This is a genomic window from Neotamlana laminarinivorans (assembly GCF_020523925.1).
Classification (GTDB): domain Bacteria; phylum Bacteroidota; class Bacteroidia; order Flavobacteriales; family Flavobacteriaceae; genus Neotamlana; species Neotamlana laminarinivorans.
The window spans coordinates 57,672-115,342 of sequence record NZ_JAJAPW010000003.1 but is presented as its reverse complement, the minus strand read 5'-3'; the positions used below and the strand labels follow the sequence as shown (position 1 = coordinate 115,342).

Below are 57,671 nucleotides of genomic sequence, written 5' to 3'. Positions count from 1 at the left end.
AGTGAGACTCTGGGTAGGTTTCTAAAATTTGCAAAGCCTCATTTTGGAAAGCTTTCATTTTACTTATAGCATAATCTAAACCTCCATTATTTTTAACGTATGCTATAACTTCTTTTACGCGCTTAGTGTCTTTATTATAATTCTTCACCGAATTAATTAACCAATTTTTCTCTTTTTTTGGCGCTAGGTTTAAGGCGTAAATTAATGGCAAAGTCATTTTCTGTTCTTTAATATCTATACCTGTTGGTTTACCAATTTGTGTATCGCCATAATCAAACAAATCATCTTTAATTTGAAATGCCATACCTATAAGTTCTCCAAATTTACGCATACTTTCTATGTGATGAGAATTAGGCTTAACAGAAGCCGCCCCTAAGCTACAGCATGCAGCTATTAAAGTCGCCGTTTTTTGTCTTATAATCTCGTAGTAAACATCTTCTGTAATATCGAGTTTTCTGGCTTTTTCTATTTGAAGCAATTCACCTTCGCTCATTTCTCGAACGGCTACCGAAATTATTTTAAGCAAATCAAAATCATTATTATCTATAGAAAGTAACAAACCCTTAGACAATAAAAAATCACCAATTAAAACTGCTATTTTGTTTTTCCAGAGTGCATTAACAGAAAAAAAACCGCGCCTGCGGTTACTGTCATCAACAACATCGTCATGTACTAAAGTTGCTGTATGTATAAGTTCTATAACTGAAGCTCCACGGTATGTACGCTCACTAATTTCTCCGTTAGACACCATTTTAGCAACCAAAAACACAAACATAGGTCGCATTTGCTTGCCTTTTCTGTTTACAATATAATGCGTAATTCGGTTTAACAAAGCCACTTTACTCGACATGGATAGTTTAAACTTTTTCTCGAAAAGTTCCATTTCAAAAGCAATGGGCTGTTTTATTTGTTCTACTATTTTCAAACTATATGTTTAGTGATTTCAAATATAATTTAATAATTCAACTATAAAAATATTCCCGTTAATACGGGAATTACAAATTTTATAAATTGTTACAACGACACAAAACTTTTAACTTTTATTTGCCAATTGCCCACAAGCAGCATCAATGTCTTTACCTCGGCTACGTCTTACTGTAACGGTAATATGATTTTTTTCAAGTACATTTACATACATATCTATAGCAGAGGATTGTGCTTGTTGGAATTCGCCATCGTCAATTGGGTTATACTCAATGATATTTACCTTGCTTGGTGCAAACTTGCAAAATTCTACAAGCGCATCGGCATCTTTTCTTTTATCGTTTATGCCTTTCCAAACAACGTATTCATAGGTAATTCTGTTTTTTGTTTTTGCATACCAATATTGCAATGCCTCTCTTAAACTTGCTAATGGAAACGTAGCATTAAATGGCATTATGGATGTTCTCACCTCATCGATAGCTGAATGTAAGGAAACGGCAAGCTTAAATTTAACTTCGTCGTCGGCCATTTTTTTTATCATTTTAGGCACACCAGAGGTTGAAACTACTATTCGTTTGGGTGACATACCTAAACCTTCAGGTGATGTAATTTTATCGATGGCTTTAATTACATTATTGTAGTTCATGAGAGGTTCTCCCATTCCCATAAATACAATATTACTTAATGGCCTGTTATGATATAATCTACTTTCGTTATCTATGGCTACAACTTGATCGTAAATTTCGTCTGGATTTAAATTACGCATTCGTTTTAAGCGTGCGGTTGCACAAAACTTACAGTCTAAACTACAACCTACTTGACTTGATACACATGCGGTAGTTCTTGTTGGTGTGGGTATTAAAACCGATTCTACAATTAAATCGTCGTGCAAGCGTACAGCATTTTTAATGGTTCCATCGCTGCTGCGCTGCATTTGATCTACTTGAATATGATTGATTACAAAATTGTTTTCTAACATTTCGCGTGTTTCTTTAGATATGTTTGTCATATCCTCGAAACTGTGCGCAGATTTTTGCCAAAGCCATTCGTAAACTTGATTTCCACGAAAAGCTTTATCTCCTTGTTCTACAAAAAAATTACGCAGTTGCTCTTTTGTTAATGCGCGAATGTCTTTTTTACTTGTTGCCATACTGGATGCAAAAATACGGAATAGTACACGAAATGTGTTTCTTGAATTACAATTTATAAATTGAAGTTAGCCTTTGCATTAGGGATTGAGGTATTGTTGGAGCTCTTCCAATTTATAAAATTGGGAAGCGACTACTGAAAGCCCGACCGCGCCAAAAGCGTGGTAATGCTATAAGCTTAAAAAATAAAAAGCCTTGAATTAACCAAGGCTTTTTATTGAGTTATATGATTAACATGGCATCGCCGTAGCTATAAAACTTGTATTTTTCTTTTACAGCTTCTTCATAAGCACGTTTTACAAAATCATGTCCTGCAAATGCAGAAACCATCATTAACAACGTTGATTTTGGCGTATGAAAGTTTGTTACCATGCAGTTTGCTATACTAAAATCGTATGGTGGGAAAATGAATTTGTTTGTCCAACCTTCCATTTCGTTTAACATACCGCTTGACGATACAGAGCTTTCTACAGCTCTCATTACTGTTGTTCCTACGGCACAAACACGACGTTTTTCGTTTATACCACGGTTTACAATATCTACAGCTTTGCTGTCTATTGTAATTTCTTCACTATCCATTTTGTGCTTAGATAAATCTTCAACCTCAACTGGGTTAAAAGTACCTAAACCTACGTGTAATGTTACCTCTGCAAAATTTATTCCTTTAATTTCTAAACGCTTTAATAAATGTTTAGAGAAGTGTAAACCTGCTGTTGGTGCTGCTACAGCTCCTTCTTTTTTCGCGTAAATGGTTTGGTAACGATCTTCATCGTCTGGCTCTACATCTCTTTTTATGTATTTTGGTAATGGTGTTTCGCCTAATTCGTTAAGTTTTAAACGGAATTCCCTGTAAGACCCATCATATAAGAAACGTAATGTACGCCCACGAGAGGTTGTGTTATCTATAACTTCGGCTACTAATGTGTCGTCATCTCCAAAATATAGTTTATTACCTATGCGTATTTTACGTGCAGGATCTACTAAAACATCCCAAAGGCGTTGTTCTTCGTTTAATTCGCGAAGTAAAAACACTTCAATTCTTGCTCCTGTTTTTTCTTTATTTCCGTATAATCTTGCTGGAAATACTTTGGTGTTGTTAAGGATTAATACATCATCTTCATTAAAATAATCTATTAAATCTTTAAACATTTTATGCTCGATAGTTTGTTCTTTTCTGTTTAAAACCATTAAGCGTGATTCGTCTCTATTTTCTGCTGGATACTCAGCTAATAATTCGTTAGGTAAATCGAAACCAAAGTTTGATAATTTCATACGTGATATTTTATTTTATAACAAGGATTGCAAATATACAATCTGGAACAAGGGGTTGTCAAGTAATTAAGTAATTATTATTCAGATATTTTAAAACCAAGGGTTTTTAAATCGTCCCAGAATGTTGGATATGACTTTGATACAACCATGGCATCTTCAATCTCTACAGGCGATTTTAAAGCTATTGGCGCAAATGCCATAGCCATTCTATGATCGTTATATGTTGCTATTGAAACATGTTCTTTTATTTGCTTTGAAGCCTGTAAATGCAGAGATTTATCTGTTATTTCAACCTCGCCACCTAATTTTTCTATTTCGGTTTTAAGAGCTACTAACCTATCGGTTTCTTTTATTTTTAGGGTATGAAGCCCTGTTAAATTACAAGCTATACCTAAAGCGAAACAAGTTACCGCAATGGTTTGCGCAATATCTGGTGCATTTTTTAGGTCTAACTCTAAGGTTTCTAAAGTTTTTTCTTCTTTAGATAAGGTTAAACTGTTACCATTAAATACAGATTTAACACCAAAATGCTTATAAATATTGATTAAAGCAGAATCGCCTTGAAGCGAATTTTCTTTGTAAGATGAAATAGTAACTTGAGTTCCTACCTCGCTTAAAGCCACAATACTGAAGTAATAAGATGCTGATGACCAGTCTGACTCTACAACTAAATTAGTTTTTGTTGGTTTTTCTTTATTTGGTTTTACTGTAATAACATTACCAGTAAATGCTGTTTCAACGCCAATTTCCTCAAGTAAACTAAGCGTCATTTTTATATATGGAATTGATGTTATTTCGCCATCTAACGTTAGCTCTAAACCATTTTCTAGTTTTGAAGCGATTAACAATAATGCGGAAATGTACTGGCTACTTACGTTTGCCTTTAACGTTACTTTACTTTGCGTTAGTTTTTTTCCTTTTATTTTTATTGGCGGAAAACCTTCGTTTTCGACATAACTTATTTCTGCACCTAAATCTTGTAAAGCTTCAACCAAAATTTTAATAGGCCGCTCTTTCATCCGTTTTGATCCTGTTAAAACTGTTTCTCTACCTTCTTGTACAGAAAAATATGCTGTTAAAAAACGCATTGCAGTTCCAGCATGATGAATATCAACTACTTGTGATTCTGTGCTTAACGCATTCGTCATTAAGTTGCTATCATCTGAATTTGAAATATTATCTAGTTTTAAACTTGGATAAAGCGCCTGTAAAAGCAATAATCTGTTTGATTCACTTTTAGAACCTGTAATTTGTATTGAAGATTGTTTGGCTATTTGAGATTTATGAAGCTTTAGTTGCATTTTTCTTTTGTATTGTAATATTGAAAACGGCAAATTTACTCGATAATACAGAGGAATGCTAAGTAATTTTCTTTTTTTTAAATACTTAACAGATTTTTTACAAATGTTATAAAATATGGCAGCATTTTTTATTTGTTAGCCAATTTAGTCTCTAATATGCTTCGACTGCACTCAGCATAACATTGAATACATTTAATGTGTGTTTTAGGAATATTTGAAGATGAGATGCTGAAACGAGTTCAGCATGACACCTTCAAATATTTATTCTATTAAATTCGTAGTCTATACTATTTAAGCTTTTCGTTATTGTGATGACGATCGTGGTCACGTTTTCCTTTTTTATACATGCGCTTATCGAAAGCGGCTTGTAAATCTACACCTGTTTGATTCGCTAAACATAAGGTTACAAAAAGTACATCGGCAAGCTCTTCGCCTAAGTCTTTATTTTTATCGCTTTCTTTTTCGCTTTGTTCGCCGTAACGTCGCGCTATAATTCTTGCTACTTCACCTACTTCTTCGGTAAGTTGCGCCATATTTGTAAGTTCGTTAAAATAGCGAACACCGTGTTCTTTTATCCAGTTATCTACTTCTAATTGTGCGTTTTTGATATCCATTTAAGCTTTCTTTAAAACAATTTGTTCTGCTTCTTTTTTAATCATTTCATTAAAAAATTGCTTCAAAAATAAATATTTATCTGCACCTACAACAGCATTATTAATTTCAAAATCTACTAAAAGCTGTATTGCACTTGCTCCTATTTTTACATTATACTTAAAATGCCCTAAGTTATCTGGAATTTTAACATAAATAGGTGCAGGTGTAGTTTCTGCAACATAACCTTCTGGCAATTTAATACTAACATTGTATTTTTCTTGAAACGGAAAACCAAAATCTATAGGAAATTTGCGTTCGTCTAATTTAAATGGGTTTTCTTCTAAGCCTAAAAACATTAAAGGGCTTAAATACAATTTATCTCCAACACTACTTGCGGCTTCTTCAAACAACACATTGTATGCCTCTGCAACATAGCCCTCACTAACATCTGCATTTTTAGCTTCATAATTAGATATTTCGATGTTTTTTAAAGCTTTTTCTTTATTTGCAACATACACATCTATATCTTTATTTTTAAAGGACTCTCTAAATTGAAATGCTTTATGCTTAGTATATCTTGCACGAACTCCTCCGGTAAAAACTCCATCTTCAGACAGTTCTCCATTTAACATACATTGTTCGATTGCCAGTTCTGGCTGATTAATATTAATACTATTCCAAACCATGTTGTTGTTATCAATTAATATACCTTTCCAGTTATAATCTTTAATAGGCATAACATTAATATCGCTAAACTCGTTGGTGGCATCTAAAAAATATGTTTTTTCACCGTGTTTTACATGAGCTACAACATAATTTAAACGATCTACAGTTGGAAAAATTGGCAGTATATTTTCCTTAGTACTTATTACCAACGGATTTGCATTTAAACCAGCATAACGTAACATAGCTACTAAAGTTAAGTTTATATCGGCAGCATTACCTTTTTTTTCTTTTAAAGCTTTTCTAATACCATAGTAAAAATATTTACCATCCATATCGTTCCAGGTTAAATTATCTTTTACATACTGAAACACTGTTTTCATTTTATCTAACGGTTCTGTTTTGCCTGCTAACAAGCCATCTAATTCATCATTAAAAGATCCGCTTTTATCAAGTTTATTTTCATAATCATCTTCATTTCCAATAGTTTTGGCTACATCGCTCCATGTACTAGCATAGTGTCTATTAATAACACCAGGAATTTGAATAGAACGCAACTCGAACATAACACCCGCACGATAGTTTTCAATATTATCTACATAGCGTTCTTCTTTTAACGCAGGAACGTTATCTAACTTATAAACAATAGCATTAGTTTCGTTGTATGACTTTCCTGTTTTACCCCAAAAAGAGACAAAACCTTTTTTTGTTTCTTTAAAATTAAGACCCTCAGGTGTTCTAATTTCGGCTTCTAGTTTCTTTATTGGTATATCATACTGAAAAACAAATTCATCTATATTCCATATGAAAGGTGAGGTAATTTTATATTTATATTCTATAACACTACCCTCTTTTACATTAGGCATGGTAAATTTTACTTGATCGTAATTATAATTTATTTCTGTTTTAAAAATTTGATCTTTACTTAAACTCGTTTTCTCTACTTTACCATCTACCAAATTGAAGGTATAAGCTTTTAAACCAGAAACCACATCTTTTGTAGATCTGTTTTTAAATAAATCTATTTGATCGGTTGCTTTATCAAAACCTTCTTTATTATAAATTTTTACGCGCATTTGAATTTCTGTAACTAACTCAGAACTCGCTGTATTAAATGAAAAGTAGGTAATCTGATTTTTGTACAACACTACTGCATTTGCTGAAGGGTCTAGAGCATACGATGTTTCTTGTAACTCTTCTTTAGAAACTTTACCAAATTTAAAATCTTGAGCAAAGGTGGTTTGAGCTATAAAAATAGCTAAGAGGAAAATTTTTCTCATAATTTTTGGAATGATTATATTGGTTGTTTAAATGGCTTTTTTGAGAACAATTTTAGCATTATCATTTTTTGCTACTTGCTTTCTAAAATCGCGATAGGCTGTATATTCCTGCTTATTATAACGCCCACTTTTAATTAAAAGCTTACGTTTGTAAACTATATTATCGCCTTCTTTTTTTGCTGAAATATTGTAAACACCGTATTTGTTTGTTATTTCAACAGCTTCGGGAATCGCTTCAATTTCATAACCTTTTGGAATTTCGTAAACAAACTCATCTTCATCTAAATATCCACGTTGAATATCTACTGGCAACTTACGACTTGCATATCGTTTAGGTACAAACGTATTTTTGTTAAATGCATTTAAAGGAAAAAATACCCTATTACCATTTAACGATGCATAATCTCTTGCTGTTAAGTTTAATGTTTCGGTAAACTCAACATCATTTTTATTATTGGTAAAATTGTAAGTATCAACCTCTAGATTATTTACATAATCCCAGGTTTCTTTGTAATATTCAATAATATCTTTGCTTGCTTGACGCTCAATATAAAATCTGTTATCGTACTGTGTCCCTTTTGTTTTTATATTTAAATTAGCAGAAATACTTCCGTTTGCATTTAATTTAATTGTAGCATTTGTTTTTTGAAGATTTAAGGTATCGCTATAAACCGTTGTTCTAACAATTTCGCTTCCGTTGGGTTTCACCATCAATACGTTACGATTATCTGTAAAATCGCCAATAAAATTAAACGGATGGATTTGACTCGTACAGTCTACCCAAATTAAATCATTATTTTCTTTTGGAATTGCCAATATAATATGATTACCTTGAGCTAAAGATGCAAAGTCTGGCTCGAAACCAATAATATCTTTACCCGCTTCAACCACACTGTAATAAGACGTTACACCTACAACATTTAATAATGCCTTTGTGTAATTTGTTAACCCCTTACAATCGCCATATTTTAATTGATCTACTTCTAGCGCAGGAATGGGTTGAACACCTCCAATACCTACTTGCACACTAATATATCTAGTATTATTTTGAACAAAATCAAACACTATTTTGGCTTTCTCTATAGGATCTGAAACACCATTAGTAAGCTCTAAAATTTTTTGTTTTGTTTCGTCTGACACAACATCTCTACCCTGTAATAAAGCTGTATTTACCCAATCGCCAAATTCTAGCCAATTTTTCGCTTTTCCTTTATAGCCATAAAACTGAAATTGGTCTACTGCAACCATAACTTTAGGAGTAAACTCTGAAAAAGTTGGACTTAAATCTTCTGGTTTTAATGCCTTTACATTTTCTAAGGAGTAATTTAATGCGTTAGTTGATGTGTTTGAATTAATGTTGTATCCTTCAAAAAACTTTTCTTTAAAACGTAATCCTAAATTGGCATTATCTATTAAATTGTATTTACTATTTTCTACAGATAGATAATAAGATTCCATTGGCATCCAAGATGGAATACCTGCTGAATTCGATGTTTCAATTTCACAAGTAAACTCAACAGTATACGGATAATTAACAGGCGTATAACCCATATACAAAACACGTGAATCTGAATAAAGTGTACCTCCATCTACAGCGCTATGGTCTATAAAATCCTTTTTTTTATAATGTTCTACTTCTTTCCCTGACGCATCGTAAATAAAGGCTTCAATTTTTTTAATTTTATAATACTTATCGTAACCGGAATAAGCGTTAACCGAAGAATTTCCATTTTCGTTTAAAACCGTAACAATTCGCTTTTCGGTAATGGTAACAGCATCAACGGCATTGATAGAAATATTAATATCGTTTAAGCGTATAACAGCGTTAGCACTTGTTGTTAGGTGGTTTGGAATGTTGTAGCTAGATTGAAGATTTTCTTGTGAAAAAGATAATGAAGCAACCAAAAATAAAAGGCAGCTAAATGTTTTTAATTTAACCATATAAATAGTTAGTACTCGTTTTAATTATTACTTAATTTCTTAAGAATTTATAATTGAGAGAAAACCTTTAGCTATTATCAGGTTAATTAAAATTCCTTCATCAAATATAAAAAAACAGAAAAACTAGCACAGTAATTTTAAGAAAATTCGATAAAAGGTAAACTATTCTCTGTTTTTAGAATCTATAATAATAGTAACAGGACCATCGTTAAGAAGCTCTACTTTCATGTCGGCACCAAATTCTCCGGTTTGTATTCTTTTTCCTAAATCGACCTCAAGTTGCTTAACAAAACTTTCATATAACGGAATGGCAATATCTGGTTTTGCTGCTTTTATATAACTGGGACGATTGCCCTTTTTTGTAGAAGCATGTAAGGTAAATTGGCTAACAATAATAATATCGCCTTCAACATCTTTTACAGACTTATTCATAACTCCGTTTTCGTCGCCAAATATGCGAAGATTAACTACTTTATTGGTAAGCCATTTTATATCGTCTTGAGAATCTTCGTTTACAATGCCGAGTAAAATTAAAAGCCCAGTTTTAATATTGGCTACTTTTTCGCCTTCAATAGTAACGCTTGCTTTGGTTACACGTTGTATTACAATTTTCATGTTTTAATCGTTATCCCAATTATCTGTTCGGTAATGCTCTTCGTCTCCTTCAATAATTTGCAAATAGCTTCGGTAACGCGAAAAGGCAATCTCATCGTTATCTAAAGCGGCTTTTACAGCACATTTTGGTTCTTTTACGTGTAAACAGTTATTAAACTTACAATCTTGTTTTAATTTAAATATTTCAGGAAAATAGTCGCCCACTTCCTCTTTATCCATATCTACAACTCCGAAACCTTTTATACCAGGCGTATCAACAATACTAGCATTAAAGCTTAAGTCGTACATTTCGGCAAATGTTGTTGTATGTTGCCCTTGCATATGTTGGCTCGATATTTCTTTTGTTTTTAAATTTAAGGATGGCTCTATAGCATTTACCAAAGTAGATTTACCAACACCAGAATGACCAGAAAACATACTCACTTTCCCTTCCATTAAGGCTTTAACTTTGTCTACATTTTTTCCTGTTTTTGCAGAAACACCAATACACTCGTAACCAATTTCACGATAAATATGCGCTAAATAACGTACCTCATCGAGGGTTTCTTTATCGTAAGCATCAATTTTATTAAAAAGAAGAATGGTTTTAATAGAATAAGCTTCGGCTGTAACCAAAAACCTGTCGATAAAACTGGTTAATGTTGGCGGATTGTTTATGGTTATCATTAAAAAAACCATATCTAAATTTGATGCAATAACATGTGTTTGTTTAGATAGGTTTACCGATTTACGCACAATAACATTTTTACGATCGTGTATTTTATGTATAACGCCGGTTTCTTCCTTATTATTAGTTTCTAAATCAAAATCTACAATATCGCCAACAGCAATGGGGTTTGTACTTTTTATACCTTTAATACGAAATTTGCCTTTTATTCGGCATTCGTAAGCTTTACCGAGCTCTGTTTTAACGGTATACCAACTTCCTGTAGATTTATAAACTTTACCTGTCATTCACTAATTTTATAATGCAAATTAACAACTTTTAATGCATAAAAAAAGCCTCGCAATGCGAGGCTTTTTATTTTATCCGTTAATTACCTTTTCTTGGTGATTAATTGATTCTTGGTGAATAGCTTTAAACATTTTTAAAATAAACTCTTCACTTAAACCGTGTTGCTCACCTTCAAGCACCATTTTACCTAAAATTTCGTTCCAACGTTTAGATTGTAAAACAGCTACGTTTTTCTTTTTCTTTAAAGCACCAATAGAATCGGCAGCAACCATACGCTTACCAATTTGCTCGATAATTTGGTTATCAATTACATCTATTTGAGCTCTTAAGTTATTTAAAGCATTGTTATACTCTGCTTCCTGATCACTTTCTTTACGAATTTTTAAATCTTTCATGATTTGCACTAAAGTTTCTGGTGTTACTTGTTGTGCTGCATCACTCCATGCATTTTCTGGATCGTAATGCGTTTCAATCATTAATCCATCAAAATTTAAATCTAAAGCAGTTTGCGATACATCAAAAATCATATCACGCTTACCTGTAATATGCGACGGATCGTTAATTAATGGAATATCTGGGAATTTATTTTGAAATTCGATTGCTAACTGCCATTCTGGAATGTTACGATATTTTGTTTTTTGGTATGTAGAGAATCCTCTGTGGATAGCTCCAATATTTTTTACACCAGATTTGTAAATACGCTCGATACCACCTAACCATAATGATAAATCTGGGTTAACTGGGTTTTTAATTAAAACTGGCTTATCTGTACCGTTTAAAGCATCTGCAATTTCTTGCATAATAAATGGAGATACTGTTGAACGCGCACCAATCCATAATAAATCGATATCATGCTCTAAAGCTAATTTTACGTGAGCTGCGTTGGCAACCTCTGTACAAACTTTCATTCCGGTTTCTGCTTTTACTTTTTGTAACCATTTTAAACCTAATGCGCCAACACCTTCAAAGTTTCCTGGACGCGTTCTTGGTTTCCAAATACCTGCTCTAAAATAGCTTACATCTGTATTTTTTAGCTCGTGAGCAATTTTTAGTACTTGTTCTTCGGTTTCTGCACTACATGGTCCTGCTATTACTAATGGATGATCTAGTTTTAAATCATCTAACCATGTTCTCATTTCTTTTGTGTTTTCCATAGTGTTTAAAATTTCAAAAAATAAAATTCCAAAGGGGGTTATTTTATATTAATCTTGGTATTTAATTTTTTTAGTTTCTGTGTTATTTAATTTATTCCTTTTAAAATATCTTTTATATAATTTGTATTCTCCATTTCATTGTAAATGGCCTCGAAATTATCTTGCTTCATTAACTCTTTAAACTGTGTTAAATTGGCAATATATTCTTCTAATGTTTCAATTACATTAGCTTTATTTTGCTTAAAAATTGGCGTCCACATGGCGGGCGAACTTTTTGCCAAACGAACCGTTGAAGCAAAACCACTACCAGCCATATCGAAAATATCGCGTTCGTTTTTTTCTTTTTCAATTACTGTTTTACCCAACATAAACGAACTTATGTGCGATAAATGTGAGACGTAAGCAATGTGTTTGTCGTGTGCTTCTGGATTCATATAACACATGCGCATGCCTATATTTCTAAACATCTCTAAAGCCTTTTCTTGAAGCTTAAATGCTGTTTTTTCTACTTCGCAAATAATATTTGTTTTACCTACAAATAAATTATTTATTGCGGCACTCGGTCCAGAAAATTCGGTTCCGGCAATAGGGTGCATTGCTAAATAATTACGACGTTTTTCATGATTTTCAACCGCTTTACAAATATCTAGTTTTGTTGAACCAACATCTACAACCAAAGTGTCGTCATTTACTTTATTTAAAATAACTGGTAATAGTTTTTCGGTAGCATCAACAGGAATTGAAACAATTACCAAATCGGCTTTATCAAGATCATCAAAACTTGATTTTTCATCAATTAAATTAAGAGATAATGCTTCATCTAGTACTTCTTCCTTTTTATCTATACCAAATACTGTAACGCTAGAATCTAGTGTTTTTATATCCTTTACAAGGCTTCCGCCTATTAAACCAATACCTATTACAAATATATTTTTCATTTAGCTAACTCTTGTTATGGCTTCTTGTAAATCTTCGGTTGTGGCACAAAGTGAAAAACGAATATACCCCTCGCCTTGACTACCAAAAATAGTACCTGGTGTTATAAAAATATTATGTTCTTTTAAAATGGTGTCAATATATTCTTCAGACTTCACAAATTCTGGCAATTTTGCCCATACAAATAAACCTGAAGCTTCTTTGCTGTATGTACAGTTTAAAGATTCGGCAAGTTTCCAAACTAATTCTCTACGCTTTTGGTATACACTGTTTAATGTTGCAAACCACATTTTAGAACATTTTAAAGCTTCTATAGCACCTTGTTGCAATCCGTAAAACATGCCAGAATCCATATTACTTTTTACTTTTAAAATGCTACTTATGTAATTACTATTTCCTGTAACCATACCTACTCGCCATCCTGCCATATTAAAGGTTTTACTTAAGGAGTTTAGCTCTAAACAAACTTCTTTAGCTCCTTCTGTGCTTAGAATACTGGTTGGTTTTTGGTTTAATATAAAACTATAAGGATTATCATTTACAATTAAAATATTGTGTTTTTTACCAAAAGCAACCAATTCTTCGAATACATATTTTGTAGGTTTTGCTCCTGTTGGCATATGCGGATAATTTACCCACATTAACTTTACGTTACTTAAATCGTTTTGCTCTATTGCTTTAAAATCTGGCATCCAATTATTAGCCGCATCTAACTCATAATACACAGGATTTGCTTGAACCAATTTTGTTACCGATTGGTATGTAGGATATCCTGGGTTTGGAATTAAAACACCATCACCTTCATTTAAAAAAGCCATAGAAATATGCATAATACCTTCTTTACTTCCCATTAAAGGCAAAACTTCTGTATTAGCACTAAGGCTTACATTAAAGTTGTTTTTATAAAATTTAACCATAGCCTGTCGTAACTCTGGCAAGCCCTGATAACTTTGGTATTTATGAGCAGCAGGATTTTTTAAACTATTTACCATAGCATCAACCACTTTGGATGGTGGTTGTAAATCTGGACTACCAATACCTAGATTTATAACGGGTTTCCCGTTAGCAATCATTAAATTTACTTCTCGTAATTTTTTTGAAAAGTAGTATTCTTCAACGGTTTGTAAACGATTTGCTACATTTATCATAGCTTTGCATTTTTATATTCACCTAAAACCTTAAAGTCTTCGGCCATTATGTTTATAATAGATTTTGCTTTATCGAAATCGGCATAACTCTCAAAAGTTACATCAACGAAAAAAGCATATTTCCAGGGTGTTTCTGCTATTGGTAACGACTGTATTTTAGTTAAATTTAATTTACAATCGCTCATTACATTTAAAATTGTAGCTAAACTGCCTCGCTTATGATTGGCTGTAAACTTTAAAGAAGCTTTATTTATATCGGCTTTAGCTACCTCAGAATTTGTACGTTTTACAATTGCAAAACGGGTTTCGTTATTTTTTATGGTTTGTATGCTTTTTGCCAATATATCAAGCTCAAAAATTTCGGCAGCTAGCACACTTGCAATGGCTCCAATTCCTTCTAGTTGTTTTTCCTGTATGCGTTGTGCTACCTCTGCTGTATCTTTATCTTCAACTAATTTAATATGCGGGTGCTGTTTAAAAAACGCTTTACACTGTAATAATGCCATAGGGTGCGAATACACTTCTTTAATATCCCCTATTTTTTGTCCTTTAAGCGCCATAAGGTTGTGCTGAATATCAAGATAATGCTCACCAACTACATGTAAACCATAATCGTCTATTAAAGCATAATTGGGTATAATTGAGCCAGCAATAGAGTTTTCTAGAGCCATAATTGCAGCATCACATTCTTTGGTTATTAATGCATCTACCACCCTATCGAATGTTAAACATTCAATAATAGCCACCGGATTTTCAAAAAATTGTTCTGAAACAATATGATGAAACGATCCTTTTACACCTTGTATTGCTACCGTATTAATCAACCTCTAAATTTTTAACTTATTAATAAAAAAAAGTCCCGATTTTCATCGAGACTTATATTCTAATTTATTATTTTAAATTATACATACAACGCCTCGTTTCTTTTGCTGAAAAAGAAATAAAAGAAGTTAAAATATGTATAATATCCTGTCATCGTCATAATTATGCCGCTAAAGTAATTATTTATTTAAAAAAACAAAGCAGATAAAATAGTTTTTTATGGTTTTACTAAAATTTTTTAAGATTTTACAGTAAAACTCAAATTACGTTGTATAATCGTTTATTTTTGAATAAATTTTTTTGAATATGTCTATTGAAGTAAAAGAGGTAACAAAACTATACGGAACCCAAAAAGCTTTAAATAAAGTATCTTTTAAAGTTAGTAAACCCGAAATAGTAGGTTTTTTAGGGCCAAATGGCGCTGGAAAATCTACAATGATGAAAATTTTAACCACTTATATTTCTGCTAACCAAGGAGAAGCCATTGTAAACAACCATAATGTAGCTTTAAATAAACAACAAGTACAACAAAGCGTGGGGTATCTTCCGGAGCACAACCCGCTGTACTTAGATATGTTTATAAAAGAGTATTTAAACTTTAACGCCAACATTTATAAGGTTAATAAAAAGCGTATAGCAGAAGTTATTGAGCTTACATGTTTAACACCCGAAGCTCATAAAAAAATTGGTCAGCTATCAAAAGGTTATCGCCAACGTGTTGGGTTAGCAAATGCTTTACTACACGACCCAGAGGTTTTAATTTTAGATGAACCCACAACAGGTTTAGACCCCAACCAGCTTGTTGAAATTCGAAACCTTATAAAAACTATAGGAAAAACTAAAACCGTATTTTTATCTACTCACATCATGCAAGAGGTTGAAGCTATGTGCGAGCGTGTGATAATAATTAATAAAGGAGAAATTGTTGCCGACAAAAAACTTAAAGATTTACGCAACGAGCAAGAACAAGTTGTTATTGTAGAGTTTGATTACCGTGTAGAAGATGCCTTTTTAAAACGATTGCCAAAAGTTAGTCATGTTGTGAACACTCATGATTTTGTTTACGAAATTACTTTTAAAACGACAGAAGACATGAGATCGCATGTATTTGATTTTGCTCATGATAATGAACTCAAAATTCTTCAATTGAATCAGAAAAACGCAAATTTAGAGTCTTTATTTAGAGATTTAACAGCATAACCGCAAAAATTATTTAGAATGATAAAAATCATCTTTCAATAATTAAAACAATCCTAATTTTGTATTATTATTAACTGAAAAATGAAGGATATTTATTTAAAACAATTCTAAATAACTATCTTTGTGACACAAAAAAATTATCATGAGTAAAGGTATTTATGTAGCAACCATGGAACCCAACAGCGGAAAATCTGTTGTTGTACTTGGGTTAATGCGAATGCTACTAGGAAAAACAGCTAAGGTAGGTTATTTTAGACCAATTATTGAAGATGTTGAAGAAGGTGAAATGGACAATCATATTAAAACGGTTGTTTCACATTTCGAAATTGATTTAAACTACAAAAAAACCTTCGCTTTTAAACGCAGTGAAGTTCTAGATTTATATAACCAAGGAAAATCTGGCTATGTAATTGACGAAATCATAAAAAAATACAAACGCCTTGAGGATAATTTCGATTTAGTTTTAGTTGAAGGTACCGATTTCTCTCATGAAAACTCAAGCTTAGAGCTTGATATTAACATGTTAATCTCCAAAAACCTAGGATTGCCTGTAATTATTGTAATTAACGGAGATCGTAAAAACGAAAAAGACCTTTTAGATAATGTACAGTTAGCCTATGACACCTTTAAAGCTGAAGTAGATGTGTTATCTATAATGGCAAACAAAGTTACTGTCGAAGACACAAATACACTAAAAAACAAATTAAAAGACCGCATACATGCTAAAACAAGTATATCGGTTATTCCAAAAATACACAGCCTAGAAAACCCTACAATAAAGGAAATAGCAAAAGCCCTTGATGCCAAAGTATTATTTGGTAAAGATATGCTTAATAACCAAGTGCAAAACTCTGGGGTTGGTGCAATGCAACTACGTAACTATATCACAAAATTAAAAGAAGGCTCTTTAGTAATTACATCTGGAGATCGTGCTGATATTATTTTAGGATCTCTACAAGCACATATATCAAAAAATTATCCAACAATTTCTGGAATTGTTTTAACTGGTGGTTTAATTCCTGAAGAATCCATTTTAAAACTTATTGAAGGACTTTCTAGTGTTGTACCTATTTTAAGTGTAAACAAAGGCACTTTTAATGCTACTAATGCCATAGGAAAAGTAAAATCTAGAATTTATGCTGAAAACACAGACAAAATTAACATCGCCATTGCATCTTTTGAGAAACATGTTAACACTAAAAAATTAGCAGATAGTTTAGTTACATTTAATTCTGAAATATTTACACCAAGAATGTTTCAATATAACCTGTTACAATCGGCTCTTAAAAACAAAAAACATATTGTTTTACCAGAAGGGTATGATGAGCGTGTGTTACGAGCAACAGCAAAATTAGTTGGCGCCCAAGTAGTAGATATAACCTTAATTGGAGAAATAGATAAAATACAAGAACGTTTAATACGCTACGACATACCTCTAGATTTAAGTAAAGTTAATGTTGTTTTCCCAACAGAGTCACCAAATTTTGATGATTACGTAAACACCTTTTACGAATTAAGAAAACACAAAGGTGTTAATATTGATATGGCTAAAGATGCCATGTCTGATGTATCCTACTATGGCACAATGATGATTCATAAAGGTCATGCAGATGGTATGGTTTCTGGAGCTGTACATACTACACAACATACATTAAGGCCTGCTTTACAATTTATAAAAACAAAACCTGGTGCTAACATTGTATCTTCTATATTTTTTATGTGTCTTGAAGATCGTGTATCTATATTTGGAGATTGTGCCATAAACCCAAATCCTAATGCCGAACAGCTTGCTGAAATCGCAATTGCTTCTGCCGAAACCGCAAAGAATTTTGGTGTAGAGCCTAAAGTAGCAATGCTTTCATATTCTTCAGGTTCGTCTGGCAAAGGTGAAGAAGTAGATAAAGTAAGAAAAGCAACTGAAATTGCTAAAGGCTTAGCTCCTGATTTAAAAATTGAAGGCCCAATACAATATGATGCCGCTGTAGATATGCGTATTGGAAAAAGCAAACTACCAGACTCTGAAGTTGCAGGACAAGCTAGCGTTTTAATTTTTCCAGACCTAAATACAGGAAACAATACCTATAAAGCCGTGCAAAGAGAAACTGGCGCTCTAGCCATTGGACCTATGCTACAAGGCCTTAACAAACCCGTAAACGATTTAAGCCGTGGCTGTACCGTAGATGATATTTACAGCACCGTAATAATAACTGCTATTCAAGCCCAAGACCAATAAAACCATATGCAAGTACTTGTACTAAACTCCGGAAGCTCATCTTTAAAATTTCAACTTTTTGCCATGCCAGAAGAAACTATTATTTGTGCTGGTGTTGTTGAACGTATTGGCTTTACAGATGCTAAGTTTAAATTTAAATCTGAACATAAAAACGTTGAAACCGAAACAAAAATATTAACACACAAAGCCGCTTTAAAACTAGTTGCTAAACATTTATTAGATAAAAAAGAAGGTGTTTTAAAAACCGCAGAAGACATTAAAATTGTTGGCCATAGAGTTGTTCATGGCGGTATGCACTTTAACGATACTGTTGAAATTGACCAAGATGTAAAGGAAAAAATAAAATCGCTTTCATCTTTAGCTCCTTTGCACAACCCTGCTAATTTAGAAGGTATTATGGTTGCTGAAACTATTTTTCCTACAGCAAAACAAGTTGCTGTTTTTGATACTGCATTTTTACAATCTGTGCCTGAAAAAGCTTACAAGTATGCCATTCCAAACAAACTTTTAACTAAGCATCACATTCGTATGTATGGGTTTCATGGCACAAGTCATAAGTATGTTTCAGAGCAAGCCAATAAATTTCTTAACAAATCAGAATCTAAAATTATAACTATTCACTTAGGAAATGGTTGTAGTATGACAGCTGTAAAAGATGGCAAAAGCATTGATCATTCTATGGGCTTTTCTCCTTTAGATGGTTTAATTATGGGAACGCGATCTGGATCTATAGACCCTTCAGTAATTTTTCATTTAAAAGATAATTTAGGCTATTCTGTAAAAGACATTAATAAGCTTTTAAATAAAGAAAGCGGCATGTTAGGTTTAACTGGCTACAGCGATTTAAGAGATATTGAACTGAAAGCTTCGGAAGGCAATAAAGACTGCCAATTAGCTTTACAAATGAACACCTATCGTATAAAAAAATACATTGGTAGTTATGCTGCGATTTTAAATGGCTTAGATGCTATTGTGTTTACCGCTGGAATTGGTGAAAACTCTAAAGCTATAAGAAAAATGGTTTGTGAAGATTTAGACTTTTTAGGCATTAAGTTAGATGTTGCTAAAAATGATTTAAGGTCTGATACTACAAGAGCTATAAATACAGACGATTCCAAGGTTCAAGTTTTAGTTGTACCTACTAATGAAGAATTAGAAATAGCTAAACAATCTGTTAGCCTATTCGTAAATTAATCGCCCTGTATATTGTTGTTCAACATCAACAACATTAGGTGTATTTACTGTTATTACATTTCCTGTACCCGATATTTTTCCTGTTAGGGATTGTATCGGGTTTACAATCATATCGTTTGAGCTTCTATTCCAAATATTTATATTTTGAGCTTCAAAATACCGGCCTTCAAATCGTGAAGTTCCTGAAGCAAAAGTAACACTCATAGTATTGGTTTGACCAGAAATATAGCAATTAGAAATACCGTTAAAAACCAGACTAAAGCTATTGTTATTAATTTCTAAATTAAAATCACCACTTAAAAACGTATCGGGTTCGCTATAATCTTCAGAATAAATAGATAAACTTGGGTATGTTAATACGCCATTGGAACTTATTGGGTATTGGGTAGAACTTCTAATTTGAGTAATATTGGGAGCTGTAATATAAAATTTAGTTACACCATAATCTCGCACATAATTGCAGGTATTGTTATCGGTTAAAACTAATTCTCCCTCCGTAACAACTGCAGTAACATCATTTAATAAATTTTTTCCAGTTTCAACTTGTACGCTTTGCGTTTCTCCTTCCGTTAGAACTAATTCAATATCTCGATTTACCCAAATTTTCGTAAACTCATCTACAAAAAATTCATGTTGAATAATATCTCCAGACTTCTGAAAACAATCGTTAGCATTTTCGCTATTACAAGCAACAAAGAACAACACATAAATTATGTAGCTTAATTTTTTCATTAGTTATTTCTATATATTACAGAAGACCTTAATTTGTATTTTTATGGATTAGTAGACCATAACGAAGCACTTTTTAACATAGCACGCTTAGGTAATTTTAAACCAGCTACAATCAATTCTGCAAAATCATCTGGTTGCAAAACGCTATCTTCAGAATCCTTTGTTGCAATTCCTAAATCTATAGACATATCTGAAGCAATAGTACTTGGTGTTAAAGTACAAACACGTATATTATTTTTTCTTACCTCTTTCATTAAAGATTCCGAGAAACCTATAACGGCAAACTTTGATGCCGAATATGCCGATGTTGTAGCATTACCATTTAAACCAGCTGTAGACGATACATTTATAATTTCACCATCATTTTTATTTACTAAATGCGGCAATACTTCTTTAGTTACATAATACATGCCCAAAAGATTGGTTTGTATAATGTTAGTCCAATCTGCAACTTCCATATCTAGAACCGATCCAAATGCAGCAATTCCTGCATTATTAACTAAAATATCTACAGAACCTAAATCACTAACAATACTTTCAATACTTTGTTTTACTTCGTCGTAGTTTCCAACATCAAAAACTGAATATATTGCCTTCACGCCTAAGTTTTCTATTTCTGTTACTGTTTCTTTTAAAACAGTTTCATTTCTTCCGGTAATAGCAACATCAATACCTTCTTTAGCAAAAGCAATAGCCGTCGCTTTCCCTAAACCTCTTCCGCCGCCTGTTATAATGGCCTTTTTTCCTTTTAAATGTGACATGATTTATATGTTTTTAATTGATTGTTACAACCTAATTCCTACACCAAACTCCACCGCTTCAGCTTTAGCGCCGTGCGATTTTAACGTTACAGCTCCAAAAACTTTATTACCAAAATATCGTTTTAAACCTATTCGCATGTACATGCGCCCTTCAAAATCGTATGGATAATACACATAGTACCCCAATTGGGTTAATAACGACATTTTATTTATAAACAACTCATGACCTGCAAAAACACCCACACGTTTATAATCTTCATCTCCGGACACATTTGCCTCTGGAAAAGACACACTTTGGTAGTAAATTAATTCTTCTAGAAACTTCGAAAAAAACACATCGGTTCCTAATTGAATGGCACTTTTTCTATTAATTCGTTTATCTGCATAACCAGAAAATATATAAAACGGAAATTGCCCCATGCCAACCACGTCGCTTTCATTTATACCAAACCTAAATGCAATGTTATATTTTATGGGTTCAGTATATTTTTTATCGGTTTCTTCTAATGTATATTGATATTCTGGCTCAACATTATCTAAATTATAAGTGACACCTAAATTTAAAGCTATAGTATTTGTACTTGCATTTGGTGCCTTTACATTGGCGTTAGAATAATGAAGTAATGTTAAACCCGCCTGTATACCAAACCTATTAAAAATACGTTCTTTTTTATAATTTAGCATAGCAAATGTACTGCTTAATATATGACTGCCATAAGCTGTATTTTTATAATTAGTTCCCTTATCGTAAGCCTTATCGGCGTAAGCCAAACCTTGACCTACTCTAAACATCAAATGCCTATTAAAAAAATAAAAATTGTAATGCGCATACAACGAAGCTAACGTACCTAAAACATCAGGGTTTTTCATGCTTTGATAAGAATAAGTAACCCCATAATCTGGATAATTATAGCGTTGTTCCCATGCTTCAAAACCATAGGTTTTTTTATTCCAGCTAATTAAATAACCTTCTGGATGTCCTTGAATTAAATGCAAAATATCATTATTATGCAAGGCTATATTTCCTTTAAAATAATTAACATCAACATAAGACGAATGTGTTTTATTCTGTGCTAAAACAGAAATAAAACAAAAACACAACAGGGCAGATAATAAAAACTTCATTAATAGGTTTTGTACCGTAAAAGTAATTATTTAAAATAAAGCTTCGGCAATAGCTTGCACATTATCGCTTTTTCCCATAGAATAATAGTGTAAAACAGGTACTCCAGCAGCTTTTAACTCTTTCGATTGTTTAATTGCCCACTCAATACCAACTTGTCTAACCGCTTTATTATCCTTACAAGCATCAACAGCATTAATTAATTCTTCTGGTAAATCTATACTAAACACATGAGGCAATAATTGTAAATGCCTATTAACAGCAAGCGGTTTTATACCCGGAATTATAGGAATATTAATACCTGCCGATTTAGCCATTTCAACAAAATCGAAATACTTTTGGTTATCAAAAAACATTTGAGTTACCACATAATCTGCTCCAGCATCAACCTTAGCTTTTAAACGCTTTAAATCGGTTTGCAACGATGGTGCTTCCATGTGTTTTTCTGGGTAACCGGCAACCCCAATACAAAAATCGGTTTTAAACTGGGTTAAATTTTCTTCATGCAAAAACTTACCATTATTAAGGTCCGTAATTTGTTGCACCAATTCGCAAGCATAGGTATGTCCACCTTTAGTTGGCTCGAAATATTTTTGGTGTTTCATAGCATCACCACGAAGCGCCACTACATTATCAATTTCCAGATAATGGCAATCTACCAACATATACTCGGTTTCTTCTTTGGTAAAACCACCGCACAAAATATGCGGCACCGGATCAACGTTATATTTATGCTTTAAACTTACCGAAATACCAAGAGTTCCTGGGCGTTTTCTAACTGTTTTGCGGTCTAAAAGTCCGTTTTTTTCAACATAAACATACTCTTCACGCGAGGTGGTTACATCAATAAATGGCGGATTAAACTCCATTAGAGGATCGATATTGTTATACAAATCCTGAATATTTTTTCCCTTTACCGGTGTTACAATCTCAAACGAAAACAAGGTTTTTCCGTTGGCCTTTTTAATATGTTCTGTTACCTTCATAACTCGCTTTTATAATTTCCGCAAAGGCGGAAATCTCTTCAATAATTATTATTTATTTTTTTGGCGTTACCCTATCGGGTCGCGCTTTCCGTTATATCTTTTTCTCGTTCCTCAAAAAAGGATGCCACTACAATGGCTAACGCGGGTTTGCCAAAGGTACAATTTCAAAAAATCATGACTTTTGGCTAACCTTGGTATAAAGCTTTTTTTTCAGACCTGTCAGGTTATAGAAACCTTACAGGTCTAAAAACGAAATCTTGTTACAATCCCAACAAACATTGGGACTGAATAACAATATATCTCCTTAACTTTAAAAAGATCCTGAAACGAGTTCAGGATGACACATCCAACGTGTTGTTACACAAAATAAGAAACCGTTAACGCAGCAACAGTTAACATTAAAAGTTGAATAAAAAATTTAACCTCTGTAGAAAATTTAAGTCTATTCATTTTCATCGTTTTTTTGCTGCAAAATTCTTATTTATATAGCTTCAATTTGTTACCGAAAAAGCAACAAATTGTTAAGTTAACTGTTCAATAGATTTTTTACTGTTTCGTAACCATCTTCATATTCCCAATACACCCATCGACCATCTAAACAATCGATTAAAACATATTTTTCACTCACCGATTTTATTCTAGAAACAGCAACCAACTTTTTTGAAAAACCATCTAAATCAACACGTTCTAATATTTCTTTATTGTTTTCATCAAAACCATGGCATACCATATGGCTTCCTAAAGTTAACTCTATAAATTTCATCTTTATTTTCTAATCTGCTAAATTGGGATGTAACCATTTTCTAGCTTTCTCTAACGCTATACCTTTTCGTTCGGCATAATCTTTAACTTGATCGTCGGTTATTTTACCTAAACCAAAATACTTTGCTTCTGGGTTAGCAAAATAATACCCCGAAACCGCAGCAGCTGGCCACATAGCTAAACTTTCTGTTAGCGTTACGCCAATAATTTTTTCAACCTCCAGCAATTCCCAAATGGTTTCTTTTTCTAAATGATCTGGACACGCTGGATAACCTGGCGCCGGACGAATGCCTTTATAGCTTTCTTTAATTAAATCGTCGTTGGTTAAATCTTCATTTTCGGCATAACCCCAATGTTTCGTTCTTACTTCCTTATGCAAATATTCGGCAAAAGCTTCAGCAAAACGATCGGCAATAGCTTGAGCCATAATGGCACTGTAATCATCATCTTTAGCCTTATAACTTTCTGCTAATTCTTGAGCCCCGAAAATAGCGACACAGAATGCGCCAATATAATCGGTTTTTCCTGAACTTTCTGGTGCAATAAAATCAGCTAAAGCATGGTTTGGAATACCGTCACGTTTTTTTAATTGCTGTCTTAATGTCCTAAAAACGGCAATTTCTTCACCCTTCTTTTTAACAGAAATATCATCATCGTTTATGGTATTAGCTTCAAACAAACCAAAAACCGCTTTAGGTTTTAATAGTTGTTTAGCTATAATGTCTTGCACCATTTCTTGCGCTTCATTAAAAAGCACTGTTGCTTGCTCGCCAACAACATTATCTTTTAAAATATTTGGATATTTACCGTGCAAATCCCAACTTCTAAAAAACGGACTCCAATCTATAAACGGCAACAATTCTTTTAAGCTTAATTGCTTAAACATTTGCACACCCATAGCTTTAGGCTTTACAATTTCGGAAGTTTCCCAATCGATGTTATATTTACGCGCTCTAGCTTCGTTTATAGTTATATACGATTTCTCTTTACCTCGTTTTAAAAACTTGGTTCTAAATTCGTCGTAATCTTTTTTAAGTTTAGACACGTATTCGTGTGCTGTTTGTTTGTTTAACAAGTCGCCCACTACTGTTACCGCTCTAGAAGCATCATTTACATGAACTACCGCGTTTTTATACTGCGTATCTATTTTTACAGCCGTATGCGCTTTAGATGTTGTTGCTCCACCAATTAATAACGGAATGTCGAAATTTTCGCGCTGCATTTCTTTTGCTAAATAAACCATTTCATCTAACGATGGTGTGATTAAACCGGACAAACCAATAGCATCAACGCGCTCTTTTATAGCGGTTTCAATAATTTTTTCGGGAGGCACCATAACCCCTAAATCTACAATTTCGTAGTTATTACAGGCCAGCACCACACTTACAATATTTTTACCAATATCGTGAACATCGCCTTTTACCGTTGCCATTAAAATTTTACCAACAGGCTCTGAGTCTTCAGTTTTTTCGGCTTCAATAAATGGATTTAGGTAAGCCACAGCTTTTTTCATTACACGTGCCGATTTTACTACCTGTGGCAAGAACATTTTTCCTTCGCCAAACAAATCGCCAACTACATTCATACCAATCATTAAATGGCCTTCAATAACATCAATTGGTTTTTCGGATTCTTGTCGCGCTTGTTCAATGTCTTCAATAATAAAAGCATCTAACCCTTTTACTAAAGCGTGCGTAATTCTGTCTTGTAACGGGTTTTCACGCCAAGATAAATCAACTGTTTTTTCGGCTTTTGAGCCTTTTACAGTTTCGGCAAATTCTAGCAAACGTTCGGTAGCATCGTCTCTTCTATCTAAAATAACATCTTCAACATGCTCTAATAAATCTTTAGGAATATCGTCGTAAACTTCCAACATAGTTGGGTTTACAATACCCATATTCATACCTGCTTGAATAGCATAATATAAAAATACGGAATGCATAGCTTCGCGCACACCGTTATTACCTCTAAACGAGAACGACACGTTACTTACACCACCACTTACACTAACATTTTCAAGATTTTGACGCACCCATCGGGTTGCTTCAATAAAATCGATAGCATTTTTTCGATGTTCTTCCATTCCTGTTGCAACTGGAAAAATATTTAAATCGAAAATGATATCTTCTGATGGAAAACCTACTTTGTTTACCAAAACATCGTAAGATCGTTCGGCTATTTCAATGCGTCTTTCATAATTATCGGCTTGCCCAACTTCGTCAAAAGCCATAACAATTACTGCGGCACCATAGCGTTTTATTTGTTTGGCTTCCCAAATAAATTTTTCTTCTCCTTCTTTTAACGAAATGGAATTTACCACACATTTACCTTGTACCACTTGAAGACCAGCTTCGATAATTTCCCACTTAGAACTATCAATCATTATTGGCACACGACAAATATCTGGCTCTGCGGCAATAAGATTTAAAAAACGAACCATAGACTCTTTGCCGTCTATAAGTCCGTCGTCCATATTAATATCGATAATTTGCGCACCACCATCTACTTGATGACGTGCAATATCTAAAGCTTCATCAAATTTTTCTTCTTTAATTAAGCGTAAAAATTTACGTGAACCTGCTACGTTAGTTCGCTCACCTACATTTATAAAGTTGCTGTTTTCGTTCAGGACTAATGGTTCTAATCCTGATAAACGCATATATTTTGATTGTTTCACTTTCATTAATCTATTCGCTTTAAAGAGACTTTTCGACTGCGCTCAAAGTGACAGCTTCACGTGGTTCATATTTCGCAGCAATATTTGCTATAACGCGAATATGTTCTGGACTTGTACCACAACAACCACCAATAATATTTATTAAATTCTTTTTTAAGTAAGCTTCAATTTGCTCGCCCATTTCTTCTGGAGATTCATCGTACTCACCAAAAGCATTAGGTAAACCTGCATTTGGATGTGCCGAAATTGCAAATTCGGTTTTATTGGCAATGGCCTCTAAATGTGGCTGTAACAAATTGGCTCCTAAAGCACAATTAAATCCAACAGATAATAACGGAATATGTGAAACCGAAATTAAAAACGCTTCGGCGGTTTGCCCCGATAAAGTTCGTCCTGAAGCATCGGTAATAGTACCGCTAAGCATAACAGGAATTTCTAAATTTCTTTCGTCCTTTACTTCTTCTATTGCAAATAATGCTGCTTTTGCATTTAATGTATCGAAAACGGTTTCAACTAATAAAATATCTGCGCCACCATCCATTAAAGCTTCAACTTGTTGTTTGTATGCTATTCGTAATTCATTAAACGTTACGGCTCTGTAACCCGGATCGTTTACATCTGGCGACATACTTGCTGTACGGTTTGTTGGCCCAATTGAACCTGCTACAAAACGTGGTTTATGTGGTTCTTTTTTTGTGAATTCTACAGCAACTTCTTTTGCTATTTTAGCAGATTCGTAGTTAAGTTCGTAAACCAAATCTTCCATTTGGTAATCGGCCATAGCAATGGTTGTTCCCGAAAAGGTATTGGTTTCAATAATATCGGCACCAGCCTCGAAATACTTTGCGTGAATGGTTTTTATAGCTTCGGGCTGTGTAATAGACAACAAATCGTTGTTTCCTTGTAACGGCGTTGGGTAATCTTTAAAACGCTCGCCACGAAAATCTTCTTCTGTAAACTTATAGGCTTGTAGCATGGTTCCCATGGCACCATCTAACACCAAAATGCGTTCTTTTAAAGCCTTTCTTATATCTGACATTTCTTCAATATTTTTTCATTCTGAAGTATACACAATCAGCATGAAATGAATTATTTAATGAGAAACTGAAATCCTTTCAGTTTAACACAACTTAATTTTTATTTTATATGATGTTTCAAGAAAAGCAAGTAGAAAAACGCTTCGTTATCTGCCTAATTACTTTTACAATTAGTAGAATTTAGCACCTTCCCCGAAAAATCGGGAGGTTGCCAAGGTTTCATTGGGTCTAGTCCCTCTACCTTTCTTGATAACATTTTTATATTAATGAACTAGTGCGCAAAAGTAACACAATTAACTATAATTTTTATGCTAAAACTTTAAATTTCTGCTGTTTTCTCGACCAAAACCTTTAATTAAAATGGAGTCTTTAAAAACGGTAGCTACTGAATATGCTGTACTATCTGCGAAATCGACCATGCCTTTATAAGTAACGTAATGTACGCCTTTGCGTTTAAAGTAACCACCAGCATGATTATGACCGTTAAAATAAAACTTTACATTATTGTAGTTATCTATGGTTTTAAAGAACTGATTGTAGTTCCATAAACTATGCATGGTATCTTTTTCGGCTACTGGAAAATGACAATAAAAGCCAACATTTTCGTTATTTTTAACGGATTGTTCTAACTCCGATTTCACCCATTTTAACTGCTCAAAACTTAATCCGCCATTCCATTTTTGAATGTTTTTATAACCTTCGGATTTAAGCTGATTGTACATCGAATCGGTTTCAGCCTTTTTAGCTTCAGTTAATGCTCCGAAAAAGCTTAAATCATTACCATCTAAAACAATAAATCGCCAGTTATTATTAATAATGCTATAATAGCCATTTTGAAGCCCCATTTTATTAGCTACATTTCCTTTTAAAGAATCGGCCACACTAAAATCGTGGTTTCCTAAAACGTGATGATGTTCCGATTTTAAATTATTCCAAATGGGTAAAACCGAATCGAAACTAGCAAAATCTTTATCTATAAAATCACCTAAATGAACAGTATAATCTAAATTATAAGTATTTAGTTCTGAAACAGCTTTTGCTAATTTTTGAGTTGATTTTTTATAATATCTACCAAAATCGGTGTTAGGTTCACAAAAACAATATTGGCAATCGGCAACAATACCAATTTTAAAATTTGAAGCAGATTGTTGCTTCGCTTGCTTGACCTTTTTTTTACAAGCAAAAAAACTAATTACTAAACCAAATAGCAGTAAAAATTGTTTCATTTTTTATTCGAATAAGGTAGACGATAAATACCTGTCGCCACGATCGCAAATAATAGCAACAATAAGGCCTTCATCTATACTTTCAGCAATTTGCAATGCGGAATACACCGAACCGCCGCTGCTCATGCCTGCAAAAACACCCTCTTCTTTAGCCAAACGTTGTGTTGTTGCCTTAGCATTTTCTTCTGAAACCTCAACAACTTGATCAACACGTTCGCGCTCGAAAAATTCTGGCAAATAGGCTTCTGGCCATTTACGAATACCTGGTATTTTAGCACCATCGGCTGGTTGTGCACCAACAATAGTTACATTTTTGTTTTGTTCTTTTAAATATCTGGAAACGCCCATTATAGTTCCAGTGGTTCCCATAGCAGATACAAAATGAGTTATTTTACCTTTTGTGGCTTCCCAAATTTCTGGTCCTGTGGTTTTATAATGTGCTTTCCAATTATCGTTATTTGCAAACTGATTTAGCAGCGTGTATCCTTTTTCGTCTCTTAATTTATAGGCTAAATCTCTAGAACCTTCAATACCAACATCTACAGAAGTTAAAATAACTTCGGCCCCATAAGCTCGCATGGTTTTTACGCGCTCTATGGTTGAGTTTTCAGGCATAATTATAACCATATTCAACCCTAATAATTGTGCTATTAACGCCAAAGCAATACCGGTGTTACCACTTGTAGATTCTACTAAAGTATCGCCTTTTTTTATGTCGCCTCGCTTTAAAGCTTCAGAAATCATGTTGAATGCTGCACGATCTTTAACGCTTCCGCCGGGGTTATTTCCTTCTAATTTTAATAGTAAGCGCACGCCTTCTTTTTTAACTAAATGCGTTGCTTCAACTAAAGGCGTATTTCCTATTTGGTCTAATATTGTTTTAAATGCCATTTTTTTTGGGTCTTATTTTAATTTCGGTTTGATAGGTTACCAATGAGTTTTTAGGAACGGAATGGGTAATCCAAACGTTAGCACCAATAATACTGTTTTCACCAATAACAATATCGCCGCCTAAAACTGTGGCATTGGCATAAATGCAAACATTATCTTGAATGGTTGGATGGCGTTTAATTGACGCTAAATCTTTTGAAACTTGAATGCCGCCAAGTGTAACACCTTGATAAATTTTTACATTTTTACCAATAATTGAGGTTTCACCAATTACAATTCCTGTACCGTGATCTATATAAAATGAATCGCCTATGGTTGCTCCAGGATGAATATCGATACCTGTAATGCCGTGAATATATTCACTCATCATTCGAGGTAAAATATAAACACCTAATTTATGAAGCGCATGACTCAATCTATGAATTGAAATAGCGTGAAAACCGGGATAAGCCAAATAAATTTCCTCTAAACAATGCGATGCTGGGTCATTTGTTTCAAAAGCTATAGCATCATCATCTAACTGTTTTCTAATATTTGGTAATTCACTTTTGAAGGTTTTCCAGATATCTTCAGCATTTTGAATATCTAACTTTGAAAGAATGTTTATAAACGTTTTTTCTAAATACGCGCTATTCGCTTCTTCTTGTTCGCAATCGAATAAAGAATAAAATAGTTTTTTAGTAAATTTTTTAACGGTGTCCTTTAAACAAACGTTGTAACTTTTCATTTGTGTTTAATTTACAGCTTATTTAATTTTTAATTGATAGTCGTTCAAAAATATTAAATCCTACAAGGTAAATGCAACCTTGCAGGATTTAATTTTTGTTATATTTTAAATAATGCTTAGTCTATGGCTTGCACAACGGCTTTTGGCGCCTCTTTACGTGTTCCATCGAAACCATCTACTCCAGAAACTGTCGTGTATTTTAATACAAATTTCTTTCCTGGATTAATGATTTTATATGCCGCTTGACACATAATAGTTGCCTCGTGGAAACCACAAAGAATTAATTTTAATTTTCCTGGGTAAAAGTTACCGTCGCCAATAGCGAAAATACCAGGAATGTTTGTTTGATAATCTAATGCGTTATTAACTTTAATGGCATTTTTCTCGATTTCTAAGCCCCAATTTGCAATTGGTCCTAATTTTGGAGACAACCCAAATAAAGGAATAAAATGATCGGTTTCTAAAGTTACTGGTTCTTCGTCTTTTTTAGTAATTTCAATAGCTTCAACCTTACCATCACCAATAATATTAGTTACTTCGGCTGGCGTAATTAAATTAATTTTACCTAATTTTTTAAGCTCTCCTACTTTTTCAACAGAATCTAAATGACCTCTAAACTCATTACGGCGGTGTACTAATGTTACACTTTTAGCAACATCGGCTAAAAAGATACTCCAATCTAACGCTGAATCTCCACCACCAGCAATTACCACGTTTTTATCACGATACATTTCTGGTTCTTTAATCATGTATTCCACACCTTTATCTTCGTAATCTGCAAGATTCTCTAATTGTGGCTTACGAGGTTCGAAACTACCTAAACCACTTGCAATTGCAACAACTGGCGCTTGGTGTTGTGTTCCTTTATTTGTAGTTACAATAAACGTACCATCTTCTTGTTTATCGATAGTTTCTGCACGCTCACCTAAAGTAAATCCAGGCTCGAATTGCTTACCTTGTTCTAGCAAGTTTTTAGTTAAGTCTCCAGCTAAAATCTCTGGAAAACCAGGAATATCGTAAATTGGTTTTTTTGGGTATAATTCTGAACATTGTCCACCTGGTTGTGGTAATGCATCAATTAAATGACATTTAAGTTTTAATAATCCAGCTTCGAACACTGTAAATAAACCTGTTGGTCCTGCTCCTATGATTATGATATCTGTTTTAATCATTTTGAAATATTAATTTTTCTCTATTAATCCTTTAGTAAATTCGTTTAGCGTTTCGACTTTTTGTTCGAAATCGCCTTTTATAGTTTTTCTGTATTCGTTTAAATTTTTAACTAAATCGTCGATATTCTCTGGAATAACTTCCTCGAAAAACTGACGTAAACGTTTTGCTGTTGTTGGCGACTTTCCGTTGGTAGAAATTGCCACTTTTACGTTACCTTTAGTTACAATACCGCCCATATAAAAATCGCAATACGGCGGATTATCGGCTACATTTACCAGTTTTGCTTCAGCTCTACAATCTTTATAAACCTCAACATTAACTTCTGGCACATCGGTTGTTGCAACAACAATATGCTGCCCTTGTAAATATTTTTTACTGTAAACATCCTCAATTAAGGTAACATCTCCTTTTTCAGCTAAAGCTGAAGTCCCTTCTCGAAACATTGGAGACACCATAGTTACTTTTGCATCTGGACTAGATTTGAGCAAAAAAGTGAGTTTCTCTTCTGCAACAAAACCTCCACCTACAATAAGCACCTTAAGGTTCTTCGTTTTTAAAAACACCGGATATAAATTATTTCTTTCCATAATTACCCGTTGTTCATAACTTCTGAAGCAATAGAACTTAACACAGCACGCTCTTTAACAACATCACCAATAATAATTATTGCTGGGTTTGCCAATTCTTGCTCTTTTACAATAGCTTCAATATTATATATTCTACCTATACCTACTTTTTCATCGGCTCTAGTGCCATTTTGAATAATGGCAATATGCGCATCTTGCTTATTTTCTGCTGAAAAAATTTCAACAATTTTATCAAGTTTACCCATACCCATTAAAATAACAACCGTAGCCGTTGATTTTGCTGCTAAAGCAACATCACCAGAAATTTTATGTTCCTTCGTAGTTCCTGTAATTACCCAAAAACTCTCTGAAGCGCCTCGTTTTGTTAACGGGATACCTTGATAAGCAGGCACTGCTAAACTTGATGAAATACCTGGAACCATAAAGGTTTCGAGCCCAAACTGACGAACATAATCTATTTCTTCGGCACCACGACCAAATATAAATGGATCTCCACCTTTTAATCGTACCACATGACCTTTTTCTTTAGCTTTAGCAACTATAAGATCGTTAATTTGCTCTTGTTGATATGCATAACACCCTCTACGTTTACCTACAAAAATAAGCTCCGCATCTTGAGAAGCATATTTTAGTAAACTCTCGTTTATAAGTGCATCGTAAAGGATAACGTTTGCCGATTCTATAGCCTTAATTGCTTTAAGGGTTATTAAATCTTCGTCTCCAGGACCTGCGCCTACAACTGTTAATTTAGGGGTTAATACATTCATTTTATATCTATTTTAAGCTTCTTGAGCTTGTTCTGCTTCTCTAAACGCTCTAACTGCAGCTAAGAACTTTTCCGCATTAGCGATGTAACTTACAGCAAAATCTTTAGTTGGTGCATTTTTGTTAATTTCATAGATTAATTCTGAAAAAGAAACACCTAAATCTATTCTTCCGCTTTCAATAAAAAGTTCATCGAACTGAGAAATAATTCCCGCATGCGTATTTGTTTTCTTGTTTTCGGCTAATAATAACGCTTTCGCGGAATTAACTAACGATTGGTATGCTAAATAGATAGCACCAGAGTAAACTTCATTTTCGAAAGATTCTTTTGCATTTTCAATTTTCTCTTCGCTTTCGAAAAACAAGGTAGCGATTAAATCGATAACAACACCAGCACACTCACCAACACCAATGGCTTTAACATATTTTTCTTCTTCACCCCAATCGATAAAATCTAAATCTGTTAAATTAGTAACATCTTGTAAATCATTTAACAAATCGTAAAAATAACGATCGCCAGTTTCTTTATAGTATTCTACAAACTGTTTTCCGTTTGCATTAGCTTCATAGTCATTTAAAATTCTGCGTAACGCTTCTGGACCTCTTCTACTTGGTACTTTAACCACTTTATCTGCAAAAGTAGCGTTACCATCACCTTGGTTTCCACCACCAAGTAAAACTTGTAAAGCTGGAGCCACCAATTTATCTTTTGTACGAACCGTCATCCCTTGGAAACCAATATTTGCCATATTGTGTTGTCCACAAGCATTCATACAACCACTAATTTTTATAACTAAATCTTCGTTTTTTAAATACTGTGGATATTCAGTTTTTATAACACGCTCTAACTCTTCTGCAATTCCGGTACTACTCGCAATACCTAAGTTACATGTATCTGTTCCTGGACATGCTGTAATATCGACTGCTTTGTTGTAACCAGCTTCTACAAATCCTAGTTTTTCTAATTCTTGATAGAAAAATGGCACTAAATCTTCCTTTACAAAAGGAATTACAATATTTTGACGTAGTGATAAACGTACTTCACTAGCCGCATATTTATCTACTAAATTTGCTAATAAACGTGCCTTATCTGTATAAAAATCGCCTAATAAAACTTTAATACCAATAGCTACATAACCTGCTTGCTTTTGAGGAATTAAGTTTGTTGATTTCCATAGATTGAAAGCTTCTTCGTTTTTAATTTCAACTTGAGGCGCTTCAACTTGAACTGGTTTAGAAGCTACATAAGCATCGGCATCAATTGCTACAGATTTAAACTCGATCGCTTTTTGTTCGTTATCGATTAACTCTCTAAATGCTTCTAGACCGATATCTTTAACTAAGAATTTCATTCTTGCTTTAGCACGACTTTTGCGCTCTCCATAACGATCGAAAACTCTTAATACACCTTCCATTATTGGAATGATTTTATCGGTTTCAACAAAATCATATAACACATCGGCATGTCTTGGTTGCGAACCTAATCCGCCAGCAACCATAACTTTAAATCCGCGAACACCATCTTTTTCTTTTGCAATATATCCTATATCGTGTAAATATGATAATCCGGTATCTGCATCGGTTGATGAGAATGACACTTTAAATTTACGCCCCATTTCTTGACAAATTGGGTTACGTAAAAAGAATTTATACAACGCATCTGCATACGGCGATACATCGAACGGCTCGTTCACATCAATACCTGCTGTTTCGCTAGCTGTTACATTTCTTACTACGTTACCACAAGCTTCACGAACAGTTACTTCATCTTTCTCTAATTCTGCCCAAAGCTCTGGCGTTCTATTTAAATCTACGTAGTGAATTTGTATATCTTGACGTGTTGTAATATGTAATCTTCCACGAGAATATTCATCAGACACATCGGCAATTCGGCGTAATTGATTACTTTTTAATTTACCGTAAGGTACCTTAATACGAATCATTTGCACACCTTCTTGACGCTGTCCGTAAACACCACGCGCTAAACGAAGACTTCTAAATTTTTCTTCATCAATTTTTCCTTTATGAAACAATTCGATTTTATTGGCTAATTCAATAATATCTTTTTGTACAATTGGATTTTCTATTTCTGTTTCGAAACTAAACATATTGCAATTCTTTTTTTAGCTTATTGTAAATGTATACCACACTCTCTATTATCTAATGCCTTTACAGGATCGAAATAGGTAACGTTTTTTGGTAATTTTTTCTTTTCTATTAAACGATCTAAGGCATCATCGTCCCAATAATAAAAAGGACTTACTTTTAAAATACCTTCTTTACTTAAACTTAAAATATTCTTTTTAGAACGAAGTTCTGTTTTACGATCACGAATATTTGTAAACCAAACTTCTGGTTGATGCTCTCTTAAGGCTCTTTTAAAAGGCTCTAACTTTACCACTTCTGAAAATAATGAATGATTTTCATCCTCTACACCAGGCAAACCAATTGTAGCATCAATTTCTGATTTTGATTTTAAAGGCTGATATTTATGAATATTTAAATTGTATTTTTCTATTAAATTTTCGGCATGTTTGTAAGTATCCGGTTCATTATATAGTGTGTCGCACCAAATAACTTTTATGTTTTTATCGTGTTTTGATATTGTACTTAACAATACTGCAGAATAAATACCAAAACTTGTAGTTACTATTCTATTATCAGTTAACTTTAACGCCCAGTCTATAATTTCACCTGGAGCCCAATGTCTTAATTTTTTATTCCAAAACTCAATATCTAATTCTTGTCCTAACATATTATTTGATGTTCACATATTATTCCTATCAATTTAATAGGAATTACAAATGTATAACTTTTTTTTAAACAAAAAAGACCTAAAACTATTTTTAAGAAATATTTAAATTAATTGAATTACAGGCAGAAAAAAACAACAACCAAGAGTTTATTTTAAAATATTCTCAGTTTTTTTTAACGATAAATCGGCTAATGTTGTATTTCTAAAAACGTTTAAAGCACTATCACGAACCTTAGCCATAAGCATATGCACGCTACAAGATTCTTCATCTACACAATCATCACATTTTTCGTAGTAATTTAAGCTTACACATGGAACCATGGCAATTGGCCCCTCGAGAACACGCATTACCTCCGTCATTAAAATTTCATGAGGTTCTTTTCGTAAATAATACCCACCATGTTTTCCTTTTTTAGAACCTAAAACTCCTGATTTTCTTAAGGTAAGTAATATACTTTCTAAAAACTTTTGTGGTATTTGCTCGTTTTTTGCAATGGCACTTACCTGAACAGGTTTTTCACCTTCAGAATTTACAATAAACGTTAGTGCCTTTAGGCCATATTTAGTTTTTTTAGATAGCATATTGCTAATATACTTATTTTACAATTATTTAATTTATGGTATGCGATTTTTCTAATTCATAAAAAGTTGCTTGCACGTAATCTTCATCATTACCAGTGTTATTTTGATTATAAACTCCAGCTTTAAAATACATGTATTGCCCACCTTGGTCGTAACCACTGTTTGCCATACTTATGGTTTTAACCACGTTGTCTTTTCCTTCTCGTAAAATAGTAACCACCATAGTATTATTTACCACTCTAATTTTATAAGAGAACTTTTCATTTAAAGCGATACCATCTTCAGGATTTGAAGCAGAACTACTGCGCGAACCAATTAACTCGTACCATTGCTCGTCTCCATAACCATCGCGTGGTTCGTGAGCGAAGTAAATAGATCCTAAATTATTTTCTGGTAATTTTCTATAATAAATTCGAATAGGCTCATCGTCGTTTGCATGAATTTGTCCAACAATTACGCGTCCTACTTGCCCACTATCGCCTGTGGTTGTAACATAATTTACAGCAAGTGTTGCTGACATTTCACCGTCGTAACCTGCCGCTGCACTAATGTCAGCAGCTGGTGCAGAACCAAATACCCAATTATTTTTATTTACGCCTTGTGTACTTATACCTGTATTTGTTCCACGAAGCATTTCGCGAAACTCGACCCTTGTATAACTTGTGTTTTCAGAAGTTTTATAGCCTGCTACCGGACATTTAAAAACCATTCCGCCATCTTCGGCAGTATAAAAATACTTTGAATTCTCATAGTTATTGTTTATTTGAGCAACAGTTACGGTTACTGCTGTACCATCGCCTTCATCTTCAGGAATACTTAAATTCCATGTAGATAAATCGAAGTTTTCTGCTGGTGAAACTTCAGCATTTAAACCTCCTGAATTTTCGTTATTATCATCTTCGGTTCCCTCTTCATTTTCTTCAACTTCTTCGATAATCTCTTCTTCCTCTGTTGGTGAATCGCTTGAACTACACCCAAAAATCGCTGTAGAAGCAATTAATCCTAATAGTATTAATGTTTTCTTTTTCACAAGTTTAGTTTTAGTTTATTTATGTATACAAGAACTGCAATGAGCATGCCAAATTAAATCGCTAAATCGGCCTTAAATACTGTTATTGCTTTTCCTTTTATTTTTACTTTATTATTAAAATAATTTACAATTAACTCACCGCCACGTTTCGATATTTGGTGCGACACTAAATTATTTTTATTTAACTTTTTTGCCCATAAAGGTGTTAAAGCACAATGTGCAGAACCGGTAACCGGATCTTCATTTATTCCAGATTCTGGCACAAAACAGCGCACAACAAAATCGGCTTCTTTATAGTTCGCTTTCGCGGAAATCATTAAATACCCTAAACCATTTGCGTTTAAAGCCTCGAAATTTGGCGAACAATTTTCAATATCTTTTTGATTTTCGGCAATCGCTATAAACCAATTTGCTTCACTTTTATAAATTTCCTTAGGCTTAAACCCTAAAAGAGCCTCAAAATTTACCGGAATTTCGGTTAAACTGACTTGGTATTCTGGGAATTCCATAGCAATAAATCCGTTTTCGTAATGAATTACTAAATCGCCTCCTTTAGCTTTAAAATGTATTGGTCGTTCTGTTGGCACTAAACCAACACTGTACATAATATGAGCTGAAGCCAAAGTGGCGTGACCACAAAGCGGAATCTCGACTGTTGGCGTATAATATTTAATTTCGAAATAATCATTTTTAGGAAATACAAATGCCGTTTCAGACAAATTCATTTCCATTGCTATGTTTTGCATCCAAGCTTCAGAAACTTCATCTTTTAAAAGCATAACACCGGCAGGGTTTCCTTTGAAAGCTTCTTCTGCAAAAGCATCAACTTGATATATTATGCTATTATTCAGCATGATTTAAAGCTTGATCTAGATCTTTAATAATGTCATCGACATGTTCTAAACCTACAGAAATTCGCACCATGCCATCTGTAATTCCAACAGCCGCCTTAACATCTGCCTCTACTTTAGCATGTGTTGTACTTGCTGGATGCGTAACAATGGTTCTCGTATCTCCTAAATTGGCCGATAAGGAACAAAGTTTAATATTATCGAAGAAATTACGTCCACCTTCAACACCACCTTTTACTTCAAAAGCTATAATGTTTCCTCCTAATCGCATTTGTTTTTTTGAAATATCGTACTTAGGATGCGATTTTAAAAACGGATATTTCACCCAATTTACTTTAGAATGCTTCTCTAAAAACTCTGCTATCTTAAGTGCATTTTCACAGTGTTTTTCAACACGAACTGCTAAAGTTTCTAAAGATTTTGATAATACCCAAGCATTAAAAGCACTCATAGCTGGCCCTGTTAAACGCGAAAACAAATAAATTTCGCGAATTAACTCTTTTTTACCAACAGTAACACCACCAAGCACACGACCTTGACCATCCATTAATTTTGTTGCCGAATGAATTACTAAATCGGCTCCATGTTTTATTGGGTTTTGTAAATAAGGTGTAGCAAAGCAATTATCTACAACTAATAGTAAATTATGCTTTTTACAAATGGCGCTTAACAACTCTAAATCTAACACATCAACACCTGGATTTGTTGGTGTTTCGGCGTAAATAAATTTAGTATTTGGCTGAATTAAACTTTCTACAGTTTCAACTTCGTTGATATTAAAATATGAGCATTCAATATTCCATTTTGGTAAATATTTGGTAAACAAACCATGGGTTGCACCAAACACCGAGCTGCATGATAATACATGATCGCCAGCATTTAACAAGGTCGCAAATGTTGAAAACACTGCCGCCATACCACTTGCAAAGGCAAAACCACTTTCGGCACCTTCCATTTTACAAACCTTATCTACAAACTCGTTTACATTTGGGTTGCTGTAACGACTGTATAAATCGCGTTGCTTTTCTTCGGCAAACGAGGCTCGCATTTCTTCAGCATCATCAAAAACAAAACCAGAGGTTAAGTATAATGGTACAGAATGCTCTGAAAACTGACTTGTTTCTGTCTGTGTTCGTATAGCTTCGGTTTCAAAATGGTTTTTATTGCTCATTCTTTTTCTTTTTATTTTTTCAATTTATTATTACACTTCAACTGCGCTCTGTGTGACAATCTATTTTTCGTGTAATTTAAAACAATACTAAAAATTACACTTATCTACTTAAGGGTTTCCACTTTCACGGAAACTAGTTTATGTGTTTTGACAACCTTAAAATATCACCAAAAACACCTCTTGCGGTTACCTCAGCACCAGCACCAGCACCTTGAATTACTATGGGTTGCGTACCGTAACTTTCGGTGAAAATTTCAAAAATAGCATCGCTACCTTTTACATGACCTAAAGTACTATCTTCTGGTATAGACACTAATTTCACTTCTAAATTTCCTTTGTTTTGCGATAAATCGCCCGACAAATCTCCAACATAACGCAATACATGTCCTGGTTTTTGCGCATCTTTTATGCCTTGATATTGCTCGTCTAAAACATCTAACTGACCCAAAAATTCATCAACAGAAATATCGCGATAAGCTTCAGGAATTAAATTTTGCACTGAAACATCTTCAAATTCATTTTCTAAATCTAATTCTCGCGCCAAAATTAATAACTTTCTAGCAACATCGTTACCCGAAAAATCTTCTCGCGGATCTGGTTCTGTATAACCTTTATCGATAGTTTCCTGTATAATTTTGCTAAACGGTTTACCTTCAGTCGAAAAATTATTAAATAAATAACTTAATGTTCCTGAAAACACACCTCGAATCCTTGTAATATTTTCTCCAGATTCATGCAACAACTTAATCGTATCAATTAACGGTAAACCTGCACCAACGGTAGTTTCGTATAAATACTGCTTATTATTTTCTTTAAGTTGAAGACGTAAATCTTTATAAAAATCGTGCGAAATGGTATTTGCTATTTTGTTGGATGAAACCAAATCGAAACCAGCTTCAACCAACGGTACGTAATTTTGATAAAACGTTGCACTAGCTGTATTATCGACCGCAATTAAATTTTCAAGGTGATGATTCTTTGCAAAAGCAATAATATCTTCAACCGAACTTTCAAAATTTGAAGATTTTATCTCGGTTGCCCAATTGGTTTTAACACCGTTTTTATTCAGTAACAATCGTCTGGAATTCGCAATAGCAAACACATTTAAGTTAATACCTTTACGTTTTTCAATCTCGTCTTTCGACTTTAGAATCTGATTAATTAAAGCACCTCCAACACCACCATGACCAAAAATAGCAATGTTTATTTTTTTAGCAATACCGAAAATTTCACCATGAATAACATTCATAGCTTTATGCAACTGACTCTTTTTAACCACCAAACTAACATTACGTCCTGTAACCGTATTATTGAACAACAACGGTGTAATTTGGTTTTTAATAAGCGCATTAAATGGTTTATGAAACGAACTTAACTCGATACCAACAATTGATATTACAGCAACATCGTCTACCACTTTTATTTCGTTAACGTCTTGCGAGTAAAAATCTCTTTCAAACTCACGTTCTAAAGCAATTATAGCTTGGTCTGCATCATTAGCATCAATTACTAAACCAATACCACGTTCTGAAGAACCTTGAGAAATTATACTTACACTAATATTTTTATTTGCTAAAGCTCCAAAAATTCTGGCATCAACACCGCTAATACCTAATAAACCACGACCTTCTAAATTTAAAAGTGCTACATTATCTAAAACAGATAAAGAAGTCACCTCTTTAGAGTTTGGCTTTGCTGTAATTAACGTGCCTTCGTCGTCTGCATTAAACGTGTTTAATATACGTAGGTTTATATTTTTTTCTACTAACGGAATTATGGTTTTCGCATGTAAAACCGTTGTACCAAAATTGGCTAACTCGTTAGCTTCACTAAATGATAATTCGCGTATTTTTTTAGCATCTTCAACCAAATCTGGGTTTGCCGTGTAAATACCATTAACATGTGTGTAATTTTCTAACTCTTCAGCATCTAAAAAATTAGCTAACAAGGCTGCTGAATAATTACTACCGTTACGCCCTAAAGTAGTAGTTTCATCATTTTTATTTGACGCTATAAAGCCAGTTACAACATTTACAACATCGCCACCATGTGCTTTAAAATGTTTTTTAACGTTATCCTTAGATAACTGATTTATAGGTTTTGCATTACCAAAAACATCATCGGTTTTTATAAGTAAACGTGCATCTGTTGGGTTCGCATTTATTCCCTTTTGCTTCAGTAATTCCGAAACTATTTTAATAGATAATAGTTCGCCTTGAGCTAAAACTTCATCTTTAGTTTTTTTACTATAATCACCTAATAAACTTACGCCTTCAAATAATTTTTCGAGTGTAGAAAACTCTTCAGAAAAATCTATACTTGGTAATGGTTGTAATTGTGCAGTTTTAAAAGCTTCAAATAAAGTTTTATAATCCCTTCCTTTGTGAGCCAAATCTAAAATAGCCTCCAACTCGTCTGTAGCACTACCGCGGGCAGAAACCACAACAGTAATCTTTTCTCCAGCATTTACTTTATTTTCAATAATTTGAATTACGCGGTTTAACCCTTCTCCATTCGCCAAAGATTTTCCACCAAACTTTAATACTTTCATTCTTTTCTTTTTAGAATTTGGCACAAAAATGCCTTCTACAATTTTTTCTAATTGGTCGTACTCCATTAAAAACGCATCGTGCCCATGCACCGAATGTATTTCGTTATACGTTACATTGGGTTTTGTAAGCGCCAATTGCTTGTGTGTTTCACGGTTTTCTTCTGCCGTAAAAAACATATCAGAATCTACACCAACAATATGAATATTTGCTTTAATAGCATCTAGCACATTAAAATTATCGCCTCTACCTTTGGTAACATCAATGGTTTTAAGCAACTGATTCATTAATTTATAAGCCGATAACTGAAAACGTTCTTGCAACTTTTTACCATGATGCAACAACCAACTTTCTACATTAAAAATCTCTAAATCCTCATTTTTACTACGCTGAAAACGTTCTTTAAACGATTCTGGTGTACGATAACACAACATGGCATGCATACGCGCATCGTGCACTGGGTTTTTAGAATTTAATAAAAATTGCTCCTGTATTTGGCAATTGGCAATTAACCAATCGGTCGATTTCCAATCGGTCGCCACCGGAATAAAATGTTCGGTAAAATCGGGTTTTAAAACCGCCATTTCCCAGCCAATTCCACCACCTAACGACCCCGCAATAGTGGCGTAAATTTTGCCTGTTTTTAAAATTTCTAAACCAGATAAAAACAATTTTGCCACATCGCGTGCAACAAAATCCTTATAATTATCAATAACAAAACCATCGTAACCATTACCCGGAATATTAAAGGCTAAAACCGTATACAAATTAGTATCAATAACCTTATCGTCTCCAATCAAATCTTTCCACCAACCATCGGCGCCAGCCACATTACTATTTCCTGTTAAAGCATGATTTACCAAAACAATTTGAGCAGTACCAAGTGGTTTCCCAAAAACCTGATAACTCAAGTTAATTTCAGGTATTTCCACACCGCTCAGTGTCGTGTAATTATTAATTTTTATGTGTTCCAAAAGTGCTTCCAATATTTTTTATTTTGGCGTTACCCCGCCCCGAATATTCGGGGTCGAGGTCGGGCTATACGTTACAAGTCCTCGCTATCGCTGTGGGCTTTCTACTACTATCCCTAACGCGGGGCTTATTTGCTAAGGTAAATTCTAAAACTAAAGCTTAGCAAAAACCGCTTTTAAATCGGCTTTTAAATCTTCGATGTCTTCAATACCAACCGACAAACGAATTAAATCTGGACCAACACCTGCCGATTCTTGTTCAGCTTCGGTTAATTGTTGATGCGTCGTACTTGCCGGATGTATAATTAAAGATTTTGTATCGCCAATGTTTGCTAATAACGAGAATAATTTCGTCTCGTCTGCAATAGTTTTAGCAGCTTCAAAACCACCTTTAGCACCAAAGGTAACAATTCCGCTTTGTCCTTTAGGTAAATATTTATCGGCTAAAGCATTGTATTTATTACTTTTTAAACCAGGATAGTTAACCCAAGCCACTTCATCTTGTGCTTCTAACCATTCTGCTAAAGCCAAAGCGTTTTCGCTATGTTGCTTAATTCTAACCGGTAAGGTTTCTAAACCTTGAATAATATTAAATGCATTGGTAGGACTTAAAGCGCCTCCAAAATCGCGTAAACCTTCTAAAATTAATTTAAAAGTATATGCCGCAGCACCTAAAGTTTCATGATATTTTAATCCGTGGTAACCTGCAGATGGTTCGGTAAATTCAGGGAATTTTCCGTTTGCCCAATTAAAGGTACCTGCATCAATAATGGCTCCACCAAGCGATGTTCCTTGTCCGCCAATATATTTGGTTAACGAGTGAATAACAATATTTGCACCGTGTTCTATTGGGTTTAATAATGCCGGAGTTGCAACAGTATTATCAACAATAAACGGTACACCAGCCGCTTTGGAGTGTGCTGCAATGGCTTCTAAATCTAAAACATCTAGTTTGGGATTCCCTAAAGATTCAACAAAAAATGCACGCGTATTATCTTGTACTGCAGCTGCAAAATTATCAGGATTATCTGCATCAACAAAAGTAGTTGTAATGCCTAAACGTGGTAAAGTAACTTTAAGTAAATTATAAGTTCCGCCGTATAAACTGCTCGATGCTACAATATGATCTCCAGCTTTTAAAAGCGTTAATAAACCTGTTGAAATAGCCGATGTTCCCGATGCAAAAACTACCGCACCAATACCGCCTTCAACTGCCGCTAAACGCTCTTGTAAAATTTGATTTGTTGGGTTATTTAATCGGGTATAAATAAATCCGAGTTCCTTTAAAGAAAATAGGTTTGCGGCATGATCTGAGTTATTAAAAACATAACTTGATGTTTGGTAAATAGGCACCGCTCTTGTTCCTGCGTTTGCGGTAACATCGTGACCGGCATGTAATGCGTTAGTTGCTAATTTTTGATTACTCATTTTTCTAATTTTTTAGTTTAAAATTTAAATTAAAAAAGTCAAAACGTACCACTATGGTATGCTTATTAGAAAAATGTTATTAAGATTGTGCGCGTAATTACAGAAAGTAATTTACGTTAGTTATCTATCTAAAAACAAAAGTTTTAGTAGAATGTAGCACCTTCATGACCAAATAATTTAATTTGAACAAGGGTTGCTAAGGTTTCAGCGGGTCTATTCCCTCCACCTTTCTTGATAACATTTCAATAAGTGTTTGAACTTTGTGAGTGCAAATATTCAATTAGAAAAAGTTAATATCCAAATTTTTTGGTGCTTTTTTTAATAATTTCTTAAAATCTACTTATCGTTTTGTAGTGCTTTAAACTTATTTTGAATAATTACATCAATAGGTTTTCCTTCAATTTTAGTTTCTAACCAAGAAATAATATCTAGATATAAAAACGCTCTGCTTTGATAAGGATTGTTTTCATATTCTTTTAATTTTTTATGCAATTTTATAAATTCGTTTTTAACTTCATGCGGATAAATATCACCTAAACGACGTAAAAATTTTATAAATTCTTTTTGCACATCGTATAAGTCTTGCATTTTGATTAAAAACTTATAAGTGCTTCGTATTAAAACATCTAAATTATAATCTAAACCAGCTTCGTAGTGTGCAACAAGATTCAAAATTCTTGAAAAACATAATAAATCTTCGCGTAACTGCAACGATTTATTACTAATAATTTTATTTAAAAACTCAATACATTTTTTATTCTCGCCAGCACCAAAATACATACTTGCAATTTTGTAATAAAACACCATAATATGGTGCTCATCTATTCTGTTTTTATAGCCTTTTAATTTGATTAATACCTCATCTATCAAAGGCAAACCAACTTTAAAGCTACCTTCAATAAAATGTAAATTAAACTTATTGTTGTAAATGAATAAAAATGCTAAACTAGAGTTATTATCATCTAAAGGAAACCATTTTTCTTGGGTTACTTCCTCTAAATTCTCTAGTCTGTTTTTAAATTTTTTATGTTGCTTTAAAAAGAAAAGTGATTCTAATAAATAATTATTTCCGCGTAAATAAAACACCGGATTTTGTTTAATCATTTCCGGATTTTCATTAAATAAATCTACCCACTTTGAGGCATATTTGTAACACGACAAAAAATCAACTGTTAAAAAACTGTACCATAAATACGATTTGTAAAGCCATAATTTTTCACGAAAACCTAGATGATTAATATCGTACTTGGGCATTCTATCGTTAAAGTATTTGGTAACAATTTGATGCTCTTCGTCGTTTTTAACATAACCTGTTTTTAAAAACAAACCATAAAGTTGCAATGACAAATTAGATAATTTACTTGCCACGACATTATGTAAACTAAGCTCTTTCGCTTGTATGGTTAACTCATCTGCTCTATTACTTAAACTTCTTGTAATATACTGAGATTCAATAATTTTTTCTAGCTCTACAATTTCGTATGCAATGTTTTTTTCTTCATTTGATATGGCTAGTGTTTTCGCTTTATCTAATATTTTTAAACTTTGCTTATAAAGGCCTTTATGATATAAAATAGTTGCAAAATCTAACTGCTCACGAATTTGTATTCTAATAGTTTTATGAGACGGATTTAACCTTAAGCTGATTAATATTTGTTTATATAAATGTGCTTTTAAATTAGATAATTGTTGTTTTTTAACAATGCCTTTTTTTAAAATGGCAGCTTCATCGTAAACAGGTAATTTATCCAGAATATTGAACAGCATTAAAAATTTCGAATCATCATTAACCCCTAAACGACCAACATAAAGCTTAAATTGACGTTTTTCAGATTTTGATAACGATTTAATTAACACAAATAAATTATCTTTTTGTTCTTTTGTCATAGTACAAAAACAATATTAAAATACTGATTTACAATAATTTAAAAACGCCAATATTACTTTAAACATCGTAATAAAGTTATGTTTTTATTAAAGTTTTATTTAACCAAAATATAACTTCGTGGACTAATAAGAAAATATTATTTAACAAATGTCTGATAATAAAGTCCAAATTTTTGATACTACCCTAAGAGATGGCGAACAAGTCCCTGGCTGTAAATTGAATACAGAACAGAAATTAGTTATTGCCGAACAACTAGATAATTTAGGTGTAGACATTATTGAAGCTGGTTTTCCAGTATCAAGTCCTGGTGACTTCAAATCTGTTGAAGAAATATCTAAACTTGTAAAAAATGCTACAGTTTGTGGTTTAACCAGATCTGTTGAAAACGACATAAAAGTTGCTGCTGAAGCTTTAAAATATGCCAAAACACCAAGAATCCATACAGGAATAGGCACATCGGAATCTCATATTAAATTTAAATTCAAATCTAATCAAGATGATATTATTGAGCGTGCTGTTAAAGCAGTAAGTTATGCAAAATCGTTTGTAGAAGATGTTGAATTTTACGCTGAAGATGCAGGACGAACAGACAATGCCTATTTAGCACGTGTTTGTGAAGCTGTAATTAAAGCTGGTGCAACCGTATTAAATATTCCTGACACAACCGGTTATTGCTTACCTAGCGAGTATGGTGCCAAAATAAAGTATTTAAAAGAAAACGTAAAAGGTATAGATAAAGCTATTTTATCTTGCCACTGCCATAACGACTTAGGGCTAGCTACAGCAAACTCTATTGAAGGTGTTATTAATGGGGCTCGTCAAATTGAATGTACTATAAATGGTATTGGTGAACGCGCAGGAAACACCGCTTTAGAAGAAGTGGTTATGATCTTAAGACAACACCCTCACCTAAATTTAGATACTAATATAAATTCTGAAATGCTTTACGGCTTAAGCCAATTAGTATCAGATAGTATGGGTATTTACACCCAACCAAATAAAGCAATTGTTGGTGCAAATGCGTTTGCCCATAGCTCAGGAATACATCAAGATGGTGTTATTAAAAATCGTGAAACTTACGAAATTATAGACCCTAAAGATGTTGGTGTTACAGAATCTGCTATTGTTTTAACTGCAAGAAGTGGTCGTGCTGCTTTGGCGTATCGTGCTAAAAATGTGGGTTACGAATTAACAAAGCTTCAATTAGATGAAATTTACGCAAGCTTCTTAGAATTCGCTGATAAGAAAAAGGAAATTGACGATAACGACATTCATAAAATAATAGAAAGCAGCAGATTATATAAAGAAATTACATCGGCGTAATAAAAGTTTGATTTAAAAACCTTACTTTTAAGTAAACTTTACACGCTGTAAGTTTCTAATACCCCTAAAAAATGAAGTTAAACATAGCTGTTTTACCAGGTGATGGCATTGGTCCGGAGGTTACAGCGCAAGCCGTTAAAGTTTTAAAGGCTATTGCTATAAATTTCGATCATGTATTTACCTTTTCTAATGCATTAGTTGGCGCTAGTGCCATTGAAAAATTTAACGATCCATTACCTGAAGCAACTATTGAAACTTGCAAAAATGCAGATGCTATTTTGTTTGGTGCCATTGGAAAAACATCTTACGACTTAGATCCATATGCAAAAATAAGACCTGAACAAGGTTTGCTTCGTTTGCGTAAAACACTAGATTTACACACTAATATTCGCCCTGTAATTGCTTACGATGATTTATTAATTAAGTCATCACTTAAAAAAACGCAAATTAAAGGTACAAATATTTTAATTTACAGAGAGTTAACTAGCGGCATTTATTTTGGCGATAAATATTTAAGTGAAGATAATAACACAGCAAGCGATGTATGTAAATATACACGCGAAGAAATTGAACGTGTTGCACACTCAGCATTTAAAGCCGCACAAAGTAGAAAACGAAAACTTACTTTAGTTGATAAAGCCAATGTTTTAGAAAGTTCAAGACTTTGGCGCCGTGTAGTACAAGAATTGGCTACGCAATACTCGAACGTAGAGGTGAACTATACGTATATTGATAATGCTGCAATGGAACTTATTATAAACCCAAAACAATTTGACGTTATTTTAACTGAAAATATGTTTGGCGATATATTATCTGAGGAAGCAAGTGTTATAGTAGGTTCAATTGGTTTATTAGCCTCTGCTTCTATTGGCGATAATCATGTCATGTTCGAACCTATTCATGGTGCTTATACCAAGGCTACTAATAAAGGCATTGCTAACCCAATAGCATCCATTTTATCTGCAGCCATGTTGTTAGAACATTTTGGTTTAGACGATGAAGCATCACTAGTTAGAGATGCTGTAGAAAAATCGTTAACATTGCATATAACAACCCCAGATCTCAATAACAAGTACGACAATATTACCACCACCAAAGTTGGCGATTTTATTGAAGATTTTATCAATAATCCAGATGAGACCAACTTAAATTTTACCAACATCCATTTGGGTCAATCTACAATTATATAATTTTGGTGTAGTTAAAATTATGTAGGTTTTTCCTAAAAAAACAAAAAGCACATTTTAAAATGTGCTTTTTTTATTTATTCTGTTTTTTTTACTGCGGAAACTTCGCCGCTATTTTATCTAAACACAAATTATGAATACTACCTTCATGCGTATGTTTTTTTGATGTATCGGGTTTATACGTTCCGTTTTGAACTTCGCTACCTATTTTTTGATAAGCCTCTCTAAAACTCATACCATCAACCACCAAAGTATTTATGTTATCTACCGTAAAAAGGTATTTGTATTTATCATCGTTTAAATCTATATCTTTTACAATGATTTGTTGAATGGAATAATTAAAAATATCTAAAATACCTTTTAACTCCTCGAAAGCAGCAATCATGTTTTCTTTTATTAACTGAAAATCTCTGTGATAACCACTAGGTAAATTATTAGTAATTAAAATCATTTCGGTTTGAAGCGCTTGTATTTTATTACATTTTCCGCGAATTAACTCAAAAACATCCGGGTTCTTCTTATGAGGCATAATGCTACTTCCAGTAGTTAATTCATCTGGAAAAGAGATGAAATTAAAATTCTGACTCATATACAAACACACATCCATAGCAAAACGCGATAACGTATTGGCCAAACTACCTAATGCCACAGCAATGGTTCGTTCGTTTTTACCACGTCCCATTTGTGCTGCAACCACATTGTATTTTAAGGTAGAAAACTTCATTTCTTTGGTAGTTAACGTTCTATCTATAGGGAAAGAACTACCATAACCTGCAGCAGAACCTAACGGATTTTGATCTACTGTTTTTATGGCGGCATTTAGAATATACACATCATCAATCATAAGTTCTGCGTAAGCAGAAAACCATAACCCGAACGATGATGGCATTGCAACTTGTAAATGTGTGTAACCAGGTAACAATTTTTCTTTATAATTTTCAGCTTGAGCTAAAAGTGTATCGAAAAGTGTTTTTGTTTTAGATTTAATTTCCGCAAGGTTATCTTTATAATATAAATGGCAAGCCACTAAAACTTGATCGTTTCTAGAACGGGCTGTGTGTATTTTTTTTCCAACTTCACCTAACATTTTGGTAAGCTCGAATTCTATTTTAGAATGCACATCTTCAAACTGCTCATCGATAACAAACGTGCCATTTTCAATTTGTTTTTCAAGTGTTTTTAACCCGCCTAATAAATCAATTAATTCTTCAGCCGAAATAATACCAATCTTTTGCAACATTTTAGCATGAGCGCGCGATGCAATAACATCGTATTTTGCAATATGAATATCAATTTCTCGATCGTTTCCAACGGTAAATTGCTCTATTTTTTTATCTATCGATATACCTTTATCCCAGAGTTTCATTTTTTAACTTTTTTTGTCATTCCTGCAATAGCGGGAACTATTTTATTTTATTACTCAAAACCCTTCGACTGCGCTCAGGGTGACAAGCCTTTTTATTTTGGTGCTTCGCATTTAGATAAAAGACTCATATTATAACTGTATTAGTCTTGATTCTCGATTCTATTTTCTCGGTTCGTTTAAAGCACTTTTTCTAATAATTCAATATATATTTTTACACCTTCTTCAATTTCATTTAAATAAATAAACTCATCGGCAGAATGCGAACGTGTACTATCACCAGGACCGAGCTTTAAACTCGGACAGCTTAATACCGCTTGATCGGACAATGTTGGCGAACCATAGGTTTCTCTACCCATAGCTATTCCAGCTTTAACCAAGTCGTGATCGACAGGAATAGACGACGAATTTAACCTTAAACTTCGCGGTGTAATACTTGTTACCGGTGCTTCATTTTGTAAAATTTCTGCAATTTCGGCATTACTATAAGCATCGTTTACACGAACATCTATTACTAATTTTAAATCGGCAGGAACTGCATTATGTTGCTTTCCGGCACTAATTTGACTAACCGTTAACTTCACATCGCCTAAAGCTTCAGAACCTTTATCGAATTTATAATCTTTAAACCATTGTAAGGCTTCAATAGATTTATAAATAACATTATCGTTGTTTGGATGTGCGGCATGACTTGGAGTTCCTGTTAACACAGCATCAAAAACTACTAAGCCTTTTTCGGCAACGGCTAAATTCATTAAAGTAGGTTCCCCAACTATGGCCACATCTACTTTTGGTATTACAGACAACATGCTGTTAAGCCCATTTGGACCGCTGCTTTCTTCTTCCGCGGAAGCGACAATTACTAAGTTATATTTTAAATTTTCTTTATTGTAAAAATAAGCAAAAGTTGCCAGCAAAGACACCAAGCAACCGCCAGCATCGTTACTACCTAAACCGAATAATTTTCCATCTTCTACAATGGCTTTAAACGGGTCTTTGGTATAAGCAGAATTTGGCTTAACCGTATCGTGATGCGAGTTTAACAACAAGGTTGGTTTGCCTTCGGCAAAGTGTTTGTTTACCGCCCAAACATTGTTTTTTGTACGTTTATAATCTATGTTTTGTTGTTTAAACCAAGCTTCAATATGTAACGCGGTTTCGTTTTCTTCGGAAGAAAATGATTGCGTTTCTATCAAGTTTTTTAATAACGCGATAGCCTCGTTGGTTAATTGCTCAATCATATATATAAGGTTGAAAATTTTTGATCTCTATTTGTAATAACCGATGGATTACCAATGATTACCCTTGAAACACCTTCTTGCAACGCGTAATAACAATTTTCGAGTTTAGGAAGCATGCCTCCTGCAAATTTTCCTTGAATTTTTAAGGTTTCATAGGTTCCTGAATCCATATAATCGATTACAGAATTATCGTCATCAACATCCAATAACACGCCGTTTTTTTCGAAACAATAAATTAATTCGGTTTTATAATGTCTTGATAATGCTATAGCAACTTCCGAAGCTATTGTATCGGCATTGGTGTTTAGCAATTGTCCGTTTTGGTCGTGTGAAATAGCACAAAACACCGGTGTAATATCATTATCTATTAACACTTGCATGGCTTTGGTATTCACTTTTTTTACATCGCCAACATAACCATAATCTATTTTTTTAACAGGACGCTTTACAGAAACAATAGTGTTTCCATCGGCACCCGAAAAACCAATAGCGTTACAATTGTAAGCTTGCAACTTTGCTATAATGTTTTTGTTTATTTTACCTGCATAAACCATAGAAATAATATCTAAAGTAGCTGAATCTGTAATGCGACGTCCGTCTACCATATTTACTGGAACCTGCATATCTTGAGCTAGTTTTGTTGCTAATTTTCCGCCGCCATGAACCAAAACTTTTAGCCCTTCAAGCGAAGCAAATTGCGATAAAAATTTCTCTAATGCCGCTTCGTTATCTATAACGTTGCCTCCTACTTTTACTATTTTTATTGTTTCCATTTAAGCTGAACTTGATATTTAGTTCTTAATTATTGTTTCATTGGATTCTGAAACAAGTTCAGAATGACAAAAATTTATTTACTTTAAATAATATCCCAAAACAACGTTTCTACTACGCTCAACGTGACAGTTCAGGATAACAAAACTATAAGTTTTGTAATATTTTCTTAAGAGCTAATTGCGCTGCAAATGTTCTATTATTAGCTTGTTGAATTACAATTGAATTTTCAGAATCTAACACGGCATCTTCTACAATTACATTTCGCCTTACTGGTAAGCAGTGCATAAATTTAGCATCGCCTAATTTTTCTTTAGTAATCATCCAATTAGCATCGGTATTGGTGACTTTACCATAATCTTCAAACGAACTCCAGTTTTTTACATATACAAAATCGGCATCTTTAAATGCTTCTTCTTGGTTATGAATTATTGGCGTGTCTTTAGTTATTTCTGGACTTAAATTATAGCCTTCAGGATTAGTTATCACGAAATCTACATCCATTTTTTGCATCGCTTGAGTAAAACTATTTGCTACAGCGTGCGGCAATGCTTTTATATGTGGTGCCCAACTTAAAACCACTTTTGGCTTCTTTTTTTTAGAAAACTCAGAAATAGTTATCGCATCGGTTAAAGCTTGCAGCGGATGTCCTGTGGCACTTTCCATGTTTACAATGGGCACCGAAGCGTACTTTTTAAAGGCCTCTAAAACTTGTTCGCTTTCGTCTTTTACTTTATCGGTTAAAGTTGGAAATGCTCTTACGGCAATAATATCGCAATATTGAGATACTACCGCTGCAGCTTCCTTAATATGTTCGGCGGTGTTGCCGTTCATAACCGTACCGTCTTCAAACTCTAAACCCCAAGCATCTCCAGAAACATTCATTACAATAGGATTCATTCCTAAATTTAAAGCTGCCTTTTGCGTACTTAAGCGCGTGCGTAAACTAGAATTAAAGAACAACAAACCTAAGGTTTTGTTTTTTCCTAAATCTATATGTTTTAACGGCATTAGCTTGAGCGCTTTGGCTTCTTCAATCCAAGAATCGATGTTATCGATATCGTTTATTGACGTGTAATGTTTCATTTTTTGTGTTTAATTAAAAACCTACAAGACTTTAACGATCTTGCAGGCTGCATATTTCTTTATTTTACTTTTGTAAATGGCACTTTATTTTCAATGGCATTTTTTATAAAATTATCTTCAAGTCCATTTACAATCCAAGTTTCTATATTTGATTGTTTAGCAACCGATGCCGCTTCTATTTTAGATTGCATACCACCACTACCATGTGATGATTTAGAATTTACAACTTCGTTTTTTAAATCTTCAAAATCATTAACCAAAGCAATAGTTTCTGGCGTTCCGTTTTCCATAGAAGCTTTTGTATAAATGCCGTTTGTATTTGTTGCGATTATAAACAAATCGGCTTCAATTAACGAGGCTGTTAAAGCACCTAATTTATCGTTATCGCCAAATTTAATTTCGTCGGTAGCAACTGTATCATTTTCATTTATAATAGGAATGTAATTATTGTTTACCAACACATTAATGGTGTTTACAATATTTACTTTGCTTTCTTGTTTTTCGAAATCGGAATAGGACAGTAAGCATTGCGACGTTAGTAAGCCATATTCTCTAAATATTTCTTGATAAATACGAATTAAATGCGGCTGACCGATAGAAGCTAACGCCTGTTTTACAAAAACATCTTCTTGTTTACTTTCTAACTTTACAAATTGCTTTGCTACAGCAATAGCCCCAGAACTTACAATTACAAATTCGTAATCTTTTTGAAGTGTTGCAATTTGATTTGCTAAATCTTCAATTTTTCCACGCGATAAATTATCGGTTTCTTTGGTAAGCGTGTTAGACCCTATTTTTAGTAAAATGCGTTTCTTTTTTCCCATTTTTACGTTTACGTATTGCACTTCTACGGCGCTCAGTGTGATATACTTCGTATTACAGTTACTCCTTTTAATTTAACGTGTTTGTCCAGTTCCGTGAACGTACCATTTATTGGTTACTAAATGTTGTAAACCAATTGGTCCGCGTTGGTGTAATTTATCTGTACTAATAGCTAATTCGCCACCTAAACCTAATTGTCCGCCATCGGTAAATCGTGTTGAAGCATTATGATAAACCGCTGCTGTATCAACATTTTCCATAAAGGTTTTAGCTTCACTTTCGTTTTTTGTAATTATAGATGAAGAATGCCCGCCAGAATATTTGTTTATCATGGCAATAGTTGCTTCGTTATTAGCAATTTCACCTATTAAAATTTTATAATCTAAAAATTCTTCATGCCAAATATCATCCGAAGTAATTTCTTCTAAATTATTAGCTTTAGCAACAGTATTATCCCCTAAAACTTTAATTTTTGAATCGTTTAATTTTGAAATTAATTGCGCTACAAATTCGTTTTTATTAGGCAGGTTTTCATCAATTAAAACTTTATCGACTGCGTTACATGCCGAAATTTTAGATTTTCCGTTAAGGATAACATCAATAGCTATATCTAAATCGGCTTCCTTATGAACATACACAAAATTATTACCACGACCACTAACAATAACAGGGCAACGTGCGTGTTCCTTTGTAAATGCAATTAAACGTTCGCCACCACGAGGCACAATTAAATCGAGTTGTTGCGTTGGGTTTTCTAAAAAGGCTTGGGTTTCAGTTCTGTTAAACTGAAGATATTCTACCCAATCGGTTGACGCTTCATTTTCTTCTAAAGCTTGGTGCCATAACTCAACAATTTTTAAGTTAGAGCGTAAGGATTCTTTACCGCCTTTAAGTAAAATTTTGTTTCCAGATTTAAATGCAATTCCAGCAGCTTCAACCGTAACATCTGGACGCGATTCGTAAATAATTAAAACCGTACCAAACGATGCTGTTTTATTATAAATTTGCATGCCGTTTTCGTGCTTAAAGCTAAAGCGCTCAACCCCAACTGGGTCGTCTTGCGATGCTAAATGCTTCGCAGATTTGATCATCTCATCAACCTTGGCATCATTCACTTTTAAACGATCGAACATTGAAATATCGTCGCCTTTGTAAGCTTCACAATCGGTTTTATTAATGTTAATAATTTCTTGCCTTTCTTCTTCTAAAAGTTCTGCCATTCGTAATAAAACGGCGTTTCTTTTTTCAATAGATAGTAAGGTGTTCATTGTGTTTTCTTTTTTATAGTTTGCCATAGTGTACTATTTTTTAAATGTAATAGCGACTAGGTCTTTATAATGTTTTGTTAAACTTTAAAGCACTTCTTTTAAAGCTTTAAAAAAGACATCTATTTGTGCCTTAGTTATATTTAAAGGCGGCAAAATTCGAAGTAATTTTTTATTTGAAGCACCACCAGTAAAAATATGGTATTCGTAAATTAACTTTTTTCTTAATTCGCCTACTTCAAAATCGAATTCTAAACCAAGCATTAAACCGCGACCTTTAATATTCTTTATCTGTGGAATGGCTTTAGCTTCCGAAATAAAATACTCAGAAATCTCATTTACATTAGTAATTAACGCTTCTTCTTCAATAGTATTTAAAACCGATAAACCTGCAGCGCAAGCCAAGTGATTTCCGCCAAAAGTAGTACCTAACATACCGTATTTTGCTTCAATATCTGGGTGAATTAAAACGCCTCCAATCGGGAAACCGTTACCCATACCTTTAGCTATCGAAATAATATCTGGAGTAACATTGTAATACTGAAATGCAAAGAATTTACCAGAACGCCCGTAGCCCGATTGAACCTCATCGGCAATAAACATGGTATTATTGGCTTTACACAAAGCAAATACTTGCTCGTAAAAATCTGCAGTAGCTTGATCTAAACCACCAACACCTTGAATAAACTCGATAATTACTGCGCAAACATCACCTTTTTCAAGTTCTGCTTTTACGCCTAAAATATCGTTAAGCTCTAAAATAGTTACCTTCTGTTGTGCATTAATTGGCGCAATAATATTTTTATTATCGGTAGCAGCAACCGCCGCCGATGTACGTCCGTGAAATCCATTTTTAAAAGCAACAACACGCTCTTTTCCTGTTTTAAACGAAGCCAATTTTAAAGCATTTTCGTTTGCTTCGGCTCCAGAATTACATAAAAACAAGTTGTAACCTTCGCAACCAGATAAGGCTTCAGTTTTATTAGCTAATTCAACCTGCAATGGGTTTTTAATCGCGTTAGAATAAAACCCAAGTTTATTAACCTGCTCTGTAATAGCTTTTGTATAATTAGGGTGTGCATGACCAATAGAAATTACTGCATGACCACCGTATAAATCTAAATATTCTGTTCCGTTATCGTCGTAAACATAAGCGCCTTTTCCAGACACTGGCGTTACGTTGTATAACGGATACACATCAAATAATGGCATTTTAGCTTTGTTTTAAATGATTAATTTTTTCGAAAGAAGCCACAATACCTTGTATTAAAGCCGAACTTAAACCTTGATGTTCCATAGCGTTTAAGCCCTCAATAGTACAACCACTTGGTGTTGTAACCCTATCTATTTCTTGTTCTGGGTGCTTGCCAGATTCCAGCAATAAACTCGCCGATCCAAAACAGGTTTGCACCGCAAGTTCGTGAGCTTCATCGGCCTCAAAACCTAACTGAATAGCACCTTGGGTTGTAGCACGAATAAGTCGCATCCAGAAAGCAATACCACTCGCACAAATTACAGTTGCTGCCTGTATTTGCTCTTCAGGAATTACCATGGTTGCACCTAATTGGTTAAATATTTTTTTAGCTAATTCAATTTTTTCCTCTCCTTTATTATTCGCTGCTAAACAGGTCATAGATTTCCCAATAGAAATCGCTGTATTTGGCATAACGCGGATGATATTTTTATCGGCTCCAATAAGGCTTTCAATTTTAAAAATTTCAAATCCAGCAGCAACCGACATGATTACATGATGCTTTTTAATACACTTGGCAACACTTTCCATCACACCTTCAATATGCCTTGGTTGTAATGCAAAAATTACAACATCCGATTTTTTAACAGCCTCAGCATTATCGCTAGTAATAGTTACATAATCTTCCTTATAAAAAGCTTGAACCGCCGCCGTATTTTTATCACTTAAATAAAGTGATGTAAACGATTTATTTTTAATTAGTCCTTTGGCAATTGAACTCCCTAAATTACCCGTTCCAATAATGGCTATTTTCATAATTTTTAAAATTTATTTTATGGCGTTACCCACAAGGGGTCGCGCTTTCCGCTATATCTTTTTTATTGGTTCTCGATACATTTTGCTCATACTTCACAAAACACTCGAACTGACATAAAAAAGGATGCCGCTGCAATCGCTAACGCACCACTGTTATGTGACACTAAAACACAGAAACAAGTTCAGCACAAGCTTCTTCAGCATAACAACATACCTAAAAATACGTTCCTTTTAATCCCAAACCTGTTGTTTCTTCTAAACCAAACATTAAATTCATGTTTTGTAAGGCTTGTCCAGATGCACCTTTTAATAAATTATCAATAATACTTGTTATTAATAATTTACCTTCATGTTTATGTAAATGCACCAAACATTTATTGGTATTTACAACTTGTTTTAAGTGTAAAAAATCGTCACTTACAAAAGTAAACTTAGCATTATCATAAAAATTTTGATACAAGTTTTTAGCATCATCAACCGATCCTTCAAACTTTGTATAGAGTGTTGCAAAAATACCTCTAGAAAAATTACCACGGTTAGGCATAAAATTAAT

At 33.6% G+C, this 57,671-nt stretch carries 49 protein-coding genes and 2 riboswitches (2 of these 51 cut by a window edge); of the genes, 5 read left to right on the top strand and 44 right to left on the bottom strand.

The window, feature by feature from the left end; translation table 11 throughout:
* The 13 genes from LG649_RS07255 to LG649_RS07195 all read right to left on the bottom strand — a co-directional run.
* On the bottom strand, window positions 1-925 hold the 5' portion of the coding sequence (locus LG649_RS07255; RefSeq protein WP_226542813.1) for a polyprenyl synthetase family protein. It extends 53 nt beyond the left edge of the window; 925 of the gene's 978 nt are visible here — the first part of the coding sequence; the start codon lies at window positions 923-925; the stop codon falls past the left edge of the window.
* A 108-nt stretch (window positions 926-1,033) separates the two neighbouring features.
* On the bottom strand, window positions 1,034-2,074 hold the full coding sequence (gene rlmN / locus LG649_RS07250) for a 23S rRNA (adenine(2503)-C(2))-methyltransferase RlmN (protein WP_226542811.1): 1,041 nt from the start codon (window positions 2,072-2,074) through the stop codon (window positions 1,034-1,036).
* A 220-nt stretch (window positions 2,075-2,294) separates the two neighbouring features.
* Window positions 2,295-3,344: a tRNA preQ1(34) S-adenosylmethionine ribosyltransferase-isomerase QueA gene (gene queA / locus LG649_RS07245; protein WP_226542809.1), complete on the bottom strand. Its 1,050-nt coding sequence runs from the start codon at window positions 3,342-3,344 to the stop codon at window positions 2,295-2,297.
* Between the two features lie 77 nt (window positions 3,345-3,421).
* Window positions 3,422-4,645: a 3-phosphoshikimate 1-carboxyvinyltransferase gene (locus tag LG649_RS07240; protein WP_226542807.1), complete on the bottom strand. Its 1,224-nt coding sequence runs from the start codon at window positions 4,643-4,645 to the stop codon at window positions 3,422-3,424.
* 287 nt (window positions 4,646-4,932) lie between these two features.
* Window positions 4,933-5,259 (bottom strand): nucleotide pyrophosphohydrolase, encoded by a 327-nt coding sequence (locus LG649_RS07235; RefSeq protein ID WP_226542805.1) that lies wholly within the window; start codon window positions 5,257-5,259, stop codon window positions 4,933-4,935.
* Window positions 5,260-7,182 carry a DUF3857 domain-containing protein gene (locus LG649_RS07230; protein WP_226542803.1) on the bottom strand — a complete coding sequence of 641 codons (1,923 nt, stop codon included), beginning with the start codon at window positions 7,180-7,182 and terminating at the stop codon, window positions 5,260-5,262.
* A gap of 27 nt (window positions 7,183-7,209) precedes the next feature.
* Window positions 7,210-9,123: a DUF3857 domain-containing protein gene (locus LG649_RS07225; RefSeq protein ID WP_226542801.1), complete on the bottom strand. Its 1,914-nt coding sequence runs from the start codon at window positions 9,121-9,123 to the stop codon at window positions 7,210-7,212.
* A gap of 162 nt (window positions 9,124-9,285) precedes the next feature.
* Window positions 9,286-9,738: a D-aminoacyl-tRNA deacylase gene (gene dtd / locus LG649_RS07220; RefSeq protein WP_226542799.1), complete on the bottom strand. Its 453-nt coding sequence runs from the start codon at window positions 9,736-9,738 to the stop codon at window positions 9,286-9,288.
* Between the two features lie 3 nt (window positions 9,739-9,741).
* Window positions 9,742-10,692 (bottom strand): ribosome small subunit-dependent GTPase A, encoded by a 951-nt coding sequence (gene rsgA / locus LG649_RS07215; RefSeq protein WP_226542797.1) that lies wholly within the window; start codon window positions 10,690-10,692, stop codon window positions 9,742-9,744.
* A 72-nt stretch (window positions 10,693-10,764) separates the two neighbouring features.
* The gene (locus LG649_RS07210) at window positions 10,765-11,847 is read right to left on the bottom strand and encodes a bifunctional 3-deoxy-7-phosphoheptulonate synthase/chorismate mutase type II (RefSeq protein ID WP_226542795.1); all 1,083 of its coding nucleotides are present in this window, start codon (window positions 11,845-11,847) and stop codon (window positions 10,765-10,767) included.
* An 86-nt stretch (window positions 11,848-11,933) separates the two neighbouring features.
* The gene (locus LG649_RS07205) at window positions 11,934-12,785 is read right to left on the bottom strand and encodes a prephenate dehydrogenase (protein ID WP_226542793.1); all 852 of its coding nucleotides are present in this window, start codon (window positions 12,783-12,785) and stop codon (window positions 11,934-11,936) included.
* The gene (locus LG649_RS07200) at window positions 12,786-13,931 is read right to left on the bottom strand and encodes a pyridoxal phosphate-dependent aminotransferase (protein WP_226542791.1); all 1,146 of its coding nucleotides are present in this window, start codon (window positions 13,929-13,931) and stop codon (window positions 12,786-12,788) included.
* Window positions 13,928-14,755, bottom strand: coding sequence for a prephenate dehydratase (locus LG649_RS07195; protein ID WP_226542789.1), 828 nt, complete (start codon window positions 14,753-14,755; stop codon window positions 13,928-13,930). The genes LG649_RS07200 and LG649_RS07195 overlap by 4 nt, the downstream gene beginning before the upstream one ends.
* Window positions 14,756-15,059: 304 nt before the next feature.
* On the opposite strand from LG649_RS07195, the gene gldA reads away from it, so the two are divergent.
* From gldA to LG649_RS07180, 3 genes are all read left to right on the top strand, one after another.
* Window positions 15,060-15,953: a gliding motility-associated ABC transporter ATP-binding subunit GldA gene (gene gldA / locus LG649_RS07190; RefSeq protein ID WP_226542787.1), complete on the top strand. Its 894-nt coding sequence runs from the start codon at window positions 15,060-15,062 to the stop codon at window positions 15,951-15,953.
* 142 nt (window positions 15,954-16,095) lie between these two features.
* Entirely contained in the window at window positions 16,096-18,186 is a 2,091-nt protein-coding gene (gene pta, locus LG649_RS07185) for a phosphate acetyltransferase (RefSeq protein ID WP_226542785.1), read from the top strand.
* A gap of 6 nt (window positions 18,187-18,192) precedes the next feature.
* The gene (locus tag LG649_RS07180) at window positions 18,193-19,380 is read left to right on the top strand and encodes an acetate/propionate family kinase (RefSeq protein ID WP_226542783.1); all 1,188 of its coding nucleotides are present in this window, start codon (window positions 18,193-18,195) and stop codon (window positions 19,378-19,380) included.
* On the opposite strand, the gene LG649_RS07175 is transcribed toward LG649_RS07180, so the two are convergent.
* From LG649_RS07175 to LG649_RS07070, 22 genes are all read right to left on the bottom strand, one after another.
* The gene (locus tag LG649_RS07175; protein WP_226542781.1) at window positions 19,366-20,112 is read right to left on the bottom strand and encodes a head GIN domain-containing protein; all 747 of its coding nucleotides are present in this window, start codon (window positions 20,110-20,112) and stop codon (window positions 19,366-19,368) included. The two genes, LG649_RS07180 and LG649_RS07175, sit on opposite strands and share 15 nt — an antisense overlap.
* A gap of 41 nt (window positions 20,113-20,153) precedes the next feature.
* Window positions 20,154-20,873, bottom strand: a complete 720-nt coding sequence (locus tag LG649_RS07170; protein ID WP_226542779.1) for a 3-ketoacyl-ACP reductase — start codon at window positions 20,871-20,873, stop codon at window positions 20,154-20,156.
* Window positions 20,874-20,897: 24 nt separating this feature from the next.
* On the bottom strand, window positions 20,898-21,998 hold the full coding sequence (locus LG649_RS07165; protein ID WP_226542777.1) for an acyloxyacyl hydrolase: 1,101 nt from the start codon (window positions 21,996-21,998) through the stop codon (window positions 20,898-20,900).
* A gap of 30 nt (window positions 21,999-22,028) precedes the next feature.
* Window positions 22,029-22,982 (bottom strand): methylenetetrahydrofolate reductase [NAD(P)H], encoded by a 954-nt coding sequence (gene metF, locus LG649_RS07160; RefSeq protein ID WP_226542775.1) that lies wholly within the window; start codon window positions 22,980-22,982, stop codon window positions 22,029-22,031.
* Between the two features lie 526 nt (window positions 22,983-23,508).
* Entirely contained in the window at window positions 23,509-23,745 is a 237-nt protein-coding gene (locus tag LG649_RS07155; RefSeq protein WP_226542773.1) for a hypothetical protein, read from the bottom strand.
* Window positions 23,746-23,754: 9 nt separating this feature from the next.
* Window positions 23,755-26,427: a methionine synthase gene (gene metH, locus LG649_RS07150; RefSeq protein ID WP_226542771.1), complete on the bottom strand. Its 2,673-nt coding sequence runs from the start codon at window positions 26,425-26,427 to the stop codon at window positions 23,755-23,757.
* A 13-nt stretch (window positions 26,428-26,440) separates the two neighbouring features.
* Window positions 26,441-27,460 (bottom strand): homocysteine S-methyltransferase family protein, encoded by a 1,020-nt coding sequence (locus LG649_RS07145; protein WP_226542769.1) that lies wholly within the window; start codon window positions 27,458-27,460, stop codon window positions 26,441-26,443.
* 141 nt (window positions 27,461-27,601) lie between these two features.
* Window positions 27,602-27,714: riboswitch (SAM riboswitch) on the bottom strand.
* Between the two features lie 55 nt (window positions 27,715-27,769).
* The gene (locus tag LG649_RS07140; RefSeq protein WP_226542767.1) at window positions 27,770-28,684 is read right to left on the bottom strand and encodes a metallophosphoesterase; all 915 of its coding nucleotides are present in this window, start codon (window positions 28,682-28,684) and stop codon (window positions 27,770-27,772) included.
* Window positions 28,685-28,687: 3 nt separating this feature from the next.
* On the bottom strand, window positions 28,688-29,575 hold the full coding sequence (gene cysM / locus LG649_RS07135) for a cysteine synthase CysM (RefSeq protein ID WP_226542765.1): 888 nt from the start codon (window positions 29,573-29,575) through the stop codon (window positions 28,688-28,690).
* Window positions 29,565-30,302 carry a serine O-acetyltransferase EpsC gene (epsC, locus tag LG649_RS07130; protein ID WP_226542764.1) on the bottom strand — a complete coding sequence of 246 codons (738 nt, stop codon included), beginning with the start codon at window positions 30,300-30,302 and terminating at the stop codon, window positions 29,565-29,567. Before epsC ends, cysM begins: the two co-directional genes overlap by 11 nt.
* Before the next feature lie 116 nt (window positions 30,303-30,418).
* Complete coding sequence (locus tag LG649_RS07125) at window positions 30,419-31,474, bottom strand: NAD(P)/FAD-dependent oxidoreductase (protein WP_226542762.1); 1,056 nt, start codon at window positions 31,472-31,474, stop codon at window positions 30,419-30,421.
* Window positions 31,475-31,483: 9 nt separating this feature from the next.
* Complete coding sequence (locus LG649_RS07120) at window positions 31,484-32,062, bottom strand: precorrin-2 dehydrogenase/sirohydrochlorin ferrochelatase family protein (protein ID WP_226542760.1); 579 nt, start codon at window positions 32,060-32,062, stop codon at window positions 31,484-31,486.
* Window positions 32,063-32,064: 2 nt separating this feature from the next.
* Window positions 32,065-32,829, bottom strand: a complete 765-nt coding sequence (gene cobA / locus LG649_RS07115) for a uroporphyrinogen-III C-methyltransferase (RefSeq protein WP_226542758.1) — start codon at window positions 32,827-32,829, stop codon at window positions 32,065-32,067.
* A 12-nt stretch (window positions 32,830-32,841) separates the two neighbouring features.
* Window positions 32,842-34,935 (bottom strand): HEPN domain-containing protein, encoded by a 2,094-nt coding sequence (locus tag LG649_RS07110; protein ID WP_226542755.1) that lies wholly within the window; start codon window positions 34,933-34,935, stop codon window positions 32,842-32,844.
* Window positions 34,936-34,955: 20 nt separating this feature from the next.
* On the bottom strand, window positions 34,956-35,582 hold the full coding sequence (locus LG649_RS07105; protein ID WP_226542753.1) for a phosphoadenosine phosphosulfate reductase domain-containing protein: 627 nt from the start codon (window positions 35,580-35,582) through the stop codon (window positions 34,956-34,958).
* A 147-nt stretch (window positions 35,583-35,729) separates the two neighbouring features.
* Complete coding sequence (locus LG649_RS07100; protein WP_226542743.1) at window positions 35,730-36,164, bottom strand: RrF2 family transcriptional regulator; 435 nt, start codon at window positions 36,162-36,164, stop codon at window positions 35,730-35,732.
* 28 nt (window positions 36,165-36,192) lie between these two features.
* A complete protein-coding gene (locus tag LG649_RS07095; RefSeq protein WP_226542741.1) occupies window positions 36,193-37,194 on the bottom strand; it encodes a polysaccharide lyase family 7 protein in 1,002 nt (333 codons plus the stop codon).
* 53 nt (window positions 37,195-37,247) lie between these two features.
* Window positions 37,248-38,048, bottom strand: coding sequence for a PhzF family phenazine biosynthesis protein (locus tag LG649_RS07090; RefSeq protein ID WP_226542739.1), 801 nt, complete (start codon window positions 38,046-38,048; stop codon window positions 37,248-37,250).
* On the bottom strand, window positions 38,038-39,216 hold the full coding sequence (locus tag LG649_RS07085) for a trans-sulfuration enzyme family protein (RefSeq protein ID WP_226542737.1): 1,179 nt from the start codon (window positions 39,214-39,216) through the stop codon (window positions 38,038-38,040). The genes LG649_RS07090 and LG649_RS07085 overlap by 11 nt, the downstream gene beginning before the upstream one ends.
* Before the next feature lie 133 nt (window positions 39,217-39,349).
* The gene (gene thrA, locus LG649_RS07080) at window positions 39,350-42,751 is read right to left on the bottom strand and encodes a bifunctional aspartate kinase/homoserine dehydrogenase I (protein WP_226542735.1); all 3,402 of its coding nucleotides are present in this window, start codon (window positions 42,749-42,751) and stop codon (window positions 39,350-39,352) included.
* 138 nt (window positions 42,752-42,889) lie between these two features.
* Window positions 42,890-44,164 (bottom strand): O-acetylhomoserine aminocarboxypropyltransferase/cysteine synthase family protein, encoded by a 1,275-nt coding sequence (locus tag LG649_RS07075; RefSeq protein WP_226542726.1) that lies wholly within the window; start codon window positions 44,162-44,164, stop codon window positions 42,890-42,892.
* A 117-nt stretch (window positions 44,165-44,281) separates the two neighbouring features.
* Window positions 44,282-44,405: riboswitch (SAM riboswitch) on the bottom strand.
* Between the two features lie 95 nt (window positions 44,406-44,500).
* Window positions 44,501-46,051: a hypothetical protein gene (locus tag LG649_RS07070; protein ID WP_226542718.1), complete on the bottom strand. Its 1,551-nt coding sequence runs from the start codon at window positions 46,049-46,051 to the stop codon at window positions 44,501-44,503.
* A 148-nt stretch (window positions 46,052-46,199) separates the two neighbouring features.
* On the opposite strand from LG649_RS07070, the gene LG649_RS07065 reads away from it, so the two are divergent.
* Together LG649_RS07065 and leuB are read left to right on the top strand one after the other, a co-directional pair.
* Window positions 46,200-47,375: a 2-isopropylmalate synthase gene (locus LG649_RS07065; RefSeq protein ID WP_082050890.1), complete on the top strand. Its 1,176-nt coding sequence runs from the start codon at window positions 46,200-46,202 to the stop codon at window positions 47,373-47,375.
* Between the two features lie 71 nt (window positions 47,376-47,446).
* Window positions 47,447-48,565, top strand: a complete 1,119-nt coding sequence (leuB, locus tag LG649_RS07060) for a 3-isopropylmalate dehydrogenase (protein ID WP_226542716.1) — start codon at window positions 47,447-47,449, stop codon at window positions 48,563-48,565.
* Window positions 48,566-48,653: 88 nt separating this feature from the next.
* Here the strand turns inward: leuB and argH are convergent, their stop codons facing one another.
* The 9 genes from argH to argC form a co-directional block, all read right to left on the bottom strand.
* Window positions 48,654-49,928, bottom strand: a complete 1,275-nt coding sequence (gene argH / locus LG649_RS07055) for an argininosuccinate lyase (protein ID WP_226542714.1) — start codon at window positions 49,926-49,928, stop codon at window positions 48,654-48,656.
* Between the two features lie 176 nt (window positions 49,929-50,104).
* Complete coding sequence (locus LG649_RS07050) at window positions 50,105-51,166, bottom strand: M20 family metallo-hydrolase (RefSeq protein ID WP_226542712.1); 1,062 nt, start codon at window positions 51,164-51,166, stop codon at window positions 50,105-50,107.
* Window positions 51,163-51,939 carry an acetylglutamate kinase gene (argB, locus tag LG649_RS07045; RefSeq protein WP_226542710.1) on the bottom strand — a complete coding sequence of 259 codons (777 nt, stop codon included), beginning with the start codon at window positions 51,937-51,939 and terminating at the stop codon, window positions 51,163-51,165. The genes LG649_RS07050 and argB overlap by 4 nt, the downstream gene beginning before the upstream one ends.
* 145 nt (window positions 51,940-52,084) lie before the next feature.
* Window positions 52,085-53,023 carry an N-acetylornithine carbamoyltransferase gene (locus LG649_RS07040; RefSeq protein WP_226542708.1) on the bottom strand — a complete coding sequence of 313 codons (939 nt, stop codon included), beginning with the start codon at window positions 53,021-53,023 and terminating at the stop codon, window positions 52,085-52,087.
* 59 nt (window positions 53,024-53,082) lie between these two features.
* Window positions 53,083-53,847, bottom strand: a complete 765-nt coding sequence (gene proB, locus LG649_RS07035) for a glutamate 5-kinase (protein WP_044632804.1) — start codon at window positions 53,845-53,847, stop codon at window positions 53,083-53,085.
* 72 nt (window positions 53,848-53,919) lie between these two features.
* Window positions 53,920-55,113: a glutamate-5-semialdehyde dehydrogenase gene (locus LG649_RS07030; RefSeq protein WP_226543556.1), complete on the bottom strand. Its 1,194-nt coding sequence runs from the start codon at window positions 55,111-55,113 to the stop codon at window positions 53,920-53,922.
* A gap of 84 nt (window positions 55,114-55,197) precedes the next feature.
* Window positions 55,198-56,322 (bottom strand): aspartate aminotransferase family protein, encoded by a 1,125-nt coding sequence (locus tag LG649_RS07025; RefSeq protein WP_226542706.1) that lies wholly within the window; start codon window positions 56,320-56,322, stop codon window positions 55,198-55,200.
* Between the two features lies 1 nt (window position 56,323).
* A complete protein-coding gene (proC, locus tag LG649_RS07020; protein WP_226542704.1) occupies window positions 56,324-57,118 on the bottom strand; it encodes a pyrroline-5-carboxylate reductase in 795 nt (264 codons plus the stop codon).
* A 214-nt stretch (window positions 57,119-57,332) separates the two neighbouring features.
* Window positions 57,333-57,671, bottom strand: partial view of an N-acetyl-gamma-glutamyl-phosphate reductase gene (gene argC / locus LG649_RS07015; RefSeq protein ID WP_226542693.1) — the final stretch only. It continues 645 nt past the right edge of the window; the window shows 339 of its 984 coding nt (coding positions 646-984); the start codon falls outside the window, past its right edge — the gene reads right to left on this strand; its stop codon occupies window positions 57,333-57,335.

Bases quoted from the DNA above. Each gene is read 5' to 3' on its own strand.
- pta (WP_226542785.1), top strand. From the start codon at position 16,096: ATGAGTAAAGGTATTTATGTAGCAACCATGGAACCCAACAGCGGAAAA.
- LG649_RS07120 (WP_226542760.1), bottom strand. From the start codon at position 32,062: ATGGAAAGAAATAATTTATATCCGGTGTTTTTAAAAACGAAGAACCTT.
- rlmN (WP_226542811.1), bottom strand. From the start codon at position 2,074: ATGGCAACAAGTAAAAAAGACATTCGCGCATTAACAAAAGAGCAACTG.
- LG649_RS07170 (WP_226542779.1), bottom strand. From the start codon at position 20,873: ATGTCACATTTAAAAGGAAAAAAGGCCATTATAACAGGCGGCGGAAGA.
- metF (WP_226542775.1), bottom strand. From the start codon at position 22,982: ATGAAGGTAACAGAACATATTAAAAAGGCCAACGGAAAAACCTTGTTT.
- LG649_RS07040 (WP_226542708.1), bottom strand. From the start codon at position 53,023: ATGAAACATTACACGTCAATAAACGATATCGATAACATCGATTCTTGG.
- leuB (WP_226542716.1), top strand. From the start codon at position 47,447: ATGAAGTTAAACATAGCTGTTTTACCAGGTGATGGCATTGGTCCGGAG.
- LG649_RS07235 (WP_226542805.1), bottom strand. From the start codon at position 5,259: ATGGATATCAAAAACGCACAATTAGAAGTAGATAACTGGATAAAAGAA.
- LG649_RS07025 (WP_226542706.1), bottom strand. From the start codon at position 56,322: ATGCCATTATTTGATGTGTATCCGTTATACAACGTAACGCCAGTGTCT.
- LG649_RS07110 (WP_226542755.1), bottom strand. From the start codon at position 34,935: ATGTTTAGTTTCGAAACAGAAATAGAAAATCCAATTGTACAAAAAGAT.
- gldA (WP_226542787.1), top strand. From the start codon at position 15,060: ATGTCTATTGAAGTAAAAGAGGTAACAAAACTATACGGAACCCAAAAA.
- LG649_RS07070 (WP_226542718.1), bottom strand. From the start codon at position 46,051: ATGACAAAAGAACAAAAAGATAATTTATTTGTGTTAATTAAATCGTTA.
- LG649_RS07200 (WP_226542791.1), bottom strand. From the start codon at position 13,931: ATGATAAATGTAGCAAATCGTTTACAAACCGTTGAAGAATACTACTTT.
- LG649_RS07230 (WP_226542803.1), bottom strand. From the start codon at position 7,182: ATGAGAAAAATTTTCCTCTTAGCTATTTTTATAGCTCAAACCACCTTT.
- metH (WP_226542771.1), bottom strand. From the start codon at position 26,427: ATGAAAGTGAAACAATCAAAATATATGCGTTTATCAGGATTAGAACCA.
- proB (WP_044632804.1), bottom strand. From the start codon at position 53,847: ATGGGAAAAAAGAAACGCATTTTACTAAAAATAGGGTCTAACACGCTT.
- queA (WP_226542809.1), bottom strand. From the start codon at position 3,344: ATGAAATTATCAAACTTTGGTTTCGATTTACCTAACGAATTATTAGCT.
- LG649_RS07065 (WP_082050890.1), top strand. From the start codon at position 46,200: ATGTCTGATAATAAAGTCCAAATTTTTGATACTACCCTAAGAGATGGC.
- cobA (WP_226542758.1), bottom strand. From the start codon at position 32,829: ATGAATGTATTAACCCCTAAATTAACAGTTGTAGGCGCAGGTCCTGGA.
- LG649_RS07085 (WP_226542737.1), bottom strand. From the start codon at position 39,216: ATGAGCAATAAAAACCATTTTGAAACCGAAGCTATACGAACACAGACA.
- epsC (WP_226542764.1), bottom strand. From the start codon at position 30,302: ATGAAAAGTTACAACGTTTGTTTAAAGGACACCGTTAAAAAATTTACT.
- LG649_RS07180 (WP_226542783.1), top strand. From the start codon at position 18,193: ATGCAAGTACTTGTACTAAACTCCGGAAGCTCATCTTTAAAATTTCAA.
- argH (WP_226542714.1), bottom strand. From the start codon at position 49,928: ATGAAACTCTGGGATAAAGGTATATCGATAGATAAAAAAATAGAGCAA.
- LG649_RS07090 (WP_226542739.1), bottom strand. From the start codon at position 38,048: ATGCTGAATAATAGCATAATATATCAAGTTGATGCTTTTGCAGAAGAA.
- LG649_RS07205 (WP_226542793.1), bottom strand. From the start codon at position 12,785: ATGAAAAATATATTTGTAATAGGTATTGGTTTAATAGGCGGAAGCCTT.
- LG649_RS07145 (WP_226542769.1), bottom strand. From the start codon at position 27,460: ATGTCAGATATAAGAAAGGCTTTAAAAGAACGCATTTTGGTGTTAGAT.
- LG649_RS07240 (WP_226542807.1), bottom strand. From the start codon at position 4,645: ATGCAACTAAAGCTTCATAAATCTCAAATAGCCAAACAATCTTCAATA.
- LG649_RS07155 (WP_226542773.1), bottom strand. From the start codon at position 23,745: ATGAAATTTATAGAGTTAACTTTAGGAAGCCATATGGTATGCCATGGT.
- LG649_RS07075 (WP_226542726.1), bottom strand. From the start codon at position 44,164: ATGAGTAATCAAAAATTAGCAACTAACGCATTACATGCCGGTCACGAT.
- rsgA (WP_226542797.1), bottom strand. From the start codon at position 10,692: ATGACAGGTAAAGTTTATAAATCTACAGGAAGTTGGTATACCGTTAAA.
- LG649_RS07105 (WP_226542753.1), bottom strand. From the start codon at position 35,582: ATGTTAGGACAAGAATTAGATATTGAGTTTTGGAATAAAAAATTAAGA.
- argB (WP_226542710.1), bottom strand. From the start codon at position 51,939: ATGGAAACAATAAAAATAGTAAAAGTAGGAGGCAACGTTATAGATAAC.
- LG649_RS07030 (WP_226543556.1), bottom strand. From the start codon at position 55,113: ATGAACACCTTACTATCTATTGAAAAAAGAAACGCCGTTTTATTACGA.
- LG649_RS07175 (WP_226542781.1), bottom strand. From the start codon at position 20,112: ATGAAAAAATTAAGCTACATAATTTATGTGTTGTTCTTTGTTGCTTGT.
- cysM (WP_226542765.1), bottom strand. From the start codon at position 29,575: ATGGCATTTAAAACAATATTAGACCAAATAGGAAATACGCCTTTAGTT.
- LG649_RS07125 (WP_226542762.1), bottom strand. From the start codon at position 31,474: ATGATTAAAACAGATATCATAATCATAGGAGCAGGACCAACAGGTTTA.
- LG649_RS07050 (WP_226542712.1), bottom strand. From the start codon at position 51,166: ATGATTGAGCAATTAACCAACGAGGCTATCGCGTTATTAAAAAACTTG.
- proC (WP_226542704.1), bottom strand. From the start codon at position 57,118: ATGAAAATAGCCATTATTGGAACGGGTAATTTAGGGAGTTCAATTGCC.
- LG649_RS07225 (WP_226542801.1), bottom strand. From the start codon at position 9,123: ATGGTTAAATTAAAAACATTTAGCTGCCTTTTATTTTTGGTTGCTTCA.
- LG649_RS07140 (WP_226542767.1), bottom strand. From the start codon at position 28,684: ATGAAACAATTTTTACTGCTATTTGGTTTAGTAATTAGTTTTTTTGCT.
- LG649_RS07100 (WP_226542743.1), bottom strand. From the start codon at position 36,164: ATGCTATCTAAAAAAACTAAATATGGCCTAAAGGCACTAACGTTTATT.
- LG649_RS07210 (WP_226542795.1), bottom strand. From the start codon at position 11,847: ATGGAAAACACAAAAGAAATGAGAACATGGTTAGATGATTTAAAACTA.
- dtd (WP_226542799.1), bottom strand. From the start codon at position 9,738: ATGAAAATTGTAATACAACGTGTAACCAAAGCAAGCGTTACTATTGAA.
- LG649_RS07165 (WP_226542777.1), bottom strand. From the start codon at position 21,998: ATGAAGTTTTTATTATCTGCCCTGTTGTGTTTTTGTTTTATTTCTGTT.